The organism is Lactobacillus johnsonii ATCC 33200 (genome assembly GCF_000159355.1).
In the GTDB taxonomy this organism is placed as follows: Bacteria; Bacillota; Bacilli; order Lactobacillales; family Lactobacillaceae; genus Lactobacillus; species Lactobacillus johnsonii.
The window spans coordinates 290,209-347,879 of record NZ_GG670120.1; the positions used below are offsets into that span (position 1 = coordinate 290,209).

The 57,671-nt window shown below is 35.0% G+C and carries 63 protein-coding genes, 1 pseudogene and 1 other annotated feature (1 of these 65 running past the window's edge); of the genes and pseudogenes, 56 read left to right on the forward strand and 8 right to left on the reverse strand.

The window, feature by feature from the left end; translation table 11 throughout:
• The 5 genes from HMPREF0528_RS09335 to HMPREF0528_RS01450 all read left to right on the forward strand — a co-directional run.
• The coding region (locus HMPREF0528_RS09335; protein WP_004894122.1) for a site-specific integrase at positions 1-284 on the forward strand (284 nt) is incomplete at its 5' end.
• 2 nt (positions 285-286) lie between these two features.
• Complete coding sequence (locus HMPREF0528_RS09340) at positions 287-649, forward strand: tyrosine-type recombinase/integrase (RefSeq protein WP_004894124.1); 363 nt, start codon at positions 287-289, stop codon at positions 647-649.
• Positions 650-658: 9 nt separating this feature from the next.
• Positions 659-1,264 carry a chromosome partitioning ATPase gene (locus HMPREF0528_RS01445; protein WP_004894126.1) on the forward strand — a complete coding sequence of 202 codons (606 nt, stop codon included), beginning with the start codon at positions 659-661 and terminating at the stop codon, positions 1,262-1,264.
• Positions 1,255-1,422 (forward strand): hypothetical protein, encoded by a 168-nt coding sequence (locus HMPREF0528_RS09345; protein WP_004894127.1) that lies wholly within the window; start codon positions 1,255-1,257, stop codon positions 1,420-1,422. The genes HMPREF0528_RS01445 and HMPREF0528_RS09345 overlap by 10 nt, the downstream gene beginning before the upstream one ends.
• A 2-nt stretch (positions 1,423-1,424) precedes the next feature.
• Complete coding sequence (locus tag HMPREF0528_RS01450; RefSeq protein WP_004894129.1) at positions 1,425-1,772, forward strand: hypothetical protein; 348 nt, start codon at positions 1,425-1,427, stop codon at positions 1,770-1,772.
• Between the two features lie 398 nt (positions 1,773-2,170).
• Here the strand turns inward: HMPREF0528_RS01450 and HMPREF0528_RS01455 are convergent.
• A pseudogene (locus HMPREF0528_RS01455) lies at positions 2,171-3,540 on the reverse strand (IS4 family transposase).
• 196 nt (positions 3,541-3,736) lie between these two features.
• On the reverse strand, positions 3,737-5,089 hold the full coding sequence (locus tag HMPREF0528_RS01465; RefSeq protein ID WP_004894135.1) for a Mur ligase family protein: 1,353 nt from the start codon (positions 5,087-5,089) through the stop codon (positions 3,737-3,739).
• 159 nt (positions 5,090-5,248) lie between these two features.
• Between HMPREF0528_RS01465 and HMPREF0528_RS01470 the strand changes: the two genes are divergently transcribed.
• From HMPREF0528_RS01470 to HMPREF0528_RS01560, 19 genes are all read left to right on the forward strand, one after another.
• Positions 5,249-5,848, forward strand: a complete 600-nt coding sequence (locus HMPREF0528_RS01470; protein WP_034525051.1) for a thymidine kinase — start codon at positions 5,249-5,251, stop codon at positions 5,846-5,848.
• A 31-nt stretch (positions 5,849-5,879) separates the two neighbouring features.
• Positions 5,880-6,968, forward strand: coding sequence for a peptide chain release factor 1 (gene prfA, locus HMPREF0528_RS01475; RefSeq protein ID WP_004894139.1), 1,089 nt, complete (start codon positions 5,880-5,882; stop codon positions 6,966-6,968).
• On the forward strand, positions 6,961-7,824 hold the full coding sequence (prmC, locus tag HMPREF0528_RS01480; protein WP_004894142.1) for a peptide chain release factor N(5)-glutamine methyltransferase: 864 nt from the start codon (positions 6,961-6,963) through the stop codon (positions 7,822-7,824). The genes prfA and prmC overlap by 8 nt, the downstream gene beginning before the upstream one ends.
• Positions 7,802-8,794 (forward strand): L-threonylcarbamoyladenylate synthase, encoded by a 993-nt coding sequence (locus tag HMPREF0528_RS01485; protein WP_034525052.1) that lies wholly within the window; start codon positions 7,802-7,804, stop codon positions 8,792-8,794. Before prmC ends, HMPREF0528_RS01485 begins: the two co-directional genes overlap by 23 nt.
• 113 nt (positions 8,795-8,907) lie before the next feature.
• Positions 8,908-9,537 carry a uracil phosphoribosyltransferase gene (gene upp, locus HMPREF0528_RS01490; RefSeq protein ID WP_004894147.1) on the forward strand — a complete coding sequence of 210 codons (630 nt, stop codon included), beginning with the start codon at positions 8,908-8,910 and terminating at the stop codon, positions 9,535-9,537.
• Positions 9,538-9,628: 91 nt separating this feature from the next.
• A complete protein-coding gene (gene atpB / locus HMPREF0528_RS01495; RefSeq protein WP_004894150.1) occupies positions 9,629-10,345 on the forward strand; it encodes a F0F1 ATP synthase subunit A in 717 nt (238 codons plus the stop codon).
• Positions 10,346-10,363: 18 nt separating this feature from the next.
• Complete coding sequence (gene atpE, locus HMPREF0528_RS01500) at positions 10,364-10,576, forward strand: F0F1 ATP synthase subunit C (protein ID WP_004894153.1); 213 nt, start codon at positions 10,364-10,366, stop codon at positions 10,574-10,576.
• Positions 10,577-10,625: 49 nt separating this feature from the next.
• Positions 10,626-11,126, forward strand: coding sequence for a F0F1 ATP synthase subunit B (atpF, locus tag HMPREF0528_RS01505; RefSeq protein WP_004894154.1), 501 nt, complete (start codon positions 10,626-10,628; stop codon positions 11,124-11,126).
• On the forward strand, positions 11,126-11,674 hold the full coding sequence (locus HMPREF0528_RS01510; RefSeq protein ID WP_004894156.1) for a F0F1 ATP synthase subunit delta: 549 nt from the start codon (positions 11,126-11,128) through the stop codon (positions 11,672-11,674). Before atpF ends, HMPREF0528_RS01510 begins: the two co-directional genes overlap by 1 nt.
• A gap of 14 nt (positions 11,675-11,688) precedes the next feature.
• Positions 11,689-13,200 (forward strand): F0F1 ATP synthase subunit alpha, encoded by a 1,512-nt coding sequence (atpA, locus tag HMPREF0528_RS01515; protein ID WP_004897610.1) that lies wholly within the window; start codon positions 11,689-11,691, stop codon positions 13,198-13,200.
• A gap of 17 nt (positions 13,201-13,217) precedes the next feature.
• On the forward strand, positions 13,218-14,174 hold the full coding sequence (locus HMPREF0528_RS01520) for a F0F1 ATP synthase subunit gamma (RefSeq protein WP_004894163.1): 957 nt from the start codon (positions 13,218-13,220) through the stop codon (positions 14,172-14,174).
• A gap of 22 nt (positions 14,175-14,196) precedes the next feature.
• The gene (gene atpD / locus HMPREF0528_RS01525) at positions 14,197-15,639 is read left to right on the forward strand and encodes a F0F1 ATP synthase subunit beta (protein ID WP_004894166.1); all 1,443 of its coding nucleotides are present in this window, start codon (positions 14,197-14,199) and stop codon (positions 15,637-15,639) included.
• Between the two features lie 11 nt (positions 15,640-15,650).
• Entirely contained in the window at positions 15,651-16,091 is a 441-nt protein-coding gene (locus HMPREF0528_RS01530; RefSeq protein ID WP_004894168.1) for a F0F1 ATP synthase subunit epsilon, read from the forward strand.
• A 50-nt stretch (positions 16,092-16,141) separates the two neighbouring features.
• Complete coding sequence (locus tag HMPREF0528_RS01535; protein ID WP_050756181.1) at positions 16,142-16,375, forward strand: DUF1146 family protein; 234 nt, start codon at positions 16,142-16,144, stop codon at positions 16,373-16,375.
• Between the two features lie 107 nt (positions 16,376-16,482).
• Positions 16,483-17,472, forward strand: coding sequence for a rod shape-determining protein (locus HMPREF0528_RS01540; protein ID WP_004894172.1), 990 nt, complete (start codon positions 16,483-16,485; stop codon positions 17,470-17,472).
• A gap of 2 nt (positions 17,473-17,474) precedes the next feature.
• A complete protein-coding gene (locus tag HMPREF0528_RS01545) occupies positions 17,475-17,660 on the forward strand; it encodes a DNA-directed RNA polymerase subunit beta (protein WP_004894174.1) in 186 nt (61 codons plus the stop codon).
• A gap of 1 nt (position 17,661) precedes the next feature.
• Entirely contained in the window at positions 17,662-17,955 is a 294-nt protein-coding gene (yidD, locus tag HMPREF0528_RS01550; protein ID WP_011161824.1) for a membrane protein insertion efficiency factor YidD, read from the forward strand.
• Between the two features lie 10 nt (positions 17,956-17,965).
• Positions 17,966-18,193 carry a DUF2969 domain-containing protein gene (locus HMPREF0528_RS01555; RefSeq protein ID WP_004894179.1) on the forward strand — a complete coding sequence of 76 codons (228 nt, stop codon included), beginning with the start codon at positions 17,966-17,968 and terminating at the stop codon, positions 18,191-18,193.
• A gap of 18 nt (positions 18,194-18,211) precedes the next feature.
• Positions 18,212-19,408, forward strand: a complete 1,197-nt coding sequence (locus HMPREF0528_RS01560; RefSeq protein WP_004894182.1) for an FtsW/RodA/SpoVE family cell cycle protein — start codon at positions 18,212-18,214, stop codon at positions 19,406-19,408.
• A gap of 47 nt (positions 19,409-19,455) precedes the next feature.
• Here the strand turns inward: HMPREF0528_RS01560 and HMPREF0528_RS01565 are convergent, their stop codons facing one another.
• From HMPREF0528_RS01565 to rpsD, 5 genes are all read right to left on the reverse strand, one after another.
• Positions 19,456-19,935, reverse strand: a complete 480-nt coding sequence (locus HMPREF0528_RS01565) for a universal stress protein (protein ID WP_004894183.1) — start codon at positions 19,933-19,935, stop codon at positions 19,456-19,458.
• Between the two features lie 60 nt (positions 19,936-19,995).
• Entirely contained in the window at positions 19,996-20,280 is a 285-nt protein-coding gene (locus tag HMPREF0528_RS01570) for a hypothetical protein (protein WP_011161826.1), read from the reverse strand.
• A gap of 284 nt (positions 20,281-20,564) precedes the next feature.
• The gene (locus tag HMPREF0528_RS01575; RefSeq protein ID WP_004894189.1) at positions 20,565-21,860 is read right to left on the reverse strand and encodes a replication-associated recombination protein A; all 1,296 of its coding nucleotides are present in this window, start codon (positions 21,858-21,860) and stop codon (positions 20,565-20,567) included.
• 2 nt (positions 21,861-21,862) lie between these two features.
• On the reverse strand, positions 21,863-22,327 hold the full coding sequence (locus tag HMPREF0528_RS01580) for a YueI family protein (protein WP_004894191.1): 465 nt from the start codon (positions 22,325-22,327) through the stop codon (positions 21,863-21,865).
• Positions 22,328-22,443: 116 nt separating this feature from the next.
• Positions 22,444-23,055 (reverse strand): 30S ribosomal protein S4, encoded by a 612-nt coding sequence (gene rpsD, locus HMPREF0528_RS01585; protein ID WP_003647084.1) that lies wholly within the window; start codon positions 23,053-23,055, stop codon positions 22,444-22,446.
• A 279-nt stretch (positions 23,056-23,334) separates the two neighbouring features.
• Between rpsD and ezrA the strand changes: the two genes are divergently transcribed.
• From ezrA to mreD, 12 genes are all read left to right on the forward strand, one after another.
• Entirely contained in the window at positions 23,335-25,059 is a 1,725-nt protein-coding gene (gene ezrA / locus HMPREF0528_RS01590) for a septation ring formation regulator EzrA (RefSeq protein WP_034525054.1), read from the forward strand.
• Between the two features lie 90 nt (positions 25,060-25,149).
• Positions 25,150-26,304, forward strand: a complete 1,155-nt coding sequence (locus HMPREF0528_RS01595; protein WP_004894202.1) for a cysteine desulfurase family protein — start codon at positions 25,150-25,152, stop codon at positions 26,302-26,304.
• A 9-nt stretch (positions 26,305-26,313) separates the two neighbouring features.
• Positions 26,314-27,531, forward strand: a complete 1,218-nt coding sequence (gene thiI / locus HMPREF0528_RS01600) for a tRNA uracil 4-sulfurtransferase ThiI (protein ID WP_004894203.1) — start codon at positions 26,314-26,316, stop codon at positions 27,529-27,531.
• Positions 27,532-27,581: 50 nt separating this feature from the next.
• Positions 27,582-28,283 (forward strand): pseudouridine synthase, encoded by a 702-nt coding sequence (locus HMPREF0528_RS01605; RefSeq protein ID WP_004894205.1) that lies wholly within the window; start codon positions 27,582-27,584, stop codon positions 28,281-28,283.
• A gap of 238 nt (positions 28,284-28,521) precedes the next feature.
• The gene (locus HMPREF0528_RS01610; protein ID WP_004894210.1) at positions 28,522-31,149 is read left to right on the forward strand and encodes a cation-translocating P-type ATPase; all 2,628 of its coding nucleotides are present in this window, start codon (positions 28,522-28,524) and stop codon (positions 31,147-31,149) included.
• A 41-nt stretch (positions 31,150-31,190) separates the two neighbouring features.
• Positions 31,191-31,403 (forward strand) — a binding site (T-box leader).
• 38 nt (positions 31,404-31,441) lie between these two features.
• Positions 31,442-34,081, forward strand: a complete 2,640-nt coding sequence (locus HMPREF0528_RS01615) for a valine--tRNA ligase (RefSeq protein WP_004894212.1) — start codon at positions 31,442-31,444, stop codon at positions 34,079-34,081.
• Positions 34,082-34,083: 2 nt separating this feature from the next.
• Complete coding sequence (locus tag HMPREF0528_RS01620) at positions 34,084-35,349, forward strand: bifunctional folylpolyglutamate synthase/dihydrofolate synthase (RefSeq protein ID WP_004894214.1); 1,266 nt, start codon at positions 34,084-34,086, stop codon at positions 35,347-35,349.
• Positions 35,339-36,019, forward strand: a complete 681-nt coding sequence (locus HMPREF0528_RS01625; protein WP_004894216.1) for an HAD family hydrolase — start codon at positions 35,339-35,341, stop codon at positions 36,017-36,019. Before HMPREF0528_RS01620 ends, HMPREF0528_RS01625 begins: the two co-directional genes overlap by 11 nt.
• Positions 36,020-36,057: 38 nt before the next feature.
• On the forward strand, positions 36,058-36,669 hold the full coding sequence (locus HMPREF0528_RS01630; RefSeq protein WP_004894217.1) for a JAB domain-containing protein: 612 nt from the start codon (positions 36,058-36,060) through the stop codon (positions 36,667-36,669).
• 137 nt (positions 36,670-36,806) lie between these two features.
• Positions 36,807-37,808 carry a rod shape-determining protein gene (locus HMPREF0528_RS01635; RefSeq protein ID WP_004894219.1) on the forward strand — a complete coding sequence of 334 codons (1,002 nt, stop codon included), beginning with the start codon at positions 36,807-36,809 and terminating at the stop codon, positions 37,806-37,808.
• A 64-nt stretch (positions 37,809-37,872) separates the two neighbouring features.
• On the forward strand, positions 37,873-38,724 hold the full coding sequence (mreC, locus tag HMPREF0528_RS01640) for a rod shape-determining protein MreC (RefSeq protein WP_004894221.1): 852 nt from the start codon (positions 37,873-37,875) through the stop codon (positions 38,722-38,724).
• Positions 38,724-39,257: a rod shape-determining protein MreD gene (mreD, locus tag HMPREF0528_RS01645; RefSeq protein ID WP_004894222.1), complete on the forward strand. Its 534-nt coding sequence runs from the start codon at positions 38,724-38,726 to the stop codon at positions 39,255-39,257. Before mreC ends, mreD begins: the two co-directional genes overlap by 1 nt.
• A 48-nt stretch (positions 39,258-39,305) precedes the next feature.
• On the opposite strand, the gene HMPREF0528_RS08945 is transcribed toward mreD, so the two are convergent.
• A complete protein-coding gene (locus HMPREF0528_RS08945) occupies positions 39,306-39,434 on the reverse strand; it encodes a DUF4044 domain-containing protein (protein WP_004894226.1) in 129 nt (42 codons plus the stop codon).
• Positions 39,435-39,531: 97 nt separating this feature from the next.
• Between HMPREF0528_RS08945 and HMPREF0528_RS01650 the strand changes: the two genes are divergently transcribed.
• From HMPREF0528_RS01650 to HMPREF0528_RS01745, 20 genes are all read left to right on the forward strand, one after another.
• The gene (locus HMPREF0528_RS01650; protein WP_004894227.1) at positions 39,532-39,867 is read left to right on the forward strand and encodes a DUF3397 domain-containing protein; all 336 of its coding nucleotides are present in this window, start codon (positions 39,532-39,534) and stop codon (positions 39,865-39,867) included.
• A 180-nt stretch (positions 39,868-40,047) separates the two neighbouring features.
• Entirely contained in the window at positions 40,048-40,479 is a 432-nt protein-coding gene (mraZ, locus tag HMPREF0528_RS01655) for a division/cell wall cluster transcriptional repressor MraZ (protein ID WP_004894229.1), read from the forward strand.
• A gap of 4 nt (positions 40,480-40,483) precedes the next feature.
• The gene (gene rsmH / locus HMPREF0528_RS01660) at positions 40,484-41,431 is read left to right on the forward strand and encodes a 16S rRNA (cytosine(1402)-N(4))-methyltransferase RsmH (RefSeq protein ID WP_034525196.1); all 948 of its coding nucleotides are present in this window, start codon (positions 40,484-40,486) and stop codon (positions 41,429-41,431) included.
• A gap of 28 nt (positions 41,432-41,459) precedes the next feature.
• Complete coding sequence (gene ftsL / locus HMPREF0528_RS01665; protein ID WP_004894235.1) at positions 41,460-41,822, forward strand: cell division protein FtsL; 363 nt, start codon at positions 41,460-41,462, stop codon at positions 41,820-41,822.
• Positions 41,822-43,972: a penicillin-binding protein gene (locus tag HMPREF0528_RS01670; RefSeq protein WP_004894237.1), complete on the forward strand. Its 2,151-nt coding sequence runs from the start codon at positions 41,822-41,824 to the stop codon at positions 43,970-43,972. Before ftsL ends, HMPREF0528_RS01670 begins: the two co-directional genes overlap by 1 nt.
• A gap of 24 nt (positions 43,973-43,996) precedes the next feature.
• Entirely contained in the window at positions 43,997-44,956 is a 960-nt protein-coding gene (mraY, locus tag HMPREF0528_RS01675; protein ID WP_011161841.1) for a phospho-N-acetylmuramoyl-pentapeptide-transferase, read from the forward strand.
• Between the two features lie 7 nt (positions 44,957-44,963).
• The gene (murD, locus tag HMPREF0528_RS01680; RefSeq protein ID WP_004894241.1) at positions 44,964-46,346 is read left to right on the forward strand and encodes a UDP-N-acetylmuramoyl-L-alanine--D-glutamate ligase; all 1,383 of its coding nucleotides are present in this window, start codon (positions 44,964-44,966) and stop codon (positions 46,344-46,346) included.
• 2 nt (positions 46,347-46,348) lie between these two features.
• Positions 46,349-47,461: an undecaprenyldiphospho-muramoylpentapeptide beta-N-acetylglucosaminyltransferase gene (gene murG / locus HMPREF0528_RS01685; RefSeq protein ID WP_004894244.1), complete on the forward strand. Its 1,113-nt coding sequence runs from the start codon at positions 46,349-46,351 to the stop codon at positions 47,459-47,461.
• A gap of 18 nt (positions 47,462-47,479) precedes the next feature.
• Positions 47,480-48,328, forward strand: coding sequence for a cell division protein FtsQ/DivIB (locus tag HMPREF0528_RS01690; protein WP_004894245.1), 849 nt, complete (start codon positions 47,480-47,482; stop codon positions 48,326-48,328).
• Between the two features lie 64 nt (positions 48,329-48,392).
• A complete protein-coding gene (gene ftsA / locus HMPREF0528_RS01695; RefSeq protein ID WP_004894246.1) occupies positions 48,393-49,763 on the forward strand; it encodes a cell division protein FtsA in 1,371 nt (456 codons plus the stop codon).
• Positions 49,764-49,780: 17 nt separating this feature from the next.
• Positions 49,781-51,157, forward strand: a complete 1,377-nt coding sequence (gene ftsZ / locus HMPREF0528_RS01700) for a cell division protein FtsZ (protein ID WP_004894248.1) — start codon at positions 49,781-49,783, stop codon at positions 51,155-51,157.
• Positions 51,158-51,175: 18 nt separating this feature from the next.
• Positions 51,176-51,610: a cell division protein SepF gene (locus HMPREF0528_RS01705; protein ID WP_004894250.1), complete on the forward strand. Its 435-nt coding sequence runs from the start codon at positions 51,176-51,178 to the stop codon at positions 51,608-51,610.
• Positions 51,610-51,906 (forward strand): YggT family protein, encoded by a 297-nt coding sequence (locus tag HMPREF0528_RS01710; protein WP_004894252.1) that lies wholly within the window; start codon positions 51,610-51,612, stop codon positions 51,904-51,906. The genes HMPREF0528_RS01705 and HMPREF0528_RS01710 overlap by 1 nt, the downstream gene beginning before the upstream one ends.
• A 1-nt stretch (position 51,907) precedes the next feature.
• Positions 51,908-52,705, forward strand: a complete 798-nt coding sequence (locus HMPREF0528_RS01715) for a YlmH family RNA-binding protein (protein WP_004894253.1) — start codon at positions 51,908-51,910, stop codon at positions 52,703-52,705.
• 4 nt (positions 52,706-52,709) lie between these two features.
• Positions 52,710-53,498, forward strand: coding sequence for a DivIVA domain-containing protein (locus tag HMPREF0528_RS01720; RefSeq protein ID WP_004894255.1), 789 nt, complete (start codon positions 52,710-52,712; stop codon positions 53,496-53,498).
• Positions 53,499-53,726: 228 nt separating this feature from the next.
• Positions 53,727-56,513 (forward strand): isoleucine--tRNA ligase, encoded by a 2,787-nt coding sequence (ileS, locus tag HMPREF0528_RS01725; RefSeq protein WP_034525056.1) that lies wholly within the window; start codon positions 53,727-53,729, stop codon positions 56,511-56,513.
• Entirely contained in the window at positions 56,513-56,722 is a 210-nt protein-coding gene (locus HMPREF0528_RS01730; RefSeq protein ID WP_004894259.1) for a cold-shock protein, read from the forward strand. Before ileS ends, HMPREF0528_RS01730 begins: the two co-directional genes overlap by 1 nt.
• A gap of 13 nt (positions 56,723-56,735) precedes the next feature.
• Positions 56,736-57,299: an NUDIX hydrolase gene (locus HMPREF0528_RS01735; protein ID WP_004894261.1), complete on the forward strand. Its 564-nt coding sequence runs from the start codon at positions 56,736-56,738 to the stop codon at positions 57,297-57,299.
• A complete protein-coding gene (locus tag HMPREF0528_RS01740; RefSeq protein ID WP_004894269.1) occupies positions 57,292-57,582 on the forward strand; it encodes a hypothetical protein in 291 nt (96 codons plus the stop codon). The genes HMPREF0528_RS01735 and HMPREF0528_RS01740 overlap by 8 nt, the downstream gene beginning before the upstream one ends.
• 15 nt (positions 57,583-57,597) lie before the next feature.
• Positions 57,598-57,671, forward strand: partial view of a 5'-methylthioadenosine/adenosylhomocysteine nucleosidase gene (locus HMPREF0528_RS01745; protein ID WP_004894273.1) — the 5' portion only. The gene runs 628 nt beyond the window's last position; 74 of the gene's 702 nt are visible here — the first part of the coding sequence; it begins with the start codon at positions 57,598-57,600; its stop codon lies beyond the right edge, outside the window.

Genomic DNA, 57,671 nt, shown 5'->3' on the forward strand with positions numbered 1-57,671 from the left:
AACAATTATATCCTAATATTGCGCGATATGTAAAAGGCGCAAAGATTGGTAAGAACTTCAAGAAGGATTATCTTACAAGCAAACAAGCTAAGAAGGTGCTTCAAGATATCGACCAATCCACACTTATTGGTAAACGGAATTATGCAATGCTTGCCTTGATGCTAACAATGGGATTGAGAACTATTGAAGTAAGCAGGGCTAATATTGAAGATATCCGCACCAGTGGGGATGCAACCGTTCTCTATGTTCAAGGTAAGGGTCATATTGAAAAGATGCGGTGGTGAGAATGCCAGAACATGTTGAAGAAGCTTTAAGAGCGTATCTCAGCGAACGTAAGGCATCAGACCTGAAGCAACCATTATTCGCCAGTACCAGTAATAACAACGCAGGGAAGAGATTAACCACGCGCTCAATTAGTGGCATAGTGAAGCACGCATTTATATCGGCAGGGTTTAACAGCCCAAAGCTAACGGCTCACTCAACACGACACACCGCGGCAACTCTTAGCCTTCTTAATGGAGCAACGCTTCAGCAGACGCAGGAATTGCTAAGACACAAGAATATGCAAACAACAGAAATCTATGCGCACAACATTGATGCAAGCAAGAACCCCGCATCCAGTCAAGTTGACAAGGCTATTTTTAGTTAGGAGTAAATCATGAAAGTTGTGACTATAACCAATCAAAAGGGTGGAACTGGAAAAACGTCAACCGCCTTATATTTAACCTATGGATTAGCACGCAAAGGAAAAAAGGTCTTATTAATTGATCTTGACCAACAAGCAGATGCTAGCTTTTCATTCCATGTTCCTTATCGGCAAGATGAAACTACTTTTCAAGTTTTAACTGAAAAGACTAGCTTAAAGGATATTATTGTGAAGGTTAACGATGATATTGATCTTGCTCCCGCCAGTCCAGAATTAGCTCAACTTGACGTATTGTTAACAGGAAAGTTAGATCCGCAATTTATTTTGGAAGACAACATGAAGGATTTAATGGGTATTTATGATTATGTAGTGATTGATAAACTACCTTCATTGAATATGGCAGTATTGAACGCACTAACCGCATCTCAATCTGTAGTAGTACCAACGCAGGCAGATATATATTCGCTCAAAGGGTTAAAGGATCTTGCTTCTACAGTTAACAGCATTAAAAGAAGATCCAATCCAGAGCTCAAGATAGATGGAATCCTTATCAGCAGATATAACTCAAGAACAGTGTTCACCAAAGCCATAACTTCAGCATTGGAAGAGTGGCATTAGAACTTCATACAACCGTTTTTGAATCAAAAATAAGAGAAGCCATCGCGGTGAAGGAAGCCCAAAACAATTTTCAATCAATTTTTGAATACGAACCGCGGGGTAAAGTTACGGAAGATATTGAAGCATTCATAAATGAATTTTTAACTAAGGAGAAATAAGTATGACTAAAGAAATTAAAGTAGGATCATTAGAACAAGTATCACCCTCAGACAGCTTATTGAATACAGTTCAAAGCAAGAAGCCTATCACCAAAGCAGGCAATCGCAGAACTAAAGAAACGAACTCAACCGCACAACGTTCATCTCAAAACGCAACCGAAGACAAGCACCGCACCATTTTAATCAAAAGTAAGACTGATGATTACTTAAAGACACTTGCCACCATTTATGGAACAAGTGTCAATGAGTTGGTGAACAAAGCCTTAGATGATTACGTCAGCAGACAGCTTCAAGATGAAGATATCAGTTCCAAGATTAAGCTTCTTAAAAAAATCACTATCAAGAAGTAAGTCTTTATTATTGGGTGCACCCCTAAAATTGCGCAGTTAAAAGATATGTCCAAAATTGGACAGAACCTCTACCCTGCTTCAGGGTAAGAGTTCAACTTTTACAAATAGCATTAGCGGAAGTTGAAATAGTCATGTAGAACGGGAATAGAAGTTCGGAAAAGTTGATCTCAAAGAGAACAGGAATACCGTTACAATTCGCGACGGTATTACGAAGGAAAATTATTTTCCCACGAGTGGGTAAAGGTGTTCATGAAAAAAAGAGTCTTACTCCTGCAAGCAATGTCATTAAGTTAAGACATTGACAAATTATCGACTCAATTTTTAAGATCATTCATTTGCGATTTATCGCATTTGAATGATCTTTTTTATGTCAAATAAGCCCAAATCTTGTTTAGAAATTAGGCTACACGATATAAATAATATACAGCTGATTTTGGTTTGAAATTTCTTTTGTCTTTTCGTCCTGGTCTGATTGGAATTGTGTAATGACTAATTTGAATAAGAATCTTTTTAAAGATTTTAGTTGAAGAAGAAATTATATACATAGCTTGGATGATAAAGCATGACTGTTTGAAATTAATCGCATATTGATACTTGCAGTTTTTTTGTGGTATATATGCTTGAGCATCAATTTGACTGACTGCGTTAAACATAATCATGTGGGCATAGATTTCCATTTCGATAAATTTATCCTGCTTGGAGTGAAACTGTACGCTTCCCAAAGCATATTTCAATTTTTTGAATGAAGTTTCAATGCCCCAGCGCAAATGGTAGATTTCTTTGATCCTTTTTAAGGGATAATCGGCTCTATTTAGATTGGTTAGAACAACTTCCCATTCTTCTTTGCCTGATTTAGGATCATTAATTCTAAATTTACAAGTGCGAAATTTTATTATACATAACTCTCCAAAGTCCCAGCTGCCATCTTTGGTATTTTTAGACCGATATTTGATATATTGACGATAATGATGGTTAACCAGATGAACGTTTTCTGTGGCTTTATGGGTTTCATAATAATAATTAGAGGTAGTCACCCAGCAAGCTATATCCTTATCACACTCTTGATTAGGCAACTCAGCTACTTCCTTAAATGCGCCATATTCCGTTTTAGTACGTATGACATAATAACAGTTAGGCAGGCGATTACAATTTTCAATCATGTTAAAGCCGGTATAACCTCGATCCATAGTAACTATATATGGTCCGCAATTTAGCTTTTTAAGCATTTGAACGGCGGCTTTACGTTCATCCATCTTTGACTTAGGCTGAAAGATGCAGTCTTGATAAGTATTATTTAACAGGTCATAGAGTGCATTAACATGAATTTGGCAATATGGCTTTCCTTTATGATTGAGATTTCCAACAATATTCTCTGATTTAGGATTCCAGATTTGATTAAAATCAGACCCATCAATGGCAAATATACGATATTTATGATCAAATAACTGGATATTAAACAAATTCTGATTAAATACAGTTAGAATATGCTTAAAACATGCGGGTGAAAGCTGACCTTTGCGTTGGACATAAGCGGAAGTACTGACTACTTTATCGTTATTTTTAATAGCTTTTTGGCCAAAAGCTCTAAACAACTCACTGGTCAAATCTTTTCCTTGCATATTATAGTAGTTTTAATGACTGTAGCTGCATCTAAAGACCGCTTCCTAGTGAAGGCATGAGGATCATCGATAAAATCATGAATATGCTTTCCAGTATCATTGATAATTTGATCAAGACGATCTAAAATATTTTTATGAAGGGCTTTCATAATTAATACCAGCTTTCTGGCAATAATTTTGAAGGTTTAATAATTTAATCAGAGGGCGAAAAGGTGGGTTCTTTTCGCCTTTATTTTATGCAAAAAAAGAACCAAATCATAATGATTCGGTTCTACAGAGATTAGATTCAATTTGTCAATGTCTTAACTTAATAACATTGGTCAATTGACATTATCCCTTTTTATATTACATACCTGCTTTAATAATTTTCTTTTCACCCATTGTTTTACGAAGTGAAAGCATAGCAGTATAAGTAGCTAAAATATAAACTTTCTTAGTTGGTAATTTTGAAATTTCATCTAATAAAGCTTCATTATTAGTGGCAGTTGTCATTAAACCCGGATCGAAGCCGGAAACTTCTAGTCTAAATCCCATATCATGCCAACGTTTTCCACCGACTACTACTTTTTTGATTTGATCTTTATTTAATCCTTCGTAACCTGCATCCCAGATCCAGGATGTATCGATTCCGTCTGCGTGATTTGCATTTAAAAGAGTAACTAAAGAGTAGTTATCTTTTTCAGTATTTAACATATGGAGAACTTCATCAAGTCCAACTGGATTTTTAACTAAGATGAGATCTATTTCTTTATCTGCATAATTAATCAATTCTTGGCGACCAAAGATTCGTTTGTTTTCAGCAAAACTTTGGGCTACTTCTTCTTCACTTAAACCAAATTCACGCGCTACAGAATAAGCAGCTAGAGCATTATAGATATTGTAGGTACCACCGATACCAATGCTGTACTCTTTTTCACCCATTTTGAATTTTAAGCTATTTGGAGTTTGATCAATAATTTGATTTACACTATAGGTTAATTCTGGACGATGGTAGCCACAATTAGGGCAGAAATAGTCTCCTAAGTTTGCATAAATACGTTCGTGATAATGCAAGATATGATCACACTTAGGACATAAAACACCGTCAGTATTTACGGGAGCCTTGAAGTCATTTTCAGGTTTGTCTTCGGGAAGTTTGAAACCATAGAATACTTTTTTATTAGGTAATTCCACGGATGAAAAAATACTTGCATCCCCGTTAGCGATAATAGTTGCATCGGGAGCTAGTTTAATTCCATCGACAATCTTTTGGTAGGTAGTATAAATTTCACCATATCTATCCATCTGATCGCGAAAAATATTAGTTAAAACAAATACGCTTGGATGCAGTAACTTGGTTACCATTTTTACATTTGCTTCATCTACTTCTAGCACAGCAATTTTCTTTTTTGCTCTTTTATTCTTGTGAGCTAAAAATGCTGTAACAATTCCTTGTTGCATATTTGAGCCTGATGGATTAGTTAAAATATCACCATATTTCTTCTTTAATGCTTCCACGATTAAAGCAGTTGTCATTGTTTTACCATTAGTTCCAGTAACAATGATTGTCTCATAGCCTTTTGCTAATGAATTTAATACTTCAGGATCAATTTTCATGGCAAATTTCCCAGGAAAACTCGTCCCGCCCTTTAATACGTTATGAAGAAACCAGTAAGATGATTTACCAGCTACCTTAGCGATGCCTGATTTTAAATTCATATTATTATCCCTCACTTTAAAACTAAATTTTACTATAGCATATAGATAAAATGAAGACGACCTTTTTTATTTTTACCTGCACGATTTTTAAATTTACTTTATACTAATTAAGATAATACTAGTGAAGTTACATAAATTTAACAATGGAGGAATTTTGCAGTGGCCCAGTTGTTTTTTCGCTATGGTGCAATGAGTAGTGGTAAGTCGATTGAAATACTGAAGGTTGCCCATAATTATGAGGCACAAGGACGAAAAATTGCTTTAATGACGAGTAATGTAGACGATAGAAGTGGAGTAGGAACAGTAGCTTCTAGAATCGGTTTACATCGTAAAGCTGTGCCTATAAGTGAAGATTTAAATTTATTTAATTATGTTTCAGAATTGAATAAAAGTGATGTGGAGTCTGGCAATGGTAGGATGGCTTGTGTTTTAATTGACGAGGCACAGTTTTTAAAAAGACACCACGTATTAGAATGTGCCAAAATTGTTGATGAATTAAAAATACCTGTAATGGCATTTGGTCTGAAAAATGATTTTCAAAATCATTTATTTGAAGGTAGCGAAAATTTGTTGATTTTTGCTGATAAAGTAGAAGAAATGAAGACAATTTGTCACTATTGCGGTCATAAGGCTACAATGAATTTACGAATTAATTCTGGAAAACCTGTTTATGAGGGTGAACAAGTTCAAATTGGCGGAGATGAATCTTACTATCCCGTTTGTCGTTTTCACTATTTTCATCCCAATAAGCAAAGATAAAAGATAGGAGAATTAAGAAAGGATAATAATTATGGATAAAGTGATGGCCCAATTGGAAGGATTAGTTGCCCATTATGAAGAACTTCAAGAAATGATGGCTGATCCCGAAGTTATTAACGATACTAAGCGGTATATGGAAATCTCTAAAGAAGAAGCCGATATGCGTGAAGTAGTACAAAAATATCGTAAATATAAGTCAGATATTAAAGAAATTGATGATAATAAAGAAATTATTTCTACTGAATCTGATAATGACTTAGTTGAGATGGCGAAGGAAGAAAATTCTGAATTAGAAAAAGAAGTTGCTGAATTAGAAGATGAGATTAAGATCTTAATGCTTCCTAAAGACCCTAACGATGATAAAGATATTATTATGGAAATTAGAGGAGCTGCCGGTGGGGATGAAGCATCATTATTTGCAGGCGATCTTCTTAGGATGTACGAAAAATACGCAGAAACTCAAGGTTGGAAAGTATCTTTAATTGATTCTGAGCCGACTGAAGTAGGTGGGTATAAGCGCGTTGCCGTTATGATCACAGGTGATAAAGTTTACTCAAAATTAAAGTATGAAAACGGAGCTCATCGTGTGCAACGTGTTCCAGTAACTGAATCTCAAGGCCGTGTTCACACTTCTACTGCGACTGTAGCCGTTATGCCCGAATACGAACAAGTAGACATCGACTTGGATCCAAAAGATATTCGTGTAGATGTTTACCGTTCATCTGGTGCTGGTGGACAGCATATTAATAAAACTTCTAGTGCCGTACGTATGACCCACCTTCCTACTGGTATTGTAGTTGCTATGCAGGATCAACGTAGTCAACAACAAAATCGTGAAAAGGCTATGCAAATTTTGAAATCACGTGTTTATGACTACTATGAAAGTCAAAATCGTGATCAATATGATGCTAAAAGAAAAGAATCTGTTGGTACAGGAGATCGGTCTGAAAGAATTAGAACCTATAACTATCCTCAAAACCGTGTAACTGATCACAGAATTGGTCTAACTTTAAACAAGCTTGATCGAATAATGAACGGCGAGTTGGATGAAATTATTAATGCACTCGTTCTTTACTACCAAACTCAGCAATTAGAAAAGATGGCTGAAGAAAATGCCTAAAAGTCTAAAAAAAATAAAAGAAACTGTGTTAAATGATAATTCTGAAATTTGTCCAGAGGATATTGATTACGTTCTAGGAGAAAGATTAGGCTATACACCTTCAGAATTTGAATTACACATTAATGATGAATTAACTCCGGAACAAGAAAAACAAGCATTAAAAGATATGAAAAAATTGCGTAGAGGAATTTCTCCGCAATATATTTTGGGATACGCTTGGTTTTATGGCTACAAAATTTTAGTTAACCGTGGAGTTTTAATTCCTCGGTTTGAAACTGAAGAATTAGTTAAATGGGCACTTGAAAATATTGAATCTGGTAAAAAGATCCTTGATTTAGGAACTGGTTCTGGAGCTATCATGGTTGCCTTAGTAAAGCAAGCTCAGAAACAGGGAATTCAGAATTTGAATCTATACGCAAGTGATATTACAGATTCCGCTTTGCGTGAAAGCGAAGAAAATTTCTTAAAGTATGATTTAGATGTTAAAACCCGTAAGGCAAATGTATTAGTGGGTTTAGAAAAATTTGACATGATTATTTCTAATCCTCCTTACATTAAGATGAGCGAAAAGAATTTAATGGATGAAAATGTTATAAAAAACGAACCTGATACTGCCTTATATGGTGGAGAAGATGGTCTAGATTTTTATCGTAAGTTTGCAAAGCAAGTTCAGTCACATTTAAATCCTCAAGGACAATTTTTCTTAGAGTTCGGTTTTAGTGAAAAAGAGCAATTAAAAGAATTATTTGAGACTGAATTACCAGATTTTGAAATTGAATTTAGGGATGACTTAGCAGGTAAGCCAAGAATGGTTCATGGAAGGTGGAAGAGTAATGGAAACGAAGATTTTAAATAAAGAACAAATTCCTGAAGCAGTTGCTCTGTTGAGAAAAGGAGAATTAGTAGCTTTTCCAACTGAAACCGTATATGGGCTTGGGGCATTAGCAACTAATGAAAAGGCTGTTAAGAGTGTATATGCAGCTAAAGGCCGCCCAAGTGATAATCCATTAATTGTAACTGTGTCTGATGAAGAAATGATGGAAAAATATGTTAATGAAGTGCCAGAACGTGCTAAAAAGCTAATTAAACACTTTTGGCCTGGTCCATTAACTATTATTCTTTTTGTCAAAGAAGGCACTTTACCAGATGCTGTAACTGGCGGGCTTCCAACCGCAGCATTTCGCTGTCCGAATGATGATATGACCCATGATTTAATTAGTGAACTGGGAAAGCCTATTGTTGGGCCCTCCGCTAACACTTCCACTAAGCCTAGTCCAACAACTGCAGAACATGTTTTTCATGATTTAAAGGGAAAAATAGCCGGGATTATTGATAATGGTCCAACCGAAATTGGTTTAGAGTCAACAATTGTTGATTTGTCCGTTGAAAAGCCAACGGTACTTCGTCCTGGTGAAATTACGCCCGAAGAGATTTCAGCGGTTCTAGGAGAAGAAGTTTTGATGAATAGGGGAACTACGCAGACTAAGGGTGTGCCAAAAGCTCCTGGTATGAAATATCGTCATTACGCTCCTAGTGCTCCTGTTTTAATTGTTGATAAAAAAGAAGACTTTTCGAAAATCCAATGGGATGATGAGACTGGTGTAGCTGCTTTGGATGAAGTTCTTGAAAATATCGATAGTCCTAATAAATATAGTTTAGGTAAGACCATTGATAAGGCAGCCCATAATTTGTTTGGTGCTTTAAGATATTTTGATGATGAAAATAAGATTAAGCGCATTTATGTCCAAGGTTTTGACCATGGTGCAATTAGTGCTGCTTATATGAATCGTTTAAACAAAGCTGCTGCTGGCCACCATTTTCATTAAAAATAAAAAGGCATGTAGAAAAACATGCCTTTTTTCGTATGATTTAGGAAACATTTATCTAATAATTTGTTAAAATAATGGACGAAGTATTATTTTTAAAATAGGAGGCCATTATGGGTAAGTTTACCGTTTTGAATCACCCGTTGATCCAACATAAGTTGACAATTATTCGTAAGAAAGACACAGGTACAAATGAATTTCGTCAAATTGTTGGTGAAATCGGTGGACTCATGGTGTATGAAATGACACGCGATTTGCCATTGAAGAATGTTGAGATTGAAACTCCAATTGGAAAGTCAACTCAAAAAGAATTAGCAGGTAAGAAACTAGTTATAGTACCAATTTTACGTGCTGGTCTTGGAATGGTTGATGGTGTTCTTCAAATGATCCCATCTGCAAAAGTAGGACATATCGGAATGTATCGTGATGAAGAAACTCTAAAGCCACATGAATATTTCTTCAAGATGCCACCAGATATTGAAGAACGTGAATGTATTATTGTTGATCCAATGCTTGCAACAGGTGGTTCAGCAAATATGGCTATTGAAGCATTAAAGAAGCGTGGTGCTAAGAATATTCGTTTAGCTGTTCTAGTAGCTGCTCCTGAAGGTGTAAAGACTGTACAAGAAGCAAATCCAGATGTAGACATCTATGCAGCAGCAGAAGATGAAAAATTAATGGATAACGGTTACATCTACCCAGGTCTAGGGGATGCAGGAGATAGATTGTTCGGAACTAAGTAATTTTACTCAAAAATATTTTGAAATTAAAATTTTTGGGTGTTATCATTTTTAGTGTGTTTGAGGTATTCAGCACAAGAAGGGAGGTCACGAAGTGAATGAGAAATCTGTAGTCGTTAATGTATTCGGCTTAAATTTCAATGTAACTAACTGCTTAGGGGGAACGTTAGTCGCAATTGCGGTTTTCTTTCTTGTTTGGTATTTAGGACGTAATGTTTCTTTAAAACCTAATAAAAAGCAAAATCTTTTGGAATATATGATTGATTTTACAAATGGGATTGTTAAGGACAACGTTGCTGACGTAGATGCACAAAAGCACCTATCTCTATATGCCTTTACCCTATTCATGTTCATTTTCTTTATGAACCAGTTAGGTTTGTTCTTTGAGTTTTCAATTAATGACCATATCCTTGTCAAATCACCAACAGCTAACCCATTAATTACTATGACCATGGCAATGATGACATTGCTTTTGTCTTATAACTTTGGTGTTCAGAGGTTTGGTGCTAAAGGTTATTTTGCAAATTATGCAAAACCAGTTGGATTTTTACTTCCAATCAATATTATTGAGGAATTCACTAATTTCTTGACGTTATCACTACGTCTTTACGGTAATATTTATGCCGGTGAAGTATTATTAACTTTAATCGGTAATCGTTTTGCAAAGAGTGCGGGTTGGTTTACCGTCATCGCTTCGGTTCCACTAACTTTAATCTGGCAAGGCTTCTCTGTCTTTATTGGCTCTATCCAGGCATATGTATTCGTAACTTTGTCAATGGTATATATTGGGAAAAAGGTTACTGAAGAATAATTTTACGGAGGTTTTTCTATGAAATATTTAGCTGCCGCAATTGCCGCTGGTTTAGCTGCTTTGGCTGCTTCCTACGGTAACGGAAAAGTTATTTCAAAAACTATTGAAGGTATGGCAAGACAACCTGAATCTGCTAACAACCTTAGAGCAACTATGTTTATCGGTGTTGGTTTGATCGAAGCTGTTCCTATCTTAGCTATCGTTATTGGTTTCTTAATTCTCTTCCTGTAATTTGCGTTTTAAGAACAAGATCGTAATTACGAGAAAGAAGGGTTGAGACATGCAATTTATGTTTGCAGCCTTAAAATTAGAGTTAGGTGACACGCTTTACTATCTTTTGATCTTTGCAGCTTTGCTCCTCTTAGTTAAACACTTTGCTTGGGGCCCTGTAACAAAGATGATGGAAGAACGTCGTCAAAAGGTAATAAGCGACCTTGATCAAGCAGAAAGTGATCGAAAGAAAGCTGAATTGCTTGCTAATCAACGTGAAGCAGCCTTGAAAGACTCTAAACAAGAGGCAACACAAATTCTTTCTACTGCAAAAAGCAATGCGGAAAAGACTAAGAATAATATTATTAGCCAAGCTGATCAAGAAGCTGCCGCAATTAGAAAGAGAGCATCAGAAGATGCTGCTCAAGCAAAAACTGATGCACTCAATGAAGCAAGAGATCAAGTAGCTGACATTTCTGTTGCTATTGCTGAAAAAGTAATTAGCAAGAATTTATCTGCTGCTGATCAGAAAGACTTGGTAGATCAATTTATCAAGGGGCTGAATGACTAATGGCTTTAAGTAGAGAAGAAATTGCTTCCAGATACAGTAAAGCTTTATTTGCTTATGCACAGGATGCTAATAGTCTGGATGCAGTACATGAAGATATAAATGTATTGCTTCAAGTAGCTAAAGAAAATCCTGATATGTTGCGTTTGTTAAGTGATCCCATTATTCGAAAGGATCAAAAAGAGGAATTCTTATCAAGTTTTAGTGATAAGTTTTCAGTTGAAACTAAGAATTTTTTGGATTTCTTATTAGAATATCGCAGATTTGAATCCTTAACTGCAATTATTGAGGCGTTTAATACTCTTTATGATGAGTATAAGAATATTGCTTCTGGTACTGCAGTAAGTGCTATTAAGCTTAATGAAGATGAATTAAGTCGAATAAGCCAAGCCTATGCTAAGAAGTATGGCTTTAAAGAATTGATTCTAACAAATAAAGTTGATCCAAGTATCTTAGGAGGTATTATCCTCAAAGTCGGGGATCGCATTATTGATGGTTCTATAAGAACTCGATTGCAACAAATTCGTGAGCAATTAATTGAAAATAGATAAAAGAGGTGAAACCATTGAGCATTAAAGCGGAAGAAATTAGCGCTTTGATCAAGCAACAACTTGAGAAATATGATGATAAGCTCAACGTCAACGAAGTTGGTACTGTTACCTACGTCGGTGACGGTATCGCCCGTGCTCACGGTCTAAATAACGTATTATCAAGTGAATTATTACAATTTTCTAATGGTTCATACGGTATTGCGCAAAACCTAGAAGCCAATGATGTTGGTATCATCATCTTAGGTCGCTTTGACGATATTCGTGAAGGTGATCAAGTTAAGCGTACTGGTCGAATTATGGAAGTTCCTGTTGGCGATCAATTAATTGGTCGTGTTGTGAACCCATTAGGACAACCAGTAGATGGTTTAGGTGAGATTAAGACTGATAAGACTAGACCTATTGAAAGTAAAGCTCCTGGAGTTATGGATAGACAATCCGTTAACCAGCCTTTACAAACTGGTATTAAAGCTATCGATGCTTTAGTTCCAATTGGTCGTGGACAGCGTGAATTAATTATTGGTGACCGTAAGACAGGTAAAACTGCTCTTGCACTAGATACAATCATTAATCAAAAGGGCCAAGATGTTATTTGTATTTACGTTGCCATTGGTCAAAAGGAATCAACAGTTAAAAACTCTGTTGAAACTTTAAAACGATTTGGTGCTATGGACTACACTATTGTAGTAGAAGCCGGTCCTAGTGAACCCGCACCAATGCTTTATATCGCTCCATATGCAGGAACTGCAATGGGTGAAGAGTTTATGTACAATGGTAAGGATGTATTAATCGTATTTGATGACTTGAGTAAGCAAGCCGTTGCATACCGTGAAATTTCCTTACTTCTTCGTCGTCCACCTGGTCGTGAAGCTTATCCAGGTGATGTTTTCTACTTACACTCTCGTTTACTAGAACGTAGTGCTAAGTTGAATAAGAAACTTGGTGGCGGTTCAATGACTGCCTTACCATTTATTCAAACCCAAGCTGGGGATATTTCAGCTTATATTCCAACTAACGTTATTTCCATTACTGATGGACAGATTTTCTTGGAAGCTGATCTATTCTTTGCTGGTACACGTCCTGCCATTAATGCCGGTGAATCAGTTTCCCGTGTTGGTGGTAGTGCACAGATCAAGGCTATGAAAAAGGTTGCAGGTACATTACGTGTGGACTTGGCATCATATAGAGAGCTTGAAAGCTTTGCTCAATTTGGTAGTGATCTTGATCAAGCTACTCAAGCCAAGTTAAATCGTGGACGTCGTACTGTTGAAGTATTAAAGCAGCCACTACATAAGCCACTTCCTGTTGAAGATGAAGTATTAATTCTTTATGCTTTGACACATGGCTTTTTGGATGCAATTCCTGTACCTGATATTCAACGTTATGAACTTGAATTATATGATTACTTTGCAAGTAACTATAACGACTTACTTGATGTAATCCGCACTACAGGAGATTTACCTGAGGAAGATAAGCTTAATGAAGCTTTAAAGAACTTCAACGAAGGTTTTTCAATCAGTAAGAAATAGAAGAGGAGGTTTTTTCATTGGCAGAATCTCTCCTTGAACTGAAAAAAAAGATTGCTTCAATTCAGAAAACAGGTCAAATAACTGAAGCCATGAGAATGGTTTCAGGTGTTAAATTGAATAGAACTGAAAAACTTGATCAAGAATATACTATTTATAACGATAAAGTTAGAGCAACCGTTTCTCATCTGATGAGTTCACAAATTGTGAATCAATTAGGTAAAGAGACAAATGAATACAGTGAATTTGGCGGTCAATCTAATATTGATTATAGTAGTTTCTTCGATTTAGGTACTTTAGCATCTTTAGTTCAACCTCGTAAAGAAATTAAATCGACTGGTTACTTAGTAATTAGTGGAGATAGAGGTTTAGTTGGTTCTTATAACAGTCAAGTTATTAAGAATATGATGAGTATCTTTAAGGATGCTGATGCCCAAAATAAAGATGTTAAAATTTTGGCAGTTGGTAGCGTTGCCGCACAATTCTTTAAGAAACAAAATCTTAATGTGGTATATGAATATAGTGGTGTAAGCGATGTCCCAACTTACAATGAAGTTAGAGATATTGTTCAAACCGCTGTAAAGATGTACTTAAATGGGGTTTATGATGAACTTTTTGTTTGTTATACTCACCACGTAAATACGTTGACTTCTGCTTTTAGAGTAGAAAGCATGTTACCAATTTCTGATATTGATATTAATCATAAAGAAACAATGCCAAAAGACTACATTATTGAGCCAGATATTGATTCAGTATTGAAGACAGTTTTACCTCAATTTGCTAAATCAATGATCTTTGGAGCTATTTTGGATGCTAAAACTGCTGAGCATGCAAGTTCAATGACAGCGATGCAGAGTGCATCTCAAAATGCAGATGATGTTGTTTCTGGTTTGAAGACTAAATTAAATCGAGCAAGACAGGCACAAATTACTACCGAAATTACTGAAATTATCGGTGGTGCAAATGCCTTAGAATAAAATAGAAAAGGAGGTAGATGTTTTGAGTAAAGGCGAAATTGTCCAAGTTATTGGACCTGTCGTTGACGTGGAATTCCCACTAGATAAAGATTTGCCTGATATTAATAACGCCTTACGTGTCACAAACAACAATGGTGATACTCTTGTTCTTGAAGTTACACTAGAACTTGGTGATGGTGTTTTAAGAACTATCTCAATGGAATCTACCGACGGTTTAAGACGTGGTATGGAAGTTGAAGACACAGGTGGTCCAATTTCTGTTCCTGTTGGTAAAGACACTTTAGGACGTGTCTTTAACGTATTAGGTGATCCAATTGATGGTGGTCCTGCTCTAGGTAAAGATGTAAAACGTGAAGGTATTCATAAAGAAGCACCTAAGTACGATGAACTAAGCACAAGTGAAGAAATTCTAGAAACTGGTATTAAAGTTATTGACTTACTTGAACCATATGTTCGTGGTGGTAAAGTTGGTCTATTCGGTGGTGCCGGTGTTGGTAAGACAACTATTATTCAGGAATTGATTCATAATATTGCCCAAGAACACGGTGGTATTTCTGTATTTACTGGTGTTGGTGAAAGAACACGTGAAGGTAACGACCTTTACTTTGAAATGAAGGCATCTGGCGTTTTATCTAAAACTGCTATGGTCTTTGGTCAGATGAATGAGCCGCCTGGTGCCAGAATGCGTGTTGCATTAACTGGTTTGACTATTGCGGAATACTTCCGTGATGTTGAAGGTTTGGACGTATTATTATTTATTGATAATATTTTCCGTTTCACTCAGGCAGGTTCTGAAGTTTCTGCTTTACTTGGTCGTATGCCAAGTGCCGTTGGTTACCAACCAACTTTGGCAACTGAAATGGGTCAATTGCAAGAACGGATTACTTCTACTAAGAAGGGATCTATTACTTCAATTCAAGCCGTTTATGTGCCAGCTGATGACTATACTGACCCAGCTCCTGCAACTACATTCGCTCACCTAGATGCTACTACTAACCTAGAACGTCGTTTGGTTGAACAAGGTATTTACCCAGCTGTTGATCCACTTGAATCAACTTCTAGTGCCTTAGATCCAGAAATTGTTGGTGAAGAACACTATGAAGTAGCTGTTAAGGTTCAACATATTTTGCAACGTTACCAAGAATTGCAAGATATTATTTCTGTTTTAGGTATGGATGAATTATCAGATGATGAGAAGTTAATTGTTGAACGAGCAAGAAAGATTCAATTCTTCCTTTCACAAAACTTCTTTGTTGCTGAACAATTTACTGGTATTCCAGGTTCATATGTACCAATCAAGGAAACAATTAAAGGCTTCAAGATGATCATTGATGGTAAATTGGATGATCTTCCAGAAGATGCTTTCCGTAACGTTGGTCCAATTGAGGATGTTATTAAGCAAGCTGAAAAGATGGGAGTTACTCCTAAAAATCCTGAAGCAAAAGCAATGTTAGAAGCAAAGTAGGGTGATGCGTTATGGCAGATCCAGAAAAAGTTATAAAAGTTAGCGTTGTAACACCTGATGGTATTGTCTATTCGCATAATGCTACGATGGTAGCAATGCGCGCAATTGATGGAGATCGTGCAATTATGTATGATCACCTTCCAATTGTTACTCCTTTAGCTATTGGTGAAGTTCGGGTAAAAAGAACGCATGAAATGAATGATCGTATTGACCATATTGCTGTTAATGGGGGCTATATTGAATTTTCAAATAATGAAGCAACCATTATTGCGGACAGTGCTGAACGTGCTCGCAATATTGATGTTAAGCGTGCACAATCAGCTAAGAAGCGTGCTGAACAACATATGCAAGAAGCTAAAGAGAAGCACAACGAAAGAGAAATGCTAGAAGCTGAAATTGCCTTACGTCGTGCAGTTAATAGATTACATGTACGTGAAAATTACAGTAAATAGAAATGAGAAAGACGAACGATGAGTTCGTCTTTTTTTATGGAGAAAATTATATGATGAAACAAGTAGGAGTTCATGCAATTGTCAGCCTAATCACATATTTAGTGATGATTGCATTTTCGTTCAGAGCAGTGAGAGGCCTAAGAGTGGACCAGTTATTTAAGAAGGGACACACATTTGAAATTCAAGTATTTTTACTATTTGTGTCGATTGCCTTAGGTTTTATAGTTGGACAATTTATTTTGGCATTAGTGGATCAATCCTTAGCATTAAAAATGCTTTTTTAATGATTTTTATAAGAAATGCTTTTGAAAAGCACTTCTTTACACTTGTCCTTAAAGTAAAGCGGTATTTATGTTACAATTTTTAATGATTAAATACTGGAGGCACTAGCGTGGCAAGAGATATAGGAATTGACTTAGGAACTGCAAATGTTCTAATAAATGTATCCGGCAAAGGTATCGTTTTAAATGAACCTTCTGTTGTTGCTGTAGATACTGATAAAGATAAAGTTGTCGCAGTCGGTACTGAGGCATATAAAATGGTAGGGCGTACACCAGGTAATATTAGAGTAATTAGACCATTGAAAAATGGTGTAATTGCAGATTTTGATATTACAGAAGAAATGCTTAGCTACTTTATTGAAAAATTAAACGTAAAAGGTTTTATGTCTAAACCTAATATTCTAATCTGTGCTCCTACTGGAGTTACTTCAATTGAGCAAAAAGCTATTATTCAAGCTGCTGAGAAATCAGGTGGAGGCCGAGTATATCTAGACTTTGAACCTAAAGTAGCAGCTGTGGGAGCAGGGCTAGATATTTTTAGACCACAAGGAAATATGGTTATTGATATTGGTGGTGGTACTACTGATATTGCTGTCTTGTCAATGGGAGAAATCGTAACTTCCCGCTCACTTCGTTGGGCCGGGGATAAAATGAATCAGGCCATTGCCAGCTATATTAAACGTAGTAAGAATCTTTTAGTAGGACAACACACTGCTGAGCAAATTAAGATTCAACTTGGGACCGCTTTTGAAGCTGATCCAACTAAGACGATGACTGTTCGTGGTCGTGATATGGTTGACGGATTGCCAAAGCAAGTTACAATTAACGAGCTAGAAGTTCAAAAGGCTCTTGAAGATGGTTTAATGTCAATTGTGGCTGCAACTAAAGAAGTTTTGGAGCAAACTCCACCTGAATTGTCTGCTGACATTATCGATCGTGGTATTATGTTAACAGGTGGTGGAGCCTTACTAAAGAATATTGATAAATTAATTACTTATTATCTCCAAGTTCCAGTTTTAAAAGCTGATGAACCATTAGAAGCTGTTGCAAATGGAACAGGTGTGTTGCTTAAAAATATTGAGAATCATCAGAGACACTAATTATGAAGAGAGCAAGTTTTAATTTTTCATTAGTAAATAAACATTTAAAAAAATTGGGAAAGATTATTTTATACTTGTTTGCAACCATGCTCCTTGGAGCCTTTATTGGATGTGGTGTTGCAAGTGGCAATCCTTTTGCAATTTTCTTTCCTACAACATGGATTCATTTTTTTGAGTTTTTAAGTTAAAATGAATAAATTGTTAATTGGGTTGGTAAATGTTTATAAGAAATTTATTTCTCCAATTTTGCCACCAACATGTAGGTATTATCCTACTTGTTCAAGCTATATGATTGATGCTTTAAAAAAGCATGGAGCAATTTTAGGCTTAATAATGGGACTAGCGCGGATATTACGCTGTAATCCTTTTATTAAGGGAGGAGTAGATCCAGTACCGGATTATTTTACCCTGCGTCGTAATCCTCATCCTGAACGATATGAAGATGAAATTATTGCGCAGGCATTTCATTCGAATAAAAAGTAGGAGAATATATATGTCTAGAAAATTGGAAAGTATTGATATTGAAGTTAATGAAAGAAAAGGCACTTCAGCACCTACCTGGGAAGTTGTTATTCCTGGTAAACGTTCTATTGGAATTATTGAACAAGAAGAAGAACGCTATCATGTAGTATCTTCTAAAACAAATCACAGTCTCTATTCCAAGACTTTAGAAAGTGCTATTAATGAATTACTTTCATACTTTACTTTGCATGAGAAATAAACAAAGTAGGGATATACAATGACAAAAGTTGAAAATAAAGCAGATTGGTATGATCGCATCGCATGGGGGGTAGTAATTCCAGTCTTTTTATTAGCCGTCATCAGTCTATACGGTATTTGGGTTGCAACTGTGAATGATCCTAAAATGGGGAGCCCAGTAAAAGCAGTTATTACTCAAGCAGTTTGGTATCTGGTATCAATTGCACTGGTGATTTTTGTAATGCAATTTGATGCAGAACAACTTTTTAAAATTGCTCCAATTGCTTATGGGATTGGAATAATTTTATTAATTGCAGTTTTATTCTTGTATAACCGGCAAGTATTTGCCGATACTGGTGCGAAGAGTTGGTTTAAATTAGGACCATTAACTTTTCAACCGTCTGAAATTATGAAACCTGCATTTATCTTAATGTTAGCAAGAGTAGTAGAGCGGCATAATGAACAGTATGCCCATACTTTTAAAACAGACTGGCTTTTGATTGGTAAAATATCTGCATGGTTAATTCCAGTCGCAGTTTTGTTAAAGCTACAAAATGACTTCGGTACCATGCTTGTGTTCTTTGCAATTGTTGGTGGGGTAATTTTAGTTTCAGGAATTACTTGGAAAATTATCATCCCAGTATATGGTGTTGTGTTTATTATTGGTGCAGCAGCAATCTTACTGGTTACTACCCCCGGTGGACAAGCATTTTTAGGAAGTGCATTTAACTTTAGGGCCTACCAGTTTCAAAGAATTAACTCTTGGTTGAATCCATCTCAAGATACTTCTTCAGGTGCTTATCAATTGTGGCAAAGTATGAAGGCGATTGGATCAGGTCAAATTTGGGGACATGGTTTTGGTAAAGTCAGTGTTTATGTTCCTGTTAGAACTTCTGATATGGTTTTCTCAGTTATTGGTGAATCATTAGGTTTCATAGGATGTTGTGCTTTGATTTTGATTTATTTCTATTTAATTTTTCAAATGGTCAAAATTACTTTTGAAACAAAAAATGCATTTTATTCTTATATTTCTACGGGAATTATCATGATGATTTTATTTCACGTTTTTGAAAATATCGGAATGGGAATTGATCTTTTACCATTGACTGGTATCCCGCTACCATTTGTATCTCAAGGGGGATCAGCCTTATTAGGAAATATGATTGGAATTGGCTTGATTCTATCGATGAAGTGGCACCATAAAGATTATATTTTTAGTACCGCTGGAGACTTTTAAAAGTATAAAAAATACCTCATCATTTTTGATGAGGTATTTTTTTGCTCTTAATTTTTTCTATTTTTCTTAATATCTTCGTTTTGTGCAGCTGGTTGACGAATTACAAGAACATCACAAGCTGCAGTACGGGTAACATACTCCGTAATACTACCAATTAGTAATCTTTCTACGGCATTTAAACCAGTAGCACCTAAAATTATTAAATCGATATTGTGTTCTTCTGGAAACTCATGAGCAATGATATTCTTTGGAGAACCAAATTCAATTGAATAGTGAACATCTTTAACTCCAGCATCTTTAGCCCGGTTATAATATTCTTCAATTTTGGTTTTTGCCTCTTCAGATACTTGTTCAACCATTGCTGAATCAAAGCTAGAAACATCTTGAAATGCACGAGTATCTACTACGTGTAAAATTTCAAGAGTAGCACCGTTTCTTTTGGCTACTTCAACAGCTTTGCTAAATGCAGCGTCTGCTTCTTTTGAACCATCTACGGCAACTTGGATATGTTGGTATTGTTTTAACATGTTGATCACCTCTCCATCAATATTTTACCAAAATTTTATTTAAATAGAATAATAATAAAACTATTCATTTAAATTCATGAAAGTAAATGAAAAGATGGAAAGCGCCATTGCAGCAATAATTAAGGTAATGAAATTAAATATTTTAGGTAAGGTAAATAAAATAATAATCCCAATAAAACCAGTTAAAATTAACACCAAACTAGTAATTGAGAACAGCATATTAATTTTTTTATTTCCGATAAAAGTGAAAATAATGAATTGTCCTTTATTTTTACTTCTAATTAAATACCAAGCTGTAATAAACACTAATAAAATAAAAATTAGCATTAGAACTTTTAATACCACTTATTAAACCTCACTTAATAAAAAAAGCGGCTTACGCCGCTTCCTTGAATTTCAATAAAATCTGAGTTGACTGCAACATAATGACGCTTGTTGAACCCGCAGTGTTCAAAATTTGAATCTATGTCGCAGTGAATATGGATCCTAGGACAAGCTAGTATTCCGATTCAGATGTTATTCATAAATTCCAACGTCTTTAGTTTGATCGGTCAACTTTGTAATTAGGTTGATCAACTCAGATCACTATCTATTCTAGCAAAGATATGATCAATGTCAATAAATTGGATTTACTTTTGCAGCCCGTCTTTTTGCATTTTTTTTAGGCGCAGATATTGTCTTTTTAATGCATCTTCAACTTTAGAATTACCCTTCGGATTAAAGTAGGAGACATTTTTTAGGTTGTTAGGTAAGTATTGCTGGGCAATCCAATCACCTTGAAAGTCATGGGGATAAAGATAAGAAACACCATGATTTAAGGTAGCCGCTCCCTTGTAGTGTGCGTCCTTTAGACTATCAGGGATAGGATCATTCTGCTTATTTTGAATGTCACTTATTGCTGAATCAATTGCAGTAATTGCACTATTACTTTTGGGTGATAGGCAGAGTTCAATGACAGTATTTGACAAAATAATTCGCGCTTCTGGTAGACCTACCATTTGAGCGGCTTGTACTGCATTAACTGTACGACTGCAGGCTGGGGGATTAGCGAGTCCAATATCTTCATAGGCAATTACCAATAATCGTCTACAGATTGCTACTAAATCACCAGATTCGCAGAGATTCCCTAGATAATAAAGTGCTGCATCAGTATCCGAACCTCGAATTGATTTTTGAAATGCAGATAATAAATCATAGTGGCCATCACTAGTTGCATCATAATTTTGAGATTTAAATTGGATGGAATCTTGAATTTCAGCTTTATCGATTACTAGTTTATTATCAGCGTTCTCCTGTTTTTCTTCTTTTGTCGATAAAACTGCTAATTCTAATGCATTAAGTGTTGCTCTTAAATCGCCATTTCCTTTTTCAATGAGAAGATTACGCGCATCTTTTGTTAACTCTACATTGTATTTACCTAATCCTGTTTCGGAATCTTTAAGAGCACGATCAATCGCATGCGAAATATCCCATTTTTTAAGACGATGTAATTCAAAAATCTGACATCTGGATCGAATAGCAGGAGAGATGGAAATATAGGGATTTTCTGTCGTAGCACCGATTAAAATAATATTCCCTGATTCTAAAAGAGGTAATAGAAAGTCTTGCTTTGGTTTGTCTAAACGATGTATTTCATCTAAAAGTAAGATGACAGTTCCACTCATTTTTCCTTCTTCAGCAATGATTTGAAGATCTTTTTTTGTGTCAGTTGCTGCATTAAGTTTCCTAAATGCATATTTAGTGGAACCTGCAATTGCGCTGGCAATACTAGTTTTTCCAATACCAGGAGGTCCATAAAGAATCATTGAGGATAGGAGTTTAGCTTCGACCATTCGTCTAATTATTTTCTTATTTCCTACTAAATGTTCTTGACCAACAACTTCATCTAAGTTTTTGGGGCGCATACGATAAGCAAGAGGTTGCATAATTAGTCCTTTTTTCTAAATAATTTGTCCCAGAAATTTTCTTTTTTTGGTTTTGATAATTGTTCATGTGGCACTTCTGGAGCATATACTTGGTTGATGTCAATTCGATAATGATTAATAGCAGTTTTTGAAACTACTAAAACGCCAGTGGAGTCTAGTTCGTTTTTGGCAGTTTCGTCATTTATTAAAGTGAACTTAATATCTTTTTGTGAACACAAACTCATTAATTTACTAATAAATTTATTTTGAGGCATTTTACCATTGATTAAGATAGTATAATTTTTAAAGTCATTTAAATGGTCTAAAAACAAAGCATCTAAGTCCGGATTGTCGGTTTCTTTTACAGTCATTCTTACTAGAACTCGTTCACGTAAAGAACCTAAATATCTTCTCCGTTCATCAGGACAAGTTTGAGGAGTAATTCCTTTAGCAGCATGTTCAAGACGGGTATTTAAATCTTCAGTCATATTTCTTTTTCCTTTTTATAATAAAATATTACATTCTTAGTGTAGCAAGTGGAAAAGAAGAAAACAAAAAAGTCTTTCCAAAAGAGGAAAGACTTTTTGTAATGAAGCAGAAAATATTAAAGCTTCTTGTTGTACCATTCAACGATAAGAGCTTCATCAACTTCTGGTTCCATTTCGTCACGTTCTGGAAGACGTACCAAAGTACCAGTCATTTTGCTGTCATCAAATGAAACAAATGGTGGACGTGATACAACTGCATCTAAAGCGTCCTTAACTTGTTGTAAGTTCTTTGACTTATCTCTTAAGCTGATTTCTTGACCAACTTTAACTTCGTATGAAGGAATGTCAACACGCTTGCCATCTACTAAGATGTGACCGTGGTTAACAAGTTGTCTAGCTTGTTCTCTAGTTGAAGCTAAACCTAAGCGGTAAACGATGTTGTCTAAACGTCTTTCAAGTAAAGCCATGAAGTTAACACCGTGCTTACCTTCACGAATCTTACCAGCACGGATAAATAAGTTTTGGAATTGACGTTCATTTAAACCAAACATCCAACGTAACTTTTGCTTTTCCTTTAATTGTTGACCATATTCAGAAACCTTAGCACGGTTATTAGGACCATGATCACCAGGTGCGTAGTTACGACGGCTAATTTCCTTACCAGTACCTGAAAGTGAGATACCTAAGCGTCTTGAACGTTTCCAACTTGGACCAGTATATCTTGACATAAAAAATCCTCCATAAAAAATAATAATTTTTTGGAGTAAAATATGAGAAATAAGTTCAACATTCGTGCATCTCAAGTTGCATGTTTCGCCCAGTGCAGCGCGGGTTACTCGTTCACTAAACGCCTCAAGATGTTGACGTTCTTGTCACTTATTGCTGCAAATATTTTACACGAAGACTATTATAGTAAGAAATATGTTTTAAAGCAAGTAAAAGTAGAGATTTTCTAGCTGGCATTAAGATGAAGTCTGGTATAATTAATATGAAATATGGAGGGTATTATGTCATCAGGGTTATCTATTCTTATTATTGTAATATTGATTGCTATAATTGCCGTTATTGCTACAGTTGTTATTCTTAATAAGTATTTTAATCATCAGATTGCAGAATTAGATGCGCTAACTGATGAATTAAAAGATATTAGCGTTGAAGAAGATATTAAACGTTTAGAGAAAATGGAATTAGCCGGAAAAAGTTTGGAAACTTTTAAAAGATGGCAGAAAGTATATCAAAAAGTTGATACTAAGGACGTTGGAGAATTAAAGCATCTTCTTGAACAAGCGGCTGGGCTTAATGCAAAATTTAATTTAATAAAAACTCGCCAATTAATTAAAGAAGCAACAGAATTATTGCAGACTAATCAAGATAATGTAGAACACAGTAAGCAAGTATTTACTAATTTACTCGAAGCAAATCGAGATAATCAAAAGCACTATGCTGCTTTATCAAAAGACTACCAACAACTACGTAAAAAAATATTATCCCAATCTTTTAATTATGGGAATGCAATTGATCAGATTGAAGAAGATCTAGCAACCTTAGAAAGTGATTTTCAAACTGTAAAGAATTTATCTGGTGAAGGAGATCATGAAGAAGCAAAGAAAGTATTAGTTAAAATCGATACAAATCTTACTACTTTAAAGACTGATCTTCCTAAGGTAGAGAACTTTGATCAAGAGTTAAAAAATGTTTTTCCCGATCAACTTAACGAACTCAGCAATACTTATCGTCAAATGATAAAAGATAAGTACAAAATTACTGAAGTGGATGTACTAGAAGAAATCAAGAGCTTAAGTGAACTAGTTGATAGTACTAAAAAGAGTCTTACCAAATTAGAGCTTAAAAAGGTTGAAAAGAATAATAAAGAAATAAGTACACGAATTGATAGCTTATATGATATTCTTACAAAAGAATTTAAAGCTCGACCATTTGTTGATAAAAATCAAGATAAAATTGTTCAAATTCTTTCCCATGTTGGAAATGCATCTAATCAACTTGTAGCTAAGTTAGAGCATGTGGATCAAAGTTATGAATTGACACATGGAGAGCTAGCTGAAGCTAGACAACTAAAAAGTCAAGTTAGCCGAATGAATTCTGACTTTGATGTTGACTGTCAAAAGTTAGCTGATGGTAACGGTGTTTACTCTCAAATTGAGAATAAATGGCTAACTATGTTAGATAATTTGAAAGAAATTGAAAAGACTGAGAAAAAACTCTCAAATGATATAGATGGGCTATTTGATGCAGAAAAAATTGCTAATGATTCTATAATCCACTTTAAGCAAGAAATTTCTTTAGTTTATCGAAAAGTTGAACGACGTCAGCTACCCGGAAAGCCTGAAAGTTTTATTCAGATGTATACTTTAGTATTAAATGAAGTTAAGCATACAGATAATGAATTGAATCAAGTTAGAATAAATATGGAAAAAATATCTAGCGAACTGATTCAAATTCAGGAAGATATTGAACGTTTAAAGAAAGAAGCAGATGAGATTTTAAATTCTGCTGATTTAGTTGAATTGACTATGCAATATTCAAATAAATATCTTTCAAATCCTGAAATTAAACGTGCACGTAAAGAAGCTTATGATTTATATCAGAATAAATATGAGTATAAAGAAGCGTTGGACGTAATTGCGACAGCGCTAGAAAAGGTAGAGCCAGGAAGCTATCAAAGAATTGAAAAAGAATACTATAGCGAGCAAGAAGCAGACGAAGAAGAGTAAAAGATTGAAGCAATAGTATTTTTAAGTTAAGATTTTATATGATTATCAAACGACCATCTTCTATGGTCGTTTTTTAGGGGAGAAAGAAAATTGATCTATTTTGATAATAGTGCTACAACAGCTGTCTATCCTGCAGCTTTAGAGACATATGATAAAGTAACAAAGGATATCTGGGGAAATCCTTCAAGTTTGCATAAAATGGGAGATCGATCTCATCAACTTTTAGAAGCCTCTAGAAAACAAATTGCTAATTTATTGAATGTTAAGCCATATGAGATATTTTTCACATCTAGTGGAAGTGAATCTGATAATTGGGCAATCAAAGGTACTGCTTTAGCTAAAAAAGAATTTGGTAACCATATTATTACATCAAGTGTTGAACATGCAGCAGTTTCAAATTCAGTACGTGCTTTAGAAAATTTGGGATTTCGTGTAACTGTTTTACCAGTTGATAAGAATGGACAAGTAAATCCTGAAGATTTAAAAGAAGCATTAGATAAAGAAACAATTTTGGTTTCAATTATGGGCGTTAATAATGAGATTGGTACAATTCAACCTATTAAAGCTATTAGTAAAGTTTTAGAAAATTATCCTAACGTTACTTTTCATGTTGATAATGTTCAAGCTTTGGGAAAAGATGTTTGGGATGAGGTATTTACTGATCGAGTAGACCTAATGAGTCTGTCAGCTCATAAATTTCATGCACCTCGTGGCGTAGGTATTCTTTATAAAAAAGAAGGTAAAATGATTAAGCCGTTAATTGATGGCGGTGGTCAAGAAAAGGCCTTACGTTCAAGTACTGAAAATTTACCTGCAATTGCGGCAACTGCCAAAGCCATGCGTTTATATTTAGCTGATGAAAAGAAAAATGCTGAGCAAGAATTGGCAGTTAAGAATAAAATAGTTTCCTATCTAAATGGAAAACCAGGAATTCATATTTTTTCACCAATTAACGATAATTTTGTTCCAAGTATTTTATGTTTTTCATTAGAAGGTATTCGCGGGGAAACTTTAGTTCATACGCTTGAGTCTGAAGATATCTATGTTTCAACCACTAGTGCATGTTCTTCAAGAAGTGGTGTAGAGAGTGGCACTTTGAATTCTATGAAGGTAGATGATGATTTAGCTACCGGTGCAATTAGACTAAGTTTTGATCCAAGTAATACAATTGAAGAAGCTGAGCAATTTATTTCAGTTTTTGATAAAATATATAAGCACTTCGCTGAAATTAATCATTTGAAATAAGGTGAAATTATGCAATATACAGAAGTAATGGTTCGCTATGGTGAACTATCCACTAAAGGAAAAAATCGAAAAGACTTTATCGGAAGACTTGCTGGTAATGTAACTAGAGCTTTGCAAAATTTTCCAGAAATCGAAATCCATCCTAAACATGATCGTATGCATATTGTCTTGAATGGTGCACCATTTGAGACAATTGATCAACGTTTAAAACTTGTTTTTGGTATTCAAACATATTCTCCAACTATAAAAGTTGATAAGAATCTTGATGCAATTAAAAAAGCATCCCTTGAATTGATGCAGGCAACTTTTAAGGATGGTATGACATTTAAAGTTAATACTAGACGCAGTGACCATGATTTTGAATATGACACTAATCAGTTAAACATGATGATTGGTGATTACCTATTTGATAATATGGATAATTTAAAGGTTCAAATGAAAAAACCTGACTTAGTCTTAAGAATTGAAGTTCGTCAAGACGCAATCTATATTTCAAACCAACTTCTTCATGGAGCAGGTGGTATGCCGGTTGGAACTGCTGGAAAGGCCGTCATGATGCTATCAGGTGGGATTGATTCTCCAGTAGCTTCTTACTTAGCAATGAAGCGTGGAGTTGAAATTGATATGGTGCACTTCTTTAGTCCTCCATATACTACTGAAAAGGCACTTGCTAAAGCAAAAGAGTTAACTGGAATTTTAGCTAACTATTCTGGAAAGATTAACTTTATTGCTGTACCTTTTACTGAAATTCAAGAGCAAATTAAGGAAAAGTTACCAGAAGGTTACTTAATGACCATTCAACGCCGCTTTATGTTACAATTAGCAGATCGTATTCGCGCAATGCGTGGTGGGTTAGCAATCTTCAACGGTGAATCAGTTGGTCAAGTGGCATCTCAAACACTAGAATCAATGGTTGCAATTAATGATGTGACTTCAACACCGGTTCTTCGCCCAGTGGCTACAATGGATAAAACTGAAATTATTAAGCTAGCTGAGCAAATCGGAACATTCGACCTTTCTATTGAGCCATTTGAAGATTGTTGTACAATTTTTGCTCCACCACGTCCAAAGACTAAACCAAAATTGGATGAAGCTCGTAAGTTAGAAGATAGACTTGATGCTGAAGGAATGATTCAGCGAGCAATTGATGGAATGGAGATTACACCAATTTATCCAAATCAAAAGTTCTTGGATGATAAGGCTCAAGAAGACGCAGACTTGTTATAAAAAAGTGCTAGCAGAATGCTAGCGCTTTTTATTTTAGAAAGACAAAATATATGAGAATTGATAAGTATTTGGCTAACATGAATGTTGGTTCACGAAAAGAAGTTCATAATCTCATTAAAAAGAAGATTGTGACAGTTAATGGAGAAGTTGTAAAGACACCCAAGGAGCAAGTTAAAGAAGAAGACCAAGTAGCAGTTGATGGAGAAAAAGTGGCATATCAGCAATACCATTATTTTCTTCTCAATAAACCTAAAGGTGTTATTTCAGCAACAGAAGATAGAAGTCAAAAAACTGTTCTTTCCTTACTTAAACCTAAAGATCGTTATAAAGACATAGCGCCAGTAGGTAGACTGGATAAGGATACAACGGGTTTATTATTGTTAACAAATGATGGTGCTTTAGCCCATGAGTTGCTAGCTCCTAATAAACATGTTACTAAAAAATATCGGGCAAAAATTGCTGGAGTAGCTGATGAAGAGACAGTTAAAATTTTTGCTAGTGGTATGACATTAGGTGATGGTACAAAACTAAAACCAGCAAGATTAAAGATTTTAATGCAAGATAAAGAGTCCGATGAATCAGAAATTGAGATTGAAATTCAAGAGGGAAAGTATCACCAAATTAAGCGAATGTTTGGAGCAGTGGGGATGAAAGTAATAGAATTAGATCGAATTTCCATGGAAAAATTAGTGTTACCTACTAGCTTAAAACGAGGCGAATATAAAGAAATTCGTTTGAAAGAGATTAAATAAGAACTATAAGATTAGGTAAAGTGATAAATCTTTATTGCTCGCTCAACTAAAACATGATAAACTTATAATTAACATATAGGGAGTAACCGGCATAAGGGTGTACTTACGGCGTCAAAACGAAATTAATTTTTCCGCTGTAAGTTTAAATGGTGAGACTATTGGCTAAACGTTTTTTGTTCAGACAATGGTCTCTTTTTTTATGCCAAAGTCTGGTTTTCCTAGTAGATGGAGGGTTTAAGTGAAAGCATATTATCGTGAGAGTAAAGAAGAAGTTCTAAAAGAGCTTGGAGCTAATGAACAGCAAGGTTTAACTAATAAAGCTGCTCAAGAAAAGTTAGCTCAAGTAGGACCGAATGCTCTAGTAGAAGGTAAGAAAAAAAGTGTTGTAGAAGTCTTTTTAGAACAATTTAAAGACCTAATGGTCATTATTTTGATTGTTGCAGCTGTGATTTCTGCATTTACTGGTAACTTAGAAAGTACAGCAGTTATTATTGTTGTTTTGATTCTAAATGCTATTTTAGGAACAGTGCAACATGTTAAGGCGGAAAAGTCGCTAGAAGCCTTGAAGTCCCTATCTGCACCTGCCGCTAAGGTTTTAAGAGATGGTAAGAAACAAGAAATTGCCGCAAAAGATGTTGTTCCTGGCGATATACTTTTACTTGAAGCAGGGGATTTAGTTACTGCGGATGGTAGAATTTTAGATAATTTTTCATTGCAGGTAAATGAAAGTTCCTTAACCGGTGAGTCAACTAATATTGATAAGTTAGATACGACTTTTGAAAAAGAAGTTCCTTTGGCTGATCGAGTAAACATGGTATATTCTAGTTCTCTTGTAACTTATGGACGTGCAAATGTTTTAGTTACAGCAACTGGTATGGATACTGAAATTGGTAAAATTGCTACCTTAATGAATGAAACTAAGGAGCGCAGAACGCCATTACAAGTTTCACTTGATCAATTTTCATCTCGTCTTGCAACTGCAATTTTGATTTTCTGTGCCTTGATCTTAGGATTGCAAATGTGGCGTGGTCAACCTTTACTAGATGCATTACTATTTGCAGTAGCATTAGCCGTAGCAGCTATTCCTGAAGCTTTAAGCTCAATTGTAACTATTGTGCAGGCTATGGGAACTCAAAAAATGGCTAAAGAACATGCAATTATCAAAAATTTAGACGCGGTTGAATCATTGGGGTCAGTTTCAGTAATTTGTTCTGATAAAACTGGAACTTTAACGCAAAATAAGATGACTGTTGAAGACATTTATATTGGCGGTAAAGTTCTTAAGCCTGAAGAGTTGAACTTAAGTAATCAGTTGCATCGTTATTTACTATATGATGTTGTTTTAAACAATGATGCAAGTCTATCTGATGGTAAAAAAATTGGTGATCCAACAGAATTAGCCTTATTAGAAATGTATCGTAAAGTTCCAGGAATTGATCTTGGTGACGGAAAATTAGGCTTATCTGAAAGTGAGTTAAGAAAACATTTAGATCGTTTAGAGGAAGTGCCTTTTGACTCTGATAGAAAATTAATGAGTACTAAGCATTTAATTCACACTGTTCCTACAATTTTTGTAAAAGGAGCAATCGATGTTTTACTTAAACGTTGTGTGAATATTCGTTTTGGGGATGATGTCCGCCCAATGACTGAACAAGATCGAAAAGATATTTTGGCTCAAAATAATCACTTTTCAGAAAATGGACTAAGAGTGTTGGCATTTGCCTATAAGGAAAGTGATGAAGAGTTATCTACTGATAGCGAAAAAGACTTAACTTTCATTGGTTTGGTTTCAGAAATGGATCCACCTAGAAAAGAAAGTGTTGCAGCTGTTGCACGTGCTAAAGAAGCCGGGATTAGAACTGTGATGATCACTGGTGACCACAAAGTAACTGCAGTAGCAATTGCGAAAAAGATTGGTATTTTCACTGATGGGGATCTTGCATTAACAGGGTTAGAGTTAGATGCATTAAGTGATGAAGAATTAGACCAACAAATTGAAAAAGTAGCAGTTTATGCCCGAGTTTCACCAGAAAACAAAATTAGAATTGTTAATGCCTGGCAAAGAAAAAATCATATCGTATCAATGACAGGTGACGGAGTTAACGATGCACCTGCATTAAAGAAGGCAGACGTTGGTGTTGCAATGGGTATTACTGGTACTGAAGTATCAAAAGATGCTGCAAGTATGATTTTGACTGATGATAACTTTGCGACAATTATTAAAGCTGTTGCAAATGGTAGAACAGTTTATGAAAATATCCGTAATGCGATTGGATATTTATTATCTGGTAACTTATCAGCTATCATTACTGTTTTATTTGCTTCAATCGCTGCGTTACCAGTTCCATTTGTTGCAGTTCAACTTTTATTCATTAACTTAGTTACTGACTCTCTTCCAGCTTTAGCTATTGGGATGGAACCAGGAAATCCTGATATTTTAAAACGTAAACCACGTGATCCTAAAGCTAGTTTGTTAGATAAAAAATTCGTTACACAAATTAGTATTCAAGGTTTCTTAATTTCATTAAGTGTTATTGCTGCTTTCTTACTTGGTTTAAGGGATACACCAGCAATTGCATGTACTATGGCATTTTCAACTTTAACATTTGCGCGTTTACTTCATGGGTTCAACTGCCGTTCACAGCACAGCATTTTTAAGATTGGATTTAAAAATAATTGGTACAGTTTAGCAGCTTTTGCATTAGGAACTGTACTTTTAGCCTTAATTCTTTTTGTACCAGCATTACATGGATTATTTGCAGTTCAACCATTAACTGCTCAAGAAGTATGGTTAATTGTGATTTTGGCAATTATTCCAACTATCTTAATTCAATTAGTGAAAGTGATTAGAGAAAATAGAGATTAATTCTTAGCTTTCTTCTTATTTTCTTTCATGCTATAATCATAAACAAAGCAAGAATCAAGAGGAGTAATTTCGCATTACAGAGAAAAGTCAATATGCTGAGAGACTTAAAGAATATTACTAGTAGCTTGATTAGCTGATTAATTGAATTTTTTAGTAGGTTAATCCGGACACTTCAGCGCCGTTATCGCTTATAAGAGAGGTATAGGTTCTATACCTAATCGTAGGTGGTACCGCGGAAAAATTTCGTCCTAGACAAATATTTGTCTAGGACTTTTTTATTGGAGGAATTTAAATGGCAGATTTAGCACCTAAATATAATCCTAATGAAGTTGAAAAGGGAAGATATCAGGAATGGCTTGATGAAGATCTTTTTAAGCCATCTGGCGATAAAAAAGCTCATCCTTATTCAATCGTTATCCCACCACCAAATGTAACTGGTAAGTTGCACTTGGGACATGCATGGGATACAGCAATTCAAGATACATTAATTCGTTTTAAGCGTATGCAAGGTTATGATACTTTATACCTTCCTGGTATGGATCATGCTGGTATTGCAACTCAAGCTAAAGTTGAAGCCAAACTTCGTACACAAGGAAAAGATCGTCACGAAATGGGACGTGAAGCTTTTGTTAAGCAAGTTTGGGACTGGAAAGATGAATATGCATCAATTATCAAGAGCCAATGGGCAAAGATGGGTCTTTCACTAGATTATTCTCGTGAAAGATTTACCCTTGATAAAGGTCTTTCAAAAGCTGTCAGAAAAGTTTTCGTTCAACTTTATAATGAAGGACTCATTTACCGTGGTGAATACATCATTAACTGGGATCCAAAATTGGAAACAGCTCTTAGTGATATCGAAGTTATTCACAAAGATGATAAGGGCGCATTTTACCACATTAAGTATCCATTTGCAGATGGTTCTGGATTTGTTGAAATTGCAACTACTCGTCCTGAAACTATGTTTGGTGATACTGCGGTAGCTGTTGCACCAGGTGATGAACGCTACAAAGATATTGTTGGTAAGGAATTAGTATTGCCACTTGTTGGACGACACATTCCAATTATTGAAGATCAACACGTTGACCCAGAATTTGGTACAGGGCTTGTTAAGATCACTCCAGCGCATGATCCTAACGACTTCCAAGTAGGTAATCGTCATAACTTGGAAAGAATCAATGTTATGAACGATAATGGAACGATGAACGAAGAAGCTGGCAAGTATGCTGGTATGGATCGATTTGAAGCACGGGATGCTTTAGTTAAGGATCTTGAAAAAGAAGGTTTCTTAATCAAGGTTGAACCAATTGTTCACTCTGTTGGTCACTCGGAGCGTTCAGGTGTTCAAGTAGAGCCAAGACTTTCTAAACAATGGTTCGTTAAGATGAAGCCATTAGCTGAAAAAGTTTTGGAAAACCAAAAGACTGATGACAAGGTAAACTTTGTTCCGGAAAGATTTGAACATACTCTTGAACAATGGATGAGCGATGTTCATGACTGGGTAATTTCTCGTCAATTATGGTGGGGACACAGAATTCCAGCTTGGTACAACAAGAAGACTGGTGAAACTTATGTAGGTCTTGAAGCTCCTAAAGATAGTGAAAACTGGGAGCAAGATCCAGATGTACTTGATACTTGGTTTTCAAGTGCATTATGGCCATTTTCTACTTTAGGTTGGCCTGATGAAGATTCAGAAGACTTTAAGCGTTACTTCCCAACTAATACTTTGGTTACTGGTTACGACATTATCTTCTTCTGGGTATCAAGAATGATCTTCCAAAGTTTACATTTTACTGGCAAGCGTCCATTTGATGATGTTGTTTTGCATGGTTTAATTCGTGATCCACAAGGACGTAAGATGAGTAAGTCTTTGGGTAACGGTGTTGACCCAATGGATGTTGTTGATGAATATGGTGCTGACGCTCTTCGTTGGTTCTTACTTAACGGTACAGCTCCTGGTCAAGATACTCGTTATGATCCAAAGAAGATGGGTGCAGCTTGGAACTTTATCAACAAGATTTGGAATGCAAGTCGTTTCGTAATTATGAACTTGCCAGAAGATGCTAAGCCTGCTCATATGCCAGATACTTCTAAGTTTGATTTGGCAGATAGCTGGATTTTTGATCGTTTGAATCACACTGTTAGTGAAGTAACTAGATTATTTGATGAATATCAATTTGGTGAAGCTGGTCGTGAACTTTACAACTTTATTTGGAATGACTTCTGTGATTGGTACATTGAAATTTCTAAGGTTGCATTAAACGGTGATGATGAAGAATTAAAGGCTAGAAAACAAGAAAACTTAATCTGGATTCTTGATCAAATTTTACGTTTACTTCACCCAATTATGCCATTTGTAACTGAAAAGTTATGGCTTTCAATGCCTCACGATGGTAAGAGTATTATGGTAGCTAAATATCCAGAAACTCATAAGGAATTTGAAAACAAAGCAGCTGACAGTCAAATGGCCTTCTTAATTGAAGTAATTAAGGCTGTTAGAAATATCCGTATGGAAGTTAATGCACCTATGTCATCCCCAATTGATATCATGATTCAAATTGATGATGATAAGAATAAGGCTGTTTTGGATAATAACGCTGAATATGTAGAAAACTTCCTTCATCCAAAAGCTTTATCTGTTGCAGCTGATATTGAAGCACCAAAACTTGCTAAAACTGTCGTAATTCCAGGAGCTCAAATCTTTGTTCCATTAACTGAATTAGTTAATGTAGATGAAGAGCTCGCTAAGATGGAAAAGGAAGAAAAACGTCTTGAAGCTGAAGTTGAAAGAGCTGAAAAGAAACTTTCAAATCAAGGATTTGTAGCCCATGCTCCTGAAGCAGTTATAAATAAAGAAAAAGAAAAAAAGGCTGACTACGAAAGTCAACTTGCTGGTGTTCGTGAAAGAATGAAAGAATTAAAGGAAAGTAAATAGAAGTGAAATTTACTAATGTTGACCAGGTAATTAAGAGAATATATTCTTTACCCAAACTTCATCCTAAAAATGATCTGAGTTATATCCGAAGGATTTTGAAACAGCTCAATAATCCTCAAGATAATGTTAAGACAATTCATGTTACCGGAACAAATGGTAAAGGGTCGACATCCTATTATTTGAGTAATCTATTGCAAAAGGCCGGTCAAAAGACTGGCCTTTTTGTGTCTCCTTATATATATGAATTTAATGAACGAATTCAATTAAATGGTAAAAATATAAGCAATAATGATCTCATTAAAATAGCTAATGAAATTGAGACGGTAATAGAGATACTAAAAAAAGACGATCCTAATTTTTCTTTAGTAACATTTGAATATGAAGTAGCTTTGGCCTTTCAATTTTTTGTTCAAGAAAACTGTGACTATGCAGTTATTGAAGTAGGAATTGGAGGAGAGCATGACAAGACAAATGTAATTATTCCTGAAGTAAGTGTTATTACAACAATTGGATTAGATCATGAAAAAATAATAGGGCCAACTTTAAAAGATATTGCTGAAGAAAAAAGTGGTGTAATAAAATCTAATAAACCCGTGGTCTTAGGAAATGTTCCCCAAAATGTATTAGAGATTTTACTTAATAAGGCGCAAAGTGAAAACTCAAAATCATTTTTATTAGGAAGAGATTTTCAAATAAAAATAATGCCCGATGTGATTGAATATCAAGATTCAAAGAATCTCTATAATTTTGCATTACGGCCTTTGGTAGAAGCTTATGATATTGGGGTAGCAGTTCAAGCAATTCAATTGTTGCAACTTGATTTAGATAGAAAAAAGATTGAAGAAGCAATTAATGAAACCCATATTCCTGGTAGATATGATGTGATTCAAACTAGTCCTGAAATCATTGTCGACGGGGCACATAATTTACAAGCGATGGAGAATCTTTTAAACTTAGTTCGAAAGAAGAAAAAAGGACAAATCTACGTGTTACTTGGAATGATGAAAGATAAAGACCTGGGTCCAGTCACAAAATTATTTAAGGATGAAAAAGTCACTTTAACACGAATTGATTATCCTAGAGCTGCTAGATTAGAAGACTTTCCAAAAGAGGCACAAAAAGAATTTGAATATAAAGAAAATTTTGAAGAAGCTTATACAAGCTTGAAGAATAAGTTGCAGGCAGATGATATGCTATTAGTGACAGGATCTTTTTATTTAGTTGGTGCAGTTTTAAATTACTGCAAAAGAGGTAAAGATGAAAGTTGAAGATATTGCTGATCCTATTGAAGGTATAATTTTTGATATGGATGGATTATTAGTTAATTCCGAAAAGTTGTATTGGGATGCTAATATCGTGGCTGCTAAAGAAGCAAACTTAGATATTCCTGATGATAGTTATCTGAAACTAGTTGGTTCTTCAGTTAAGGAAATGGAAGATTTTTATCATAAACATTTCAAAACTGAAGCCGATCGAGATAAATTTATTAAAAGAACTGATGATTTAGTCTGGAAATGGACTGATGAAGGTAAACTTAAACTTCAACCAGGAGTACGAGAAGCATTAGTGGTATTTAAAGAGAAAAATATCAAATTATCAATTGCATCGAGTAATTATGAGAATGTAATTGTCCATAATTTAGATGTTTTAAAAATAAAAGATTACTTTGATTTTTATCTAAGTTATAAAGATGTTGAATCTGGAAATATTCAAGCTAAGCCAGCACCAGATATTTATCTATTGGCTGCTAAAAAAATGCAATTACCTAAAGAGAATCTACTAGTATTTGAAGATTCAAGCACAGGTGTTGCAGCAGCAAGTGCTGCGGGTTTAAAATGCGTAATGGTTCCAGATTTAAAGCAACCAACAAATTTAGATAAAGATAAGGCGACATTAATTTGCAAAGATTTTTATGCTTTTCTTGAAAAAATTAAATAGTTTTTTCGTAATAAATATCAAAGGAGTAATTGATATTTATGAAAAAAGAAGAATTATTGCAGACTGATGTTGATTTAATAAAGAAATTAGCTGAATTGTTAGAGAAAAAAGATATTCTTACATTTAATAGTTTATTTAGAAAACTAGATGAGGTAGGAATCAGTAGCTTTAAGGAACTATGGCAATTTGCTGCTAGTCCAAGTTGCAATGATGAGGTAGCAATTTTACTTCAATTGTTATTGGAGCGCGTAAAGAGCGTCAATAATAAGAAAATTGAGAGCTTTTACTCGAGTTCACAAGTAGGATGCTATATCGCGGATAAATTATGTGGCCGTCCGCAAGAAGAGCTATATGGAATTTATTTGGATTCAAAAAATAAGATAATTGCTGAAAAATTAATTTTTCAGGGAACGGTAAATAGAGCAGTTGCTCATCCCCGAGATATCTTTCGATGGGCTGTCATTTATAATAGTACTGCCTTTTTTGTAGCACATAATCATCCTAGTGGGGATGAACAGCCATCGCAACATGATTTACGCTTTACAAAAAAGTTAGTAGAAGCAAGTAAATATATGGGAATTGATTTTTTAGATCATTTTATTGTGACAGATAATACCTATTTAAGCTTTCGAGAGACTGAACTTCTTTAAGTCTTCCTTAAGTATTAGGCAAATTTCCTTAAAGCAAATTTTTACATCAGTGTTTCTATGCTATAATATCTAAGACTAAATAAAGATACGATTTAGGCTAAAATAATTAAAGAGATAAATTTAAGGAGAGATTTTGCGTGTTTGGATTAGGATCTAAAAATATTGGGATTGATTTGGGAACTGCCAACACACTCGTTTATATTGAAGGTAAAGGTATTGTTTTACGTGAACCTTCTGTTGTTGCTAAGAATACTCAAACGGGTGAAGTTATTGCAGTTGGTTCCGAAGCCAAAGAAATGATTGGTAGAACTCCTGGATCAATTGTTGCTATTCGACCAATGAAAGATGGAGTAATCGCAGATTACGATACAACTGCTGCTATGCTTAAGTATTTCATGGAAAAAACAGTTGGTAATTCAAAGCCAGCTGCAATGATTTGTGTACCATCAGGTGTAACTGAAGTTGAAAAGAGAGCTGTTATTGATGCAGCTAGAGTTGCTGGTGCACGTGAAGCATACGTAATTGAAGAACCATTTGCTGCAGCTATTGGTGCTGGTCTTCCTGTTATGGATCCAACAGGTTCAATGGTTGTTGATATTGGTGGGGGAACTACTGATGTGGCAACTATCTCATTAGGTGGTATTGTTTCATCTCGTTCTACCAGAATGGCAGGAGATAAGTTTAATAGTTCAATTGCAACTTATATTCATCAAAATTACAACTTATTAATTGGTGAAAGAACTGCTGAAACTATTAAGATTCAAATTGCTTCTGCTTCAGTTGAAAAGGCAAAAGAAATTGAATCAATGAATATTCGTGGACGTGATTTAGTCACAGGATTACCAAAGTCAATTGATATTAATGCAGAAGATGTTGCAAAAGCTATTCAAGAAGTAGTTCAAAATATAATTGTAGCAATTAAAGAAACTTTGGAAGAAACATCTCCAGAAATTGCTGCTGATGTTATTGACCATGGTATCGTATTAACCGGTGGTGGAGCTCTTTTGAAGAACTTACCGGAAGTTATTTCAGATGCTACTAAAGTTCCAGTCTTTATTGCTCAAGATCCACTTGATTGTGTTGCAATTGGTACCGGTGAATCTCTCAAAAATATTGAAGTTATGCGTAAGAAACGTTAATTTAGAGACCGGCGTAAAAGCCGGTCTTTTTCTATTAACTTTTAAATTAGGAAGATAGTAGTAGATGAAAAAATTTCTCAAAAACAAAAAGTTATTGACAATTTTTGTCCTAGTTATTTTAGTTTTAAGTATGTTATCTATTTCTGTTCGCTTACGTAATAGAAGACAATCACCTTTTTTAGTTCAAAAAATTGGTAATGATACGGTTTCCATAGTAACCCGAGTAGTTAATTGGCCAATTAACTTAATTTCTAATGGGGCGGCTAATGTAGAAGATCTGTTTAATACTCAAGCTGAAAACGATCATTTAAAAAAGCAAGTTGATAATCTTGCTCAAACTAAGGCTCGAAATAGTTCACTTGAAGCTGAGAATACTCAGTTAAAGCAAGCTTTAAAATTAAAGAAGACTTTGACGGACTATACAATTATTAATGGTTCGGTAATTTCTCGTGCTGCAGATACTTGGTCAGATTTATTAATTATTGATCAAGGTTCAAGAGCAGGTGTTAAGAAGAATATGCCTGTTATGGCAGGTAAAGGTGTAATTGGACGGGTTGTTGAGGTAAATAGTACTACTTCAAAGGTCGAACTGATTACTACAACTGATAAATCAACAAATAAATTTGCTGTAGAAGCTGATGCAGCTAATGGCAAAAAAGTTCATGGAGTAATTTCTGTTGTTGGAAATAATCAAATAGCATTTACCCAAGTAGTTGACGGTCAAAAGTTGAAGAAAGGAACCCGAGTTTATACTAGTGGAATGGGTGGTCTATCTCCAAAAGGTCTCTTAATAGGAACAGTTAAGAAGACAACCCGGGATACTTTTGGCTTATCAGATGTTGTCGAAATTCAACCAGCAGGTAACCTTAACGATCCATCAGTTGTATCTGTAATTAAAAGAAAGGTTGAAGGGTAATGGCAGAATTACGTCGATGGTATGTTGCCATTGCTTTGTTTGTGGCATTAATTCTAGATGGGGTATTAGCTTATAATTTACAAACTTTTATCTTTCATCGAGGTTTTTCTGGAAGTTGTTGGTTAACAATTATTGGAATTACCTTAATTTCTCTATGCGATGATAAAAATGATGCTGATATTTGGCTCTGCTTAGGATTAGGCCTTATTGCGGATCTATACTATTTAGGAATTATTGGAATTTATACTGTAGCTTTTCCTTTAATCTGTTTTATTATTCAGCAAAGTGCTCGCTTTCTTCCAGAAGTATTCTGGTTTAGATTATTAATCTGTTTAGTTACTTATTTATGCGTAAGTGCTTATGTGTTTTTGATGTTTAATATGGTAGGCATAATCCAATTGTCTTTTGCTAGTTTTTCACGTAGTATTTTGCCTAATTTACTATGGTGCTTAATTCTTGTTTTATGTACTTATTGGTTCTGGGTAAAACTAGCTGAAGAGTATCCATTTTTGAAAAAAGAATACTATTTCTAAACAAAAAAGAGTCGCTATTAAGCGGCTCTTTTTAATATGCAAAAGATTTTAAAATTGAAAGACACCAGTTCCAATTAAAGCAGTAGCTACTACCCCAAGAAGGGTGATAACTGCCATAAACCAGGCCATAATAATAGTTAACTTTTGAAATCCAGATTTTTTCTTACGTTTTCTCATATGTCCCTCCTAAATTAATAATTCTAGTGTACCATGTTTTAATTGTAATTTTATATTTAATTGAAATAGTTTAAAATAAACTTATTGGAGGGTTTTCATGAATTTTTTGCTTATCTTTTTAATTCCTTTATGTGGAATTGTCGTTGCTGCTTTTTTAGTAAAATTATTTCCTAAGGCTCAATTTAGTGGTTATGACATTTTTCCTTTTTTCTTTATTGTTGCTTGTCAGTTATTAACTCAAGAAACAAAGCAGCCATCTTTTTTACCGTATGGATTTTTACTTTACTTTATTTTAGTTGTAATTATTTCAATTTATACTGCAATTAAAAACAAAAACATTTCAGTGGGTAAGACATTTGGAATGTTATGGCACTATTTAGCAGCATCATCTATTGTTTGGTACGTTGGTCTCTTAATTTTGCTTTTACTATAAAAATTCTCCCCACTTTTTTAATAAACCTTAAAATGTCCTCAATCATGATGATGAGGACATTTTTTGTTGAATAAAATTATAACTATCATAAAATAACGTAATATATAAATAAAAAGTGTAAAACTTGTGGTAGAAAGTGGGGAAGTGTGGTAAATTATTCAGTGGAAAGGGGGCTAGACCATGTTCATGGGCGAGTATCATCATAATCTCGACAGCAAAGGCCGGCTAATTATACCAGCCAAATTTAGAGTTGAGATTGGTAATAAGATGATATTTACTCGTGGAATGGAAGGCTGTATTTTTGGCTATCCAATTGAAGAATGGCAAAAAATTGAGGCTAAGTTAGCCAAACTTCCACTGACTAAGAGAAGTGCACGTAAGTTTACGCGACTTTTCTACTCAGGTGCGATGGAGAGTGAGTTTGACAAGCAAGGACGTGTTAATCTGACCATGACACTGAAAGAGCATGCCGCACTCATTAAGGAATGTGTAATTGTTGGTGTTTCCAATAGAATTGAAATTTGGTCAGCAGAACGCTGGAATGATTTCTCAGAGGAAGCCAACGAAAACTATGACGATATCGCAGAAGACTTGGATGACATCGAGTTATAAAATTATGAAATTCAAGCATAAAAGCGTGCTTTTGCACGAAACAATAGACAATTTAAATCCAAAAGATGGTGGTCTTTATGTAGACGCAACTTTTGGTGGTGGTGGTCACGCCCGATATCTACTCAGTAAGTTAAATAAGGGTACTGTGATTGGATTTGATCAAGATGAGTATGCAATTTCTATGGCAAAAGAGAGTTTTGCCAAGGAGTTACAGGTAGGAGCAGAACCTCGATTAATTTTGGTTCATGATAACTTCTGTCATTTGAAAGAAAATCTGGTAGAGCTGGGGATTTCAGATGGAATAGATGGTATTTATTACGATCTCGGAGTTTCGTCTCCACAGTTTGATCAACCTGAACGGGGTTTTTCTTATCGTTTCGATGCTCGATTAGATATGAGGATGGACCAAAGCCAAGAGTTAGATGCTTATACAATAGTAAACACGTGGTCACAAAAAGAATTAAGTGACGTTTTGTATAAGTATGGAGATGAAAAGTTTTCTCGTCAGATTGCTAGAAAAATAGTTGATCGAAGAAAAGAGAAGCCAATTGTAACTACTTTTGATTTAGTAGATGTGATTAAGGATGCCATTCCAGCATATGCACGACGAAGTGGGGGACATCCTGCGAAGAAGAGCTTTCAAGCTATTCGAGTTGCAGTTAACAATGAATTAGGTGTATTACAAGAATCTCTTGAAGAAGCAATTAAGCTATTGAAGCCAGGTGGTCGAATTAGTGTAATTACTTTTCAGTCTCATGAAGATAAAATCGTCAAAAAGATATTTAAAAAGTATTCTGAAGTCGAAATACCACGGGGAATGCCTATGGTACCGGCTGACAGTAAACCAACATTGCGATTGATTAGTCGCAAACCTATCATGGCAAGTAGCGATGAATTAGAGGAAAATAATCGCTCACACAGTGCCAAGTTAAGGGTTGCAGAGAAATTATAATTTTTAGTTAGTATTTAAGGAGAAAAAGATGGCTGATAGCTCAGCAAGAAATTTAAATTATCAACAAAGTCAACAGCAGACTGAGCAGCCAAAGAAAGCAATTGTTCTTAATCCTAAAAGCGTTCCTTGGACAGCATTTGAAAAAAGTTTAGTCGTTCTAGGTTCACTCATTACATTAGGTTTAATGATTTTATTGGTTTCAGCTAGCATTTCCGCTACTAGTGCTCAACATAAATTAGCAAATGTTGAGCAAAAAATAATTTCTCAAAAAAGTCATAACACTGATCTTCGTCAGAAGATTGGTGAATTAACGTCAACTACTAGAATTAATAAAATTGCCCGTGATCAAGGCTTGCACTTGGTTGAGAGTAACATTAGGAATGTCCGTTAATGAAAAAGTTTAATAACTTAAATAGAAATAGATCCAAAGCCCACGGCTACCGCTTTACGGTGGGGAGAATCCTCCAGCTAGTCTTGGCTTTGGTTTTTCTTGTATTTATAGGTAGATTTTTATATATAGGGATTTCAAATCAGGTTGCTGGCGAAAACCTAAATAAGCGTGTAAATCAGATTTATAGGCGAAATGAGATTTTAAAAGCAACCCGAGGAACAATTTATGATAAAAATGGTTTAACTCTTGCTGAAGATGCGCATGTCTTTACTGTGTATGCCATCTTAGATAAGAGTTCAATTGATTATCATAATAAGCCAATGTATGTTACGAATAAACGCAAAACAGCACAAAAGTTGGCTGAAGTACTTCCTTTAAGTGAAGAAAAAATATATTCATATTTGACTCCGAAGCATAAGGCTTTCCAGGTTGAATTTGGTTCAGCTGGAACAGGGTTAACTTTATCTCAAAAGGAAAAAATTGAAGAGATGAAGTTGCCAGGAATTAAATTTATAGAAACTCCATCTAGACTTTATCCCAATGGAAACTTTGCTTCTCACATTATTGGTTTGGCACAACCCCAAAAGAACCAAGGAAACAGTACTTTAGTTGGTACGATGGGAATTGAAGCATACTTTGACAAGCAATTAGCCGGTAAAGATGGGTATCGCGAAGCGTTTGTAGATGCAGAAAATTATCAATTGCCTAATAGTCAAAAGAATGCACGTGCCACAAAAGATGGAGACAATATTTATTTGACACTTGATTCACGACTGCAAACTTACTTAGAGGTTTTAATGTCGCAAGTGCAAGATAAATACAAGCCAAAAGCTTTAACAGCAGTTGTAGAAGATATTAAAACTGGTAAAATTCTGGCTGCTTCTCAGCGTCCTACCTTTAATCCTCAAACTAAAAAGGGATTAGATACATCATGGCGAAATATGTTAGTGCAGGATTCCTATGAACCGGGATCAGTTTTCAAAGTTTTAACTTATTCAAGTGCAATTGAAAGTGGTCATTACAATCCTAATGAACAATACAAGTCTGGAGCAGTCACTGTTCAGGGCTCAACAATTCATGACTGGAACAATAGTGGGTGGGGAAGCATTCCATTTAGCCAAGCATTTCCTCGTTCCAGTAATGTTGGTTTTGTAAAACTTGAACAAAAGATGGGTTCAAAAACTTGGAAAGAATATTTGAATAAATACCGAATCGGTAAAAAGACAGGGGTAACGCTTCCTGGAGAAACCGCAGGTATTTTAAACTTTTCTACTCCGTTGAATCAGGCTGTTACTGCATTTGGACAAGGGGTTAATGTTAATGCAATGCAAATGATGCAAGCATATAGTGCCTTGGCCAATAATGGTCAGATGGTAAAACCTCAATTTGTCGAAAAAATAGTTTCACCTTCTGGTAAAGTAGTAGAAAAGTTTCACCGTACAAAAGTCGGAACACCTATTTATTCTGCTAAAACAGCTAAAACTGTTCTAAAAGGAATGCAAGATGTTGTAAACGCATCTTACGGTACTGGTGCAGCTTATAAAATGCCGGGAAAGAGCATCGCTGTAAAAACTGGTACGGCACAAATAGCTGGACCTCATGGTGGATATTTGACTGGGGATAATAATTATATTTTCTCAGTAGTTGGGGTAACACCTGCTAATAATCCTCGTTATTGTGTTTATTTAACCATGAAGCAGCCACAAAAAATGTCCAAACCAGCTGAAACAATTCTTTCTTCTATTTTTAAACCAATTATGAATCGCTTGATTTCACTTTCTGATTCTTCAGCAAAGGTTAATGAAAAAGTAACCGTCCCCGCTTTAACTGGTAAAAGCGTTGAAAAAGCAAAAGAAGATGCTAATAATGCAGGAGTTTCAGTTGAAGTGATTGGAACTGGAAAGAATGTTAGTCGGCAGTCAGTAGGAGCTGGTGTAAAAGAAGATACCGATACAAAGATTTTCTTGTATACTGGAGGACAAGTTACATGTCCAAATATGGTTGACTGGAGCGAAGATGAGGTTAATAGCTTCATGACGACAACTGATATTCCAATTACGATTAATGGAAAAGGAAAAGTTACTAAACAGTCTATTCCGGCTGGGAAAGTAATTGATAAAAATAGTAAGCTATCTGTAAACTTAAAATAGTAAAAGTTAAAGGAGTAATACAAAATGCAGTTTTCTTTGATACCGTTCATTAGCAGCTTTGCTCTTACGGTTATCTTCTTACCGTTGTTTATTGGTTTCATGCGAATGAAACATGAAGGACAAGTTATTAGAGATGAAGGCCCTAAGTGGCATGAGAAAAAATCAGGTACACCAACTATGGGTGGAGTGGTCTTTATGCTTGCCGGTGTTATTTCTACCTTATGGGTGTTGATTTGGCAAAAAGATTTAAATAAGACTGCATGGATTTTAATTATTGCTTTCTTAGGATACGGAATTATTGGCTTTTTAGATGATGGAATTAAGCTATATTTCAAACGTAACTTAGGCTTGAGAGCATGGCAAAAATTATTAGGACAAATTATTATTGCAGCTTTAATTATTACGCTAGCCTTTAGTGATCATTTTGCCTTTGAATTATATATTCCTTTTGCAGGAATGGTAAGAAATTCTTTCTTGTTTAGTTTATTTGTCCTTTTCTGGTTGGTTGGTTTTTCTAACGCAGTTAACTTATCTGATGGTTTAGATGGATTAGCAACTGGTTTATCCATTATTGCTTATGCTACTTATGCTTGGATAGCTTACCAAGAAAGAAATTGGGTTATCGTTGTATTTACTCTCAGTGTAATTGGTGGTTTAGTAGGTTTCTTCATTTTCAATCATAAGCCAGCTAAAATTTTCATGGGAGATGCAGGTTCATTAGCTTTAGGTGGAGGATTAGCCACTGTATCGATTTTCCTTCATCGTCCATGGTCATTGCTTTTAATTGGAATTGTTTTTGTATTAGAAACTTTAAGTGTGATCTTACAAGTTATTTCCTTCCAAACTACTGGAAAGAGAATTTTCAAGATGACACCAATCCATCACCATTTCGAAATGCTTGGCTGGTCTGAATGGAAGGTTGATATTGTATTTTGGATTGTTGGTTTAATTGGAAGTATTATTTATTTAATTATCTGGGGTTAATTTTAAAATGAAAAAAATTAAGACATACGAAAATAAAAATATTTTGATTTTAGGCTTAGGAAAGAGTGGCTTTTCCGTTGCTAAACTTCTTTTGAAGCTTGGCGCTAAGCTAACTTTAAATGATAAAAAAGATTTATCTAATGATGATCGTGCTGCTGAATTAGATAAGTTAGGAGTTAGAGTTATTTCTGGATACCATCCAGTAGAGATTTTTGATGAGGAAAAATTTGATTATCTTGTTAAAAACCCCGGAATTCCTTATGAAAATCCAATGGTAGAGAAGGCCGAAAAATTAAATATTCCAGTTATTACTGAGCCTGAAATTGCACTTAATGTTAGTGAAGCACCATATGTTTGTGTTACTGGCTCAAATGGAAAGACAACTACGGTCATGCTTACCCAAAGAATTATGGATCATCATTTATCTAAAAATGGTGGTCATGCTTATGCAGTTGGTAATATTGGTGTTCCAATTTCAGAAGTAGTTGAAAAAGCAACCTCTAAAGATCTCCTAGTAGTAGAAATGTCCAGTTTCCAATTACTTGGGGTAACTGATATTAAACCTAAAGTAGCTGCCATTGTTGATATTTATAATAATGTTCACCTTGACTACCATAAGACTTTTGACAATTATGTTGAAGCTAAGCTTAGAATTACTCAATCTCAAGATCAAGATGATTATTTCATTGCTAACTTTGATCAAAAGAATATTTTAGAAAAAGAGCTTGATAAGACAAAAGCTAAGGTTCAGACATTTTCGGAAACAGATAAAACTGCCGACTATTTTATTGGTGATGAATATCTTGAAAGCAAAGACGATCATCACATTATGAAGATCAGCGATATCAAGATCCCAGGTATTCATAACCAACAAAATTGTTTAGTAGCCATTGCCATTTCTAAATTAATGGGTGCAGATGATAGTGACATTCAATATGCATTAAGTACTTTTACTGGTGCGACTCACCGTTTGCAATATGTAATGACTTATAATGATCGTAAAATTTATAACGATTCAAAATCAACGAATATTGAAGCTGCTACTGTAGCTATTCCATCATTTAAAGAGCCTGAAGTTTTGATTGCGGGTGGATTAGATCGTGGATTCATGTTTGATTCACTAGTTCCACTATTTAAAAAGCATGTAAAATCAATTGTACTTTATGGTGAAACTAAATATCTTTTAGCTGATGCCGCTCGTAAAGCGGGTATTAAAGATATCGTAATTGTTAATACTTTACAAGAAGCTGTTCCGCGAGCATATGAATTAAGTGAAGCAGGAGATGTTATTTTGTTTTCACCAGCATGTGCATCTTGGGATCAATTTAACACTTTTGAAGAACGTGGAGACTTTTTTGTAAAATTTATTAAGGAATTAAAGACTAAATAAAAATGAGAGTAATTTTTTCTGGTGGCGGAACTGGTGGCCACATATATCCAATTATGGCGTTAATTGAACGTTTGAAAGAACGTAAATTAGTTACAAATGATGAAATTTTGTTTGTTGGGACTGATCGAGGATTAGAATCGAAGATTGTTCCTGCGGCAGGAGTTCCTTTTAAGACTTTAAAAATCAAAGGATTTGATCGAAAACATCCCCTAAAGAATTTCGAAACAATCGAATTATTTATTAAAGCTACAAAAGAAGCAAAACAAATTATTAAGAACTTTAAACCTGATGTAGTCGTTGGAACTGGTGGATATGTATCAGGTGCCATAGTTTATGAGGCAGCTAAAATGCATGTTCCAACTATCATTCATGAATCTAATTCAGTAGTTGGACTAGCAAATAAGTTTTTAGCTCATTATGTTGATAAAATTTGTTATACCTTTGATGATGCTGCAAAGCAATTTTCAGAGAAAAAGAAATTAGTAAAAACTGGTAATCCACGCTCACAACAAGTTCTTGGTTTAAATAAAGAAAACATTGATATTGCTAAGAAATGGGATTTAAATCCTAACATGCCAACTGTACTTATTTTTGGTGGCTCACGCGGTGCTTTAGCAATTAATCAAATCGTTGAAAAGTCTTTATCAGAGCTTGAAACAAAACCATATCAGGTTATTTGGGCAACTGGACAATTGTATTATGGTGATGTTAAGAAAAAATTAGCCGGTAAAGAAGTGAATTCAAATATAAAGATTGTTCCTTATATTGATAATATGCCAGGCTTATTACCACAAATGACATGCGTTGTAGCACGATCTGGGGCAACTAGTTTGGCTGAATTTACCGCCCTTGGTGTGCCTGTAATTTTAATACCTAGTCCAAATGTAACGCATAATCATCAAATGAAAAATGCGCTTGATATGGAAAAAGCAGGAGCGGCTTTAGTTATTGCAGAAAATGATTTAAATCCTAATAACTTTGTTTCATCAATCGATCATATTCTACTCGATACAAATTATGCAAAGAAGATGAGTGAAGCATCTAAGAAATTAGGTGTTCCAGATGCATCTGATCAAGTAATTTCGGTGATGGAAAGTCTAATTAAAAATAAATAGTGAAAGGGAGTGAGGCATGTGGCTAAAAGAAAAATAACCAAAAAAGATCCTAAAAAAGAATTGTCAGGATGGATTGATTATAAAAATAAGACAAACACTAATGAAAAAAGACGGGTCTCTGCCTCACTAACTAAATTGCAAGCTGAACGTCGGCATGCTTTATTGACTCGATTAGGTTTTATAATTTTCTTTTCACTGTGTTGTATTTTAGCTTTAGGATACTATATTTCTCCAAAAGCAAATGTAGCAAGCGTACAGGTTAAAGGAGCGCCTGAATTAAATAGTAGGCAAGTAGTAAAGACTGTAGGTATTTCTCCTGAAAACAAGGTTGTCTTTTGTCTCCTAAAAGGAAAAGAATACAGTAAAAAACTATCAGCTACTTTCCCAGAAATAGACAAAGTACAAGTGGGCGTCCAAAAAGCAAATCATTTGATTTTAAATATCAAAGAGCGACCAGTAATCGGATATATCCATGAAGGTGACGGCTATCGCAAAATCTTGGCGACTGGAAAAGTAGGTAGCCAAATTATCGCAAGTAATAAAATTGATAAAAATAAGCCTTTGTTTACTGGATATAATCAAAAAGTCTCTCTTAGTGAAGATATCAAAGTTTATGCCAGTCTTCCACAAAATATCCGTGACCAAGTTAAAATGCTGAGTGGTGAAACACGAAGGCCAACGCAGATTATTTTGGTAATGAAAGATAATAATATAGTTATTGGAAATCTTTCTACCATTAAAAGTAAGATGCGCTACTATGACAAAATTAAAAGTCAGCTAAGAGAACCATCTGTAATTGATTTTGAAATTGGTGCTTATAGTAGACCGCTCACACAGGCAGAAAAAGTCAAATTAGGACTGACTTGATATTAGTGAGAACTTAAACCATATGTTAAAATTTATTGTATAGTTATGTTTTGGGGGCATTACCTTGGATAAAACTGATTTACTCGTAGGCTTGGATATAGGAACAACAAGCGTAAAAGCAGTAGTCGCTGACACTGCATCTAATGAAATGCAAATTATTGGTGCTGCAAATGGTCCTACTAAAGGAATGCGGCACGGAAAAATTGTTGATATTGATCAAACTGCTGAAAGTATTAGTGCTGTTTTAAAGAAAGTAGCGCAAAAGACAAATTCAAAGATTTATCGCGTAGTAACTGGAATTCCAGTTGGATTGCTTCAATTAGAAAATGCTGTTGGATTAATTAACATTGAAGAAAATGGCAGAGAAGTTACTGATAATGATGTAAAACGTGTTTTAGTAACTGCTATTGATACAGCATTAAAAGATGGACGAGAAGCAATTGCTTTCTTACCTAATAAATTTTTAATTGATGGAAAAACTGATGTAGATGATCCGAGAAAAATGATTGCTCATTCACTGGAGGTACACGGTATATTATTGACGGCACCTAGTGCAGATTTACATAATATTCGCAAGGCTATCGAAAGAGCAGGGTATCAGAATAATTTCTTTGTACCTACACCGTTAGCAATTGCCAGTGTTGCTCTTGATGAAGGAGAAAGAACCTTTGGTACAGTTCTTCTGGATCTAGGTGGAGGATCAACTACTGCTACTGTTATTCATGAAAATAAGATTAAGTATGCGACAATTGATTTAGAGGGTGGAATTGATATTACCAATGATATTTCAGTTGTTTTAAATACTTCGAAAAAAGAAGCTGAAAAAATCAAAATACAATTTGGTTATGCAGATCCAAGCTTAACTTCTAGTGATAATCAATTTCCAGTTAATGTAGTGGGTGAAAACGCGCCAAAAATGATTGATGAAGAGTATTTAAGTGAAATAATAAATGCTCGTCTTGATCAAACTTTCAGTCGAATTGGAAAAGGATTAAAATCTCATGATGCCTTCAAGTTGCCAGGTGGAGTTGTGATTACTGGTGGAAGTAGTGCACTCCAGGGAATTGATGACATTGTAAAAGAAGATTTTGGCGTAAAGGCTAGAATTTTTCAACCAGATCAAATGGGACTACGCAATCCAATGTACGCTGCTAGCTATGGAGTAGTAAATTATGCTTATAGTTTGGCTGATATTGATTACTTGGTTAACAGTGTTATTTATGGAAACCAGATTACTTCTCCGGTTTCTAACCAATCTTCGTCTCAAGAAAATATGAAATTTTTCAAAAGACGTCTAACTCCTAGTGAAATAGAGCCCAAAGAAGATTATAATAAGACTAGTGCTACATCAACGGTCTCTACGTCTGAAGAGAATGATGATAATAAGAATAATAAAAAAGGAATCAAAGAATTCTTTAAGAAATTTTTTGATTAAATAAGGTGGTTTAGTAAATGGATTTTACTTTCGATTCTGATGACAACAAAAACGCAGTCATTAAAGTAATCGGTGTTGGTGGTGCCGGTGGTAACGCTGTAAACCGAATGATTGATGAAGGAGTACAGGGAGTTTCCTTTATCGCAGCTAACACGGACGTACAAGCTCTTAATAGTAATAAAGCAGAAAATAAGATTCAACTTGGACCTAAACTTACTCGTGGGTTAGGTGCAGGTTCTCATCCTGAAGTTGGTCAAAAAGCTGCTGAAGAGAGCCAACAAACAATTGAAGACTCTTTAAAGGGCGCTGACATGATCTTTATTACTGCTGGTATGGGTGGTGGTACTGGAACTGGTGCTGCTCCTGTAATTGCAAAGATTGCACGTGAAACTGGAGCGTTAACTGTTGGGGTTGTTACTCGTCCCTTTACATTTGAAGGTCCAAAACGTTCAAAAAATGCGGCAGAAGGAATTGCTCAATTAAAGCAATATGTTGATACCTTGGTTATCATTGCTAATAATCGTTTATTAGAAATGGTTGATAAGAAGACACCAATGATGGATGCGTTCAAAGAAGCTGATAACGTTCTTCGTCAAGGTGTCCAAGGTATTTCAGATTTAATTACTTCAACTGACTACGTTAACCTTGACTTTGCAGATGTTAAGACTGTAATGGAAAATCAAGGTGCTGCCTTAATGGGAATTGGTCGTGCTAGCGGAGAAAACAGAACAGTTGAAGCTACTAAACTTGCTATTTCATCTCCATTACTTGAAGTATCAATTGATGGTGCTAAGCAAGTTCTGCTTAACATCACTGGTGGACCAGATTTAACTTTATTTGAAGCGCAAGATGCTTCTGATATTGTTTCAAAAGCTGCTGGAGATGGTGTAAATATTATCTTTGGTACGTCAATCAATGCAAACTTAGGTGATGAAGTAGTAGTTACTGTTATTGCAACAGGAATTGACTCAAAGGCTGAGGAAGAAGCTTCAAAACAACCAATGCGTCGTCCTTCACGTCCAGAACGCCAAGAAGTAGTAACTCCAGAACCTACAAAGAGTGAACAATCAGAAGTATCTAAGCCTGCTTCAGCAGATGATACCGAAATTAAGGTTGAAAATACTATTTCTCACCAAGCTCCTACTCAATCTATTCCTGAAGTAAAAGCAGAAAAGAAAGAATCTCAAGATACTTTACTTGACCCTACAAGCGTTTGGAAGCAAGATAGAAAAGAGAACAATCGTCCACAACCTGTAGAAAATAAAGAAAAAGATGACGATGAATTTGATTCATTTAGTTCAGACGACTCCACTAGTATTTCTCAAATTGAAACTAGTGTAGATGATGAATCAGATAATGATATTCCATTCTTCAAACATCGTCGTCAAGATTAGTATTTGGAGGAAGAAATTATGGCTTTCGATAAATTAGGTAGATTTTTTGGTATCTCTGAAGATGATGAAATGAATGAAGTGCCATATACTGAATCAGAGGAACAGCAAGAAGAAATCCCTCAAACTCAAAAAAATGAGAGAAGAGCAAATGTTGTTTCTATTAATTCTGGTGTTAGTGCTACGAGTAAAATCGTTTTATACGAGCCTCGTGTATATTCTGATGCAAAAGAAGTAGCTCAAAATCTTCTAAATAACAAGGCTGTTATTATTAATTTTGCACGTATGGATGATGAACAGGCATGTAGAATCGTTGATTTTATTACTGGTACTGTTTATGCCCTAAATGGTGAAATTCAACGTGTGGGGGATAAAATCTTCTTAGCAACTCCACCAAAATTTGAAACTGATGGTAAAATTGCTGAATTGGTTGAAAAGAAAGATAAAATGGATTAATGATATTTTCAATTATAGGCTGGATATTACGCATTATTTCTGATTTATTAAATATCTATAGCTTTCTAATTGTTATCTATACTTTATTAACTTGGATCCCACGACTACTTGTAACTAAAGTGGGGCGAGTACTAGGGAAAATTGTTGAGCCTTATTTGGAGATATTTGAACGTTTTATTCCTCCAATAGCTGGAATTTCTTTTGCTCCCGTTGTAGCTTTGTTAGTAATTTATTTTGTAAATAATTATGTCCTTTATTGGATAGCAAATATAATTAGGTACGTGTTTATTAGATAAAATGGAAAAAAGACAAGCTAGTAGTTTTTATCAACATTTTGATGAAAGTGAAAGACCGACGGTGGATTATTTCGTCGGTCTTTTTAATCAGTTTTTATTTAAAAATGAACCTATTTTAACTGATTTTCTTAATCCTAGAGAACAATATATTTTTCGAAAAATAGTTGGAGGATATGCACAGTTATACAGCTTTGGTGGCTTTTCAAATGCGGAAAAGAAGCGATTGCTTTTATGTGAGTGGAGTGAAGGGTACAAGCCCGATGAATTCAATATTTCGCTTTTAGAAATTGCTTATCCTCAAAAATGGTCTGAACTCACTCATAGTCAAATCTTAGGTGTTTTGACGCACCTAGGAATTGAATTGGATACTTTTGGTGATATTATCAATGATGAAAACGGAAATTGGCAGTTCTTCGTTAAAGCCGAATTGAAAGATTATTTTCTTGAGGAAATCGATCGAATTGGAAGAACAAAAGTGAAATTATCTGAACTGCCCCTATCCAAAGTTTTAGTGCAGGAAGATGATAGCGAAGAAATGACTTCAGTAGCGATCTCACTTCGACTTGATGCTGTTATCAGTGCGATTACGAACTTAAGCAGAAGCCAAGTTAAGAAAATTATTGAAGCAGGAGAAGCGAAATTAAATTGGCATCTTGTAACACAATCTAATATAATTATTTCTGTACAGGATATGCTTAGTATTCGCCATTATGGGAGATATGAGATTATTAATCTTGCCACTACGAAGAAAGGTAAAAAAAGACTTGAAATAAAAGTATGGCAAGCAAAGAAAAGGTGATAATATGACATTAACGCCAATGGATATCCATAATAAGGAGTTTAGTACAAAACTTCGTGGATATGATTCCAAGCAGGTAGATGGTTTTTTAGATCGAATTGTTGATGCATATGGGGATGCACTCGATCAAATTGTTGATTTAAAAAATGAAAATGTTGAACTAAAGAAAAAAGTAGATAAATTTGAAAAGGTTAAAGATTCGATTAATGAGTCTTTAATTTCAGCACAAGAAAATGCTGAAGAAATTAAAAAAAGAACAAATAAAGAAGCACAAGAAATTATTCAAAAAGCTAACCAAGACGCTGATGAAATAGTTAATAAAGCTCGAGATGAGGGTGAGAAAAAAAGAGCTGACCTTCAAAAACAATATGATACCTTAAATCATGATTATGAGTTACTTAAGGCAAAAGTAGAAGATTTTAGAGAAGCAGTTCAAGAAATGTTAAAAGATCAGATCAAAGAATTAAGTGATTCTGATTGGCAATATTATCTAGATAAATACTATGGCCGCTCCCGCTTATATCCAGCTGACGGTTCACAACCACTTGAGGATGATCCTATTCCAGATGGTCCGGTAGATGATGAAGTACCAGCTGAAGAAACTACTTCTGCTATTTCAGAGGTTGACAATAATACAGTAAATGAAGTAAACTCTGTTCAAGAAAAGGAAGATAATACTGAACTCTTAGATGAAGAAAACTCTGTTAAGGAAAGTATACATGCTACAGAAGAAAGTTCTGAGCGTCGTGATGGCCCAGTAATTATTTTTCCTGATGATGTAAAAGATAATTAAAATTTAAGTCGACAGTAACAACAAGTAGATACCTTAGCGAGTTAGTGATGGTGAAAGACTAACAACTTTCGAAAGTTAATCAGCTGCCAATTGACTTAAACGTTTTCTGTACGATACACAGAGAATAAGTGGAATAGGGTAAAGTCTATCCTATTCAATTTAGGTGGTACCACGAGAAGCTTCGTCCTATTTGGGATGAAGCTTTTTTTGATTAAGAAAGGATTTTTTATGAGAGTCAAAGATACATTGAATTTAGGTAAAACTAAATTTAAAATGCGCGGTAATCTTCCAGTTCGTGAAGCTGAATGGCAAAAAGAATGGGAAGAAAATAAATTATATGAACAAAGATTAAAACTTAATGAAGGCAAACCCCGTTTTGACCTTCATGATGGTCCTCCATTTGCTAATGGTAATATTCATATGGGACACTCCTTAAATAAGATCTCGAAGGATATTATCGTTCGTTTTAAAAATATGAATGGTTACTATGCTCCTTATGTTCCTGGATGGGATACTCATGGACTTCCAGTTGAACAACAATTAGCCAAAAAGGGCGTTGACCGTAAAACAATGGATCGGGCTAAATATAGAGAACTTTGTCGCCAGTTTGCGGAAGAACAAGTTCAAAAACAAATGGCCGACTTCAAACGTTTAGGAGTAATGGCTGATTGGGATCATCCTTACATTACCTTACAACCAAAATTTGAAGCTGAAGAAATTAGAGTCTTCGGTGAAATGTTTAAAAAAGGTTATATTTATAAGGGTAAGAAACCTGTTTACTGGTCCTGGTCAAGTGAATCCACTTTAGCTGAAGCTGAAGTTGAATATCATGACATTAAATCACCAAGAATCTACGTTGCTTTTCCAATTAAAGATGGAAAGGGTATTCTAGATTCAGATACCTCACTAGTAATCTGGACTACTACTCCTTGGACTATTCCAAGTAATGTCGGAATTACTGTAAATCCTAAATTTGATTATTCAGTAGTTGAAGTTAATGGCAAAAAGTACGTCATCGGTTCACAACGTCTTTCAGCAGTTGCTGAAGATTTAGGTTGGAAAGATTATAAGGTTGTTAAGACCTTAAAGGGTACCGACTTTGATAGAATGACTTACCAACATCCACTATACGATGTAACTGGGTTGGTAATGAATGATACTTATGTTACTGCTGATGATGGTACTGGACTAGTTCATAACGCTACTGGTTTTGGTGAAGATGACTACAATGTAGGTCGTCGCTATGGCTTACCAGTATTTAGTCCAATGGATGCACAAGGTAGATTTACTAAAGAAGTGCCTGATCCAGACTTAGTGGGAATGTTTTATGATGATGCTAATAAAGTTGTTGCCGATAAGCTTGAAAAAGCTGGCGCACTCTTAAAGCTTAGTTTCTTTACTCACTCATACCCACACGACTGGCGTACTAAGAAACCTGTTATTTACCGTGCAACTACTCAATGGTTTGCTTCAATTGACAAATTTAGAGATCAAATTTTAGCAGAAATTGAAAAAGCTAATTTCATCCCTACATGGGGTAAGACTCGTCTTTACAATATGATTAAAGATCGTGGTGATTGGGTAATTTCTCGTCAACGTGCATGGGGTGTACCACTTCCAATTTTTTATGCAGAAGACGATACTCCAATTGTTACTCCAGAAACTATTGAACATGTTGCTCAAATCTTTGAAAAAGAAGGTTCTAATGCTTGGTACACTCATACTGCAGAAGAACTACTTCCAGAAGGATTTAAGTCAGAACATTCACCAAATGGTAAGTTTAGAAAAGAAACTGATATCTTAGATGTTTGGTTTGATTCTGGTTCTTCTTGGGCTGGTGTAATGCAAGAGCGTGATGGTTTAGGTTTCCCAGCAGATTTATATCTTGAAGGTAGTGACCAATACCGTGGTTGGTTTAACTCAAGTTTAATTACTTCAGTTGCTGTAACTGGTAAAGCTCCATATAAGCAAGTTTTATCTCAAGGTTTTGTTTTAGATGACAAGGGACACAAGATGTCTAAGTCATTAGGCAATGTAATTTCACCTAATGATGTAATCAAGCAAATGGGTGCAGAAATCATTCGTTTATGGGTTGCCGGAGCAGATACTACTTCTGATGTAGCAGTTTCTCAAGATATTTTACGTCAATCTGCTGAAAGCTACCGTAAGATTAGAAATACTATGCGTTTCATGCTTGCTAATACTTCTGACTTTGATCCTAAGGAAGATGCAATTGCTTATCCAGATATGTCTGGTGTAGATCAATATATGGAAATCAAGTTAAATCGCTTGATTGAAGAGGCAATTGAAGCATACAATAAGTTTGATTTTAATAGTGTTTATAAGAAAGTATTTAGCTTCATTTCTAATGATTTATCTGCCTTTTACTTAGACTTTGCTAAGGACATTCTTTACATTGATGCTGAAGACAGTGAAACTCGTCGTTCAATGCAAACTGTAATTTACGATGTTTTAGTTAAGCTAACTAAATTGATGACACCAATCCTTCCACATACTATGGAAGAAGTTTGGGGTTATCTCAAGGAACCAGAAGATTACGTTCAACTTGCTAATATGCCAGAAGTAGACCATTTTGCTAATGAGGATGAAGTTTTAGCAGATTGGAATGCCTTTATGAAAGTTCGTTCAGATGTGTTGAAGGCACTTGAGGAAGCACGTAATGCTAAGGTAATTGGTAAGTCATTTGAAGCACACGTTATTCTCTACCCAACTGAAGAAACGAAGGCACTTCTCAATAAATTAAACGCTAATATCAGACAAATTTTGATTGTTTCTGATTTAACTGTTAGTGATGAAGAAGCACCTGAAAATGCTGAAAAATTGCCAACTGCATCCATTGTAGTGGAACACGCTGCTGGTGAAGTTTGTCCAAGATGTCGTCGTACTACAACCGATGTTGGTAGTGACCCACGTTTCCCAGAATTATGTGCGCGCTGTGCAGCTATCGTTGCTGAAAACTTTCCTGAAGCAGAAAAAGAAGGTTTAGAAAAATAATGCGTAAAGGTACTGTTAAACAATTTGATCCAAACTCTGCGTATGGATTTATTGAGGATGATTTAACTCATTCATCTTACTTTGTTTTTTATAAGTCAATTAAAGAAGAAGGTTATAAAAAACTGAACGTAGGTCAAAGAGTTCGTTATCAATTAGCGCAAGGAAAAAAGGGTCTACAATGTATCAACGTTTATGTTGATCATGACTAAAAGGAGAAATTAAGTGAATCTGAGAGAAACTGAAATCTCAAATAAACCTATTTTCGAGGGTAAACTTATTGATTTAAATGTTGAAACTATTAGTTTACCTAATGGAAAAACAGCTACTCGTGAGATAGTTAAGCATCCTGATGCTAGTGCTGCAATTGCCATCAATGATGAGAAAAAAATACTTCTTGTAAAGCAATGGCGTGAGTCCATTAAACAATTAACTTTGGAGATTCCTGCGGGTTTAATTGATGAGACAGACGCTTCGCCTCTTGATGCAATGAAAAGAGAGCTGAATGAAGAGGGTGGCTACAAGGCCGAGTATTGGGAAAAGGTAAGTGAATTTTATACATCTGTTGGTTTTTGTGATGAAAAAATTCATTTATTCTATTGTGATACTTTGTCAAAAATTGAAAATAAACGTCCTCTTGATGAAGATGAATTTTTAACTCAAGAATGGTACAGTCTGCCAGAATTAAAACAGTTAATTGCTTCTGGAGAAATTATGGATGCAAAAACTGTAATGGCAATTACATTTTGGGAAAATATGATTTTAACAGGAAATCAAAGTAATGACTGAAAAACGAGCAGATTATCGTAAAAAACAACAAAAAGAAAAAGTAAGCAAAATTTTCGATAATTTTAAACGATTGAAGAGAGATAGGCATCAAACTGATGCAAGTGATCAGAAAGTTGAGGTTCAAGATTCTTCAAAATTTGAATCAAGAGAGGATCTCGCAAATCGTGTTTTAAAAGAAAAGCGTGAAGATAAGGTTGATCGTTTAAAAAAGCGTCTGAACTATGCCATTTTAATTGTTGTTGTTTTGTTAGTTATAGTTTTGTTCGCTTTGTTTAAACTTTAGATTTAGAGGTAAAAAATGAAAATCGCAATTATTGTCCCAATGGAAGAAGAAGCAGAATTCTATAAAAAGCATTTTAAGTCTGAAAATAA

What these genes read in the sequence shown, in the direction of transcription:
- HMPREF0528_RS01605 (WP_004894205.1), top strand. Translation starts at nt 27,582, where the DNA reads ATGAGAATTGATAAGTATTTGGCTAACATGAATGTTGGTTCACGAAAA.
- upp (WP_004894147.1), top strand. Translation starts at nt 8,908, where the DNA reads ATGGGTAAGTTTACCGTTTTGAATCACCCGTTGATCCAACATAAGTTG.
- murD (WP_004894241.1), top strand. Translation starts at nt 44,964, where the DNA reads ATGAAAAAAATTAAGACATACGAAAATAAAAATATTTTGATTTTAGGC.
- mreC (WP_004894221.1), top strand. Translation starts at nt 37,873, where the DNA reads ATGAAAAAATTTCTCAAAAACAAAAAGTTATTGACAATTTTTGTCCTA.
- ezrA (WP_034525054.1), top strand. Translation starts at nt 23,335, where the DNA reads ATGTCATCAGGGTTATCTATTCTTATTATTGTAATATTGATTGCTATA.
- HMPREF0528_RS01730 (WP_004894259.1), top strand. Translation starts at nt 56,513, where the DNA reads ATGCGTAAAGGTACTGTTAAACAATTTGATCCAAACTCTGCGTATGGA.
- HMPREF0528_RS01560 (WP_004894182.1), top strand. Translation starts at nt 18,212, where the DNA reads ATGACAAAAGTTGAAAATAAAGCAGATTGGTATGATCGCATCGCATGG.
- HMPREF0528_RS01565 (WP_004894183.1), bottom strand. Translation starts at nt 19,935, where the DNA reads ATGTTAAAACAATACCAACATATCCAAGTTGCCGTAGATGGTTCAAAA.
- HMPREF0528_RS01720 (WP_004894255.1), top strand. Translation starts at nt 52,710, where the DNA reads ATGACATTAACGCCAATGGATATCCATAATAAGGAGTTTAGTACAAAA.
- rsmH (WP_034525196.1), top strand. Translation starts at nt 40,484, where the DNA reads ATGAAATTCAAGCATAAAAGCGTGCTTTTGCACGAAACAATAGACAAT.
- HMPREF0528_RS01670 (WP_004894237.1), top strand. Translation starts at nt 41,822, where the DNA reads ATGAAAAAGTTTAATAACTTAAATAGAAATAGATCCAAAGCCCACGGC.
- HMPREF0528_RS01705 (WP_004894250.1), top strand. Translation starts at nt 51,176, where the DNA reads ATGGCTTTCGATAAATTAGGTAGATTTTTTGGTATCTCTGAAGATGAT.
- HMPREF0528_RS01580 (WP_004894191.1), bottom strand. Translation starts at nt 22,327, where the DNA reads ATGACTGAAGATTTAAATACCCGTCTTGAACATGCTGCTAAAGGAATT.
- HMPREF0528_RS09340 (WP_004894124.1), top strand. Translation starts at nt 287, where the DNA reads ATGCCAGAACATGTTGAAGAAGCTTTAAGAGCGTATCTCAGCGAACGT.
- HMPREF0528_RS01555 (WP_004894179.1), top strand. Translation starts at nt 17,966, where the DNA reads ATGTCTAGAAAATTGGAAAGTATTGATATTGAAGTTAATGAAAGAAAA.
- HMPREF0528_RS01465 (WP_004894135.1), bottom strand. Translation starts at nt 5,089, where the DNA reads ATGAATTTAAAATCAGGCATCGCTAAGGTAGCTGGTAAATCATCTTAC.
- HMPREF0528_RS01715 (WP_004894253.1), top strand. Translation starts at nt 51,908, where the DNA reads ATGGAAAAAAGACAAGCTAGTAGTTTTTATCAACATTTTGATGAAAGT.
- mreD (WP_004894222.1), top strand. Translation starts at nt 38,724, where the DNA reads ATGGCAGAATTACGTCGATGGTATGTTGCCATTGCTTTGTTTGTGGCA.
- HMPREF0528_RS01650 (WP_004894227.1), top strand. Translation starts at nt 39,532, where the DNA reads ATGAATTTTTTGCTTATCTTTTTAATTCCTTTATGTGGAATTGTCGTT.
- HMPREF0528_RS01630 (WP_004894217.1), top strand. Translation starts at nt 36,058, where the DNA reads ATGAAAAAAGAAGAATTATTGCAGACTGATGTTGATTTAATAAAGAAA.
- yidD (WP_011161824.1), top strand. Translation starts at nt 17,662, where the DNA reads ATGAATAAATTGTTAATTGGGTTGGTAAATGTTTATAAGAAATTTATT.
- prfA (WP_004894139.1), top strand. Translation starts at nt 5,880, where the DNA reads ATGGATAAAGTGATGGCCCAATTGGAAGGATTAGTTGCCCATTATGAA.
- HMPREF0528_RS01740 (WP_004894269.1), top strand. Translation starts at nt 57,292, where the DNA reads ATGACTGAAAAACGAGCAGATTATCGTAAAAAACAACAAAAAGAAAAA.
- HMPREF0528_RS08945 (WP_004894226.1), bottom strand. Translation starts at nt 39,434, where the DNA reads ATGAGAAAACGTAAGAAAAAATCTGGATTTCAAAAGTTAACTATTATT.
- HMPREF0528_RS01575 (WP_004894189.1), bottom strand. Translation starts at nt 21,860, where the DNA reads ATGCAACCTCTTGCTTATCGTATGCGCCCCAAAAACTTAGATGAAGTT.
- HMPREF0528_RS01710 (WP_004894252.1), top strand. Translation starts at nt 51,610, where the DNA reads ATGATATTTTCAATTATAGGCTGGATATTACGCATTATTTCTGATTTA.
- atpE (WP_004894153.1), top strand. Translation starts at nt 10,364, where the DNA reads ATGAAATATTTAGCTGCCGCAATTGCCGCTGGTTTAGCTGCTTTGGCT.
- atpF (WP_004894154.1), top strand. Translation starts at nt 10,626, where the DNA reads ATGCAATTTATGTTTGCAGCCTTAAAATTAGAGTTAGGTGACACGCTT.
- thiI (WP_004894203.1), top strand. Translation starts at nt 26,314, where the DNA reads ATGCAATATACAGAAGTAATGGTTCGCTATGGTGAACTATCCACTAAA.
- mraY (WP_011161841.1), top strand. Translation starts at nt 43,997, where the DNA reads ATGCAGTTTTCTTTGATACCGTTCATTAGCAGCTTTGCTCTTACGGTT.
- murG (WP_004894244.1), top strand. Translation starts at nt 46,349, where the DNA reads ATGAGAGTAATTTTTTCTGGTGGCGGAACTGGTGGCCACATATATCCA.
- HMPREF0528_RS01485 (WP_034525052.1), top strand. Translation starts at nt 7,802, where the DNA reads ATGGAAACGAAGATTTTAAATAAAGAACAAATTCCTGAAGCAGTTGCT.
- HMPREF0528_RS01615 (WP_004894212.1), top strand. Translation starts at nt 31,442, where the DNA reads ATGGCAGATTTAGCACCTAAATATAATCCTAATGAAGTTGAAAAGGGA.
- ftsL (WP_004894235.1), top strand. Translation starts at nt 41,460, where the DNA reads ATGGCTGATAGCTCAGCAAGAAATTTAAATTATCAACAAAGTCAACAG.
- mraZ (WP_004894229.1), top strand. Translation starts at nt 40,048, where the DNA reads ATGTTCATGGGCGAGTATCATCATAATCTCGACAGCAAAGGCCGGCTA.
- HMPREF0528_RS01530 (WP_004894168.1), top strand. Translation starts at nt 15,651, where the DNA reads ATGGCAGATCCAGAAAAAGTTATAAAAGTTAGCGTTGTAACACCTGAT.
- HMPREF0528_RS01445 (WP_004894126.1), top strand. Translation starts at nt 659, where the DNA reads ATGAAAGTTGTGACTATAACCAATCAAAAGGGTGGAACTGGAAAAACG.
- rpsD (WP_003647084.1), bottom strand. Translation starts at nt 23,055, where the DNA reads ATGTCAAGATATACTGGTCCAAGTTGGAAACGTTCAAGACGCTTAGGT.
- HMPREF0528_RS01450 (WP_004894129.1), top strand. Translation starts at nt 1,425, where the DNA reads ATGACTAAAGAAATTAAAGTAGGATCATTAGAACAAGTATCACCCTCA.
- ileS (WP_034525056.1), top strand. Translation starts at nt 53,727, where the DNA reads ATGAGAGTCAAAGATACATTGAATTTAGGTAAAACTAAATTTAAAATG.
- ftsZ (WP_004894248.1), top strand. Translation starts at nt 49,781, where the DNA reads ATGGATTTTACTTTCGATTCTGATGACAACAAAAACGCAGTCATTAAA.
- HMPREF0528_RS01545 (WP_004894174.1), top strand. Translation starts at nt 17,475, where the DNA reads ATGAAGAGAGCAAGTTTTAATTTTTCATTAGTAAATAAACATTTAAAA.
- HMPREF0528_RS01625 (WP_004894216.1), top strand. Translation starts at nt 35,339, where the DNA reads ATGAAAGTTGAAGATATTGCTGATCCTATTGAAGGTATAATTTTTGAT.
- HMPREF0528_RS01535 (WP_050756181.1), top strand. Translation starts at nt 16,142, where the DNA reads ATGATGAAACAAGTAGGAGTTCATGCAATTGTCAGCCTAATCACATAT.
- HMPREF0528_RS01510 (WP_004894156.1), top strand. Translation starts at nt 11,126, where the DNA reads ATGGCTTTAAGTAGAGAAGAAATTGCTTCCAGATACAGTAAAGCTTTA.
- prmC (WP_004894142.1), top strand. Translation starts at nt 6,961, where the DNA reads ATGCCTAAAAGTCTAAAAAAAATAAAAGAAACTGTGTTAAATGATAAT.